Raw genomic sequence first — 56,640 nt, 5'->3', positions numbered from 1 at the left:
AGAACGAATGGGTGTTGCGGCCCGCCTTCTTGGCGCTGTACATCGCATTGTCGGCGCTGCGGATCAGGGCCTCGGCCGCTTCGCCGTCGCCCGGCCAGGTGGCAATACCCACGCTGGCGGTCGCGTACACCTGCTGGCCCTGCACGCGGTAGGGCCGGCCCAGCGCCTCGACGATGGCGGCAGCCACGGCGCGGCTCTCGCGGCGCTGGGCGGCGGCCGGCAGCACCACGGCGAACTCGTCGCCGCCCAGGCGACCGACCACGTCGCCCGCGCGCACGCAGTCCAGCAGGCGGCGCGCGGCCTGCACCAGCAGTTCGTCGCCGGCGGTGTGACCCAGCGTGTCGTTGACGTCCTTGAAGCGGTCCAGGTCGATCAGCAGCACCGCGCAGCTGTCGGCGCGGCTCTTGGCGCGCGCGATCGAGTCGTCCAGGAAGCGCGTCAGGCGCCGCCGGTTGGGCAGGCTGGTCAACTGGTCGTACTGGTCGAGGAAGGTCAGGCGACTCTTGGCCTCGTGGCGCTCGAGCGCGGTCGCCACCAGGGTCGCGATGCTCTTCAGGAAATCGGTTTCCACCGGCGTAAAGGTGCGCTCGCCAATGTCGTACACGCCGATTGCGCCGAACAGGCGCGTGCCGCGGAAGATCGCCACGTCCAGTCCGCAGCCGACCACGCTGGAGGCGCGCAGCGGCGCCGACCATGGCAACAGGCCGGGCTGTCCCTGCGTGCGGACGGCGGCCTGGCAGTCGTACACGGTGCCGTTCATCTGCGACGGCCAGCCCGCGACCGCGCGTGCGATCGCCACATTGCGTTCGGTGTCCGCTTCCAGCAGCACCGCAAAGCGCGTGTTCAGGCCCTGGGCGGCGGTGGCCGCGGCCTGCGCGAACAGTTCGTCCAGCATCGAGGCGTGCAGCGCCTTCTGCCCCAGCGCCGCGATCAGGGTCTGGCGCCGCGCGTTGTCCAGGATCGCTTGTTCAAAGTCCTTGCGCGCGGTGATGTCGATGTCGATGCAGATGTACTTCTCGACCGCCTTGTCGGCGCCCAGGATCGGCACCACGGTGCGGAACCACTGGGTTTCGCCCTGGGCGCCGGATACCGTCACCTCGCCGGTCCAGACCAGGGGCGAGGGCACCCATGGCAGGCCGCTGGCGTTGGCCGGGCGCCCGATGGCGGCCAGTTCCATGCCGGCCAGCGCCTCGCGCGCGATCCCGCAGCAGCGCACGAACTGCTCGTTGGCGTCCACGATGCGGCCCAGTTTGTCCACCTCGCACATGCTGGCCACCTGGTCCATCGCGCGCTTGTGCTCGAGCAGCGTGTGCATCAGGTGCGCGATGCGCTCGCCATACTGGTTGCGCAGGCTGGCGGTGGTGCGGTTGATGGCGTTGATCGCGTCCTGGATCTCGGCCGGTGCATCGTCCAGCAGCGGCGCCTCGGCCGTCACTTCGCCGGCCGATACTTCGTTCTCGAAGTGCTGCAGGCGCTGCAGGTTGGCGAGCCAGCGGCGCAGCATCGAGCGCATCAGGAAGTAGCAGGCCAGCGCAAACGCGGCCACCAGCGCCGCGGTCTGCACCGCCACCTCCCACAGCTGCGCGGCGATCGCTGCTTCGTCGATGGCCAGGTGCAGCACGCCGATGCTTTGCCCGCCTGCCTCGACCTTGCGCACCACGTCGGGCATCCTGCGGTCGATGGCGTGCACCAGCCACGCGGGCGCGCCCGGCCCTTTGGCCGGCGGTGCGGCGAGGACGGTCATGCCGCCAGGCCCGCCAAACGCGGCGCTCTTGAGCGGCGAGCCGGCCAGCGCCAGGTGCATCACCTGCTCGACGCGGGTGGCGTCGCCTTCCAGGCTTTCATGGGCGATGGCTTGCGCGGTGATGTCGGCGATGGTGTTGGCGGCCTGGTCGGTGTCGGCCAGGCGCTGGCTGAACTGGTATCGGTAGAACATCCCGAGGCCGAACAGCAGGAACACCAGCATGCACAGCCCGAACATGGCAAATACCCGGCCGCTGAGGGAGCGTGGCAGGAACTTGTGCGGGATTAGGGTCATGGGAAGTCGCCCCGGTGCCGCGATGATCGGCCCGGGCGGAGTATTACTACATGTGTTGCAACAATATAACACATTCTCACGTGCAACCGCCCGCTGTGGCCCCGGCCGCGGCCAGAATCCCCGAAATGCGACGGTCTGTGGCGTGCGCCTTTACAAAACTTAACAGTTCAGTTCAGAACTGCTCGTCCGGCGCCAGGTAGCGCCACTGGCCGGGCGGCAGCTCGCCCAGCTTGACGCGGCCGATGCGCACGCGCTTCAGGCCCACGACCTTCAGCCCGACCATCTCGCACATGCGGCGGATCTGGCGCTTCTTGCCTTCGCGCAGGGTAAAGCTGAGCTGGTCATCGTTCTGCCAGCGCACCTTGGCCGGCAGCAGTGGTTTGCCGTCCATCCACAGGCCATGGTTGAGCTTTTTCAGGTCGGCATCGGGCAGGCGGCCGGGCCGGGTGTACTGCACCCGCACCAGGTACTCCTTCTCGATCGAGGTGTCCTCGCCGATCAGCTTTCTCGCGATGCGGCCATCCTGGGTCAGCACCAACAGGCCCACCGAGTCGATATCCAGGCGCCCGGCCGGGACCAGGCTTTTCAGCTGCGACGGATGGAACTGCTCGGGCGAAGGGTCGGCGCTCCAGCGGTTTTCCGGCTTGACCAGCACCACGGCCGGCTTGTAGCCGTCCTCGGCCTGGCCGCTGACGTAGCCGACCGGCTTGTGCAGCAGCACGGTCACGCGCCGCGCCTGCTGGGCCTGGGCCTGGCGTTCCACCGTGATGCGCTGCGACGGCAGCACCTTGCTGCCCAGTTCGGAGACCACCTGGCCGTCCACCCGCACCCAGCCGCGGGCGATCCATTCGTCGGCCTCGCGGCGCGAGCACAGGCCAAGTTCGGACATGCGTTTGGAAAGGCGGAGCGGTTCAGTCATCGGTACTTGCAGGGGAAGGTTAAATCTTGAGTGCTTCGAGCAGGTCGGTCTCGAGCTGCACCTGGGTGCGCGGGTTGGACAGGGGGGCGCCGTCGATCAGGAACACGTCCTCGACGCGCTCGCCGAGGGTCATGATCTTGGCCGTGTGCAGGTTGATGCGGTAGCGCGTGAGCACCAGCGCCACCGAGTACAGCAGGCCGGTGCGGTCGTTGGCCGCGATCGACAGCACGTAATACTGGCCGCGTTCGTCCGGGCGCAGCTCCACGGTCGGCTGGATCGGGAAGGTGCGCGACAGGCGCGACAGGCGGCCGCGCACCGGCGGGCCCAGCGGGCTTTGGCGGGTCAAGAGCTCGGTCAGCTCGTGCTCGATCAGGTTGATGATGTCGCGGTAGCTGCCGGCGAAGGTCTGCTCGGTCACCAGGAAGGTGTCCAGCGCATACTTGGTGCGCGTGGTGTGGATCTTGGCGTCGAGGATCGAGAAGTTCTTGCGGTCGAAGTAGCTGCAGATGCGCGCGAACAGGTCGGGCTGGTCCTTGCAATACACGGTCACCTGCAGGCCTTCGCCAATGGGCGCCAGCCGGCACTTGACCACCGGGCGGGCGCTGTCCACCTTGTCGTGCAGCGCGCGCGTCTGCCATGCGATGTCGGAAGCATCGTGGCGCAGGAAGTAGGCCACGTCGAGCTGGTCCCACAGCTGTTCGTGCACGCTGGCCGACAGGCCGAACAGGCGCAGCGTGGCCAGCGCCTCCTGCTGGCGCGCGCGCAGCTCGCGGTCGGCGGAGGGCGGCTCGCCGCCCAGCACCCGCAGCGTGATCTTGTACAGGTCTTCCAGCAGCTTGGCCTTCCAGGCGTTCCACACCTTCGGGCTGGTGCCGCGGATGTCGGCCACCGTCAGCAGGTACAGCGCCGAGAGGTGGCGCTCGTCCTTGACCAGAGCGGTGAACGCGGCGATCACGTCGGGGTCGGACAGGTCCTGCTTCTGCGCCACCTGCGACATCGTCAGGTGATGCTCGACCAGGAACAGCACCAGCTCGGTGTCCTGCTCCGACAAGCCATGCTCGAGGCAGAACTGGGCGGCGTCCACGCGCCCGAGGGTAGAGTGGTCGCCGCCACGGCCCTTGGCGATGTCGTGGAACAGCGCGGCCACGTACAGCAGCCAGCGGTCGCGGAAGTTGGCGATCAGCTGGCTGCAGAACGGGTATTCGTGCGCGTGCTCGGGCATGGTGAAGCGGCGCAGGTTACGCACCACCATCATGATGTGCTGGTCCACGGTATAGGCGTGGAACAGGTCGTGCTGCATCTGGCCGATGATGTTGCGGAAGGTCGGCAGGTAGCGCCCCAGGATGCCCAGGTCGTTCATGCGCCGCAGCGCATGCACCAGCCCCTGCGGCGCCTGCAGGATGCGCAGGAACAGGCGGCGGTGCTCGGGGGCGGCGCGGAAGGCCTCGTCGATCTGCTTGCGCGCGTGCCACAGCGCGCGCGTTGTGCGCGCCGTCATGCCCTTGATGTCGGGGCGCTCGGTCATCACCACGAAGATCTCGAGCACGGCCGACGGGTTGGCCTGGAAGGTGTCGTCGCGGGCGATGTCGATGAAGCCGTTCACCTCGTTAAAGCGCGGGTTGACCGGCATCGGCACCGTCGGCTGCGGGAACAGGCGCGCCTCGATGTTCTGCAGCAAGATGGTGTTGAGCTGGGTGACGGTCTTGGCGGCCCAGTAGTAGCGCTGCATCAGGAATTCGCTGGCGCGGCGGGCGTCGGCCCCGTCGGAGTTGGCCAGGCCAAAGGTCTCGGCGATCGCGGTCTGCACGTCGAACAGCAGGCGGTCCTCGCGGCGCCCGGTGTGCAGGTGCAGGCGCACGCGGATGTCCTTGAACGCGCGCTCCTTTTCCATCAGCTGGCGCGCTTCCTCGCGCGTGATCAGGCCGCGCGTGGCCAGCTGGCCCCACGAGTTGGCCAGGCCCGCGGCCTTGGCCACCCACAGGATCACCTGCAGGTCGCGCAGCGCGCCCGGGCTCTCCTTGCAATTGGGTTCGAGCGCGAACGCGGTGTATTCGTACTTGGCGTGGCGCAGCCGCATTTCGGCGGTCTTGGCCTGGAAGAAGGCCTGCGGGTCCATCGCTTCGCGGTAGCGCCGCTGCAGCTGCGCGAACAAGGCCTGGCTGCCGGTGACCAGGCGCGCTTCCAGCAGGCTGGTTTGCACCGTGATGTCGGCCTCGGACTCGACCATGCATTCGTCCACGGTGCGGATGCTGTGGCCGATTTCCAGGCCCAGGTCCCAGAGCAGCTGCACCAGTCCCTCGACGCGGGCCTGGGTCAGGGCGTCCAGCGGCGCGCCCAGCAGGATCAGGACATCGACGTCGGAGTAGGGGAACAGTTCGCCGCGGCCGTAGCCGCCCACGCCCACCAGCGCCGTGTCGGCCGGCAGCCCGGCGGCCTGCCAGGCCTCGGCCAGCACCGCGTCCACCACGCGGCGCAGGCCGCGCAGCAGCTTCTCGGGCTTGCCGTCATGGCGGAACTCGGCGATGACCTGCTGGCGTTGGGCCTTCAGCTTTTGCTTGAGCCGGGGGCGCGCCTGGTCGAGCAGCGCGGCGACTGGCATGTCAGGCCGCCGCTTGTGCCTTGGGCTGGATGATGGCCGGCGGGGGCGGGGTGCCGGCCGACTTGGTCAGGATTTCGTAGCCGGTTTCGGTCACCAGCACCGTGTGCTCCCACTGGGCCGACAGGCTGCGGTCCTTGGTCTTGATGGTCCAGCCGTCCGGCATTTCGCGGATTTCGCGGCGGCCGGCATTGATCATCGGCTCGATCGTGAAGATCATGCCCGCTTCCAGCTTTTCGTGGGTGCCGGGGCGGCCGTAGTGCAGCACCTGCGGCTCTTCGTGGAACACGCGGCCGATGCCGTGGCCGCAGAACTCGCGCACCACGCTGTAGCCGTTCTTTTCGGCGTGCTGCTGGATCGCGTGGCCGATGTCGCCCAGGTGGATGCCCGGCTTGACCATCGAAATGCCGATCCACATGCACTCATAGGTCACGTCCGACAGGCGGCGCGCCAGGATCGACGGCTCGCCGACGAAGAACATGCGGCTGGTGTCGCCGTGGAAGCCGTCCTTGATGACGGTGATGTCGATGTTGAGCGCGTCGCCGTTCTTGAGCACCTTGTCGCCCGGGATGCCGTGGCAGATCACGTCGTTGACCGAGGTGCAGATCGCCTTCGGGTACGGGGTGTAGCCCGGCGGCGCGTAGTTCAGCGGGGCCGGCACCGTGCCCTGCACGTTGACCATGTACTCGTGGCACAGGCGGTCGAGTTCGCCCGTGGTCACGCCCGGCTTGATGAAGGGCGTGATGTAGTCGAGCACTTCGGAGGCCAGGCGGCCGGCCACGCGCATGCCTTCGATTTCTTCCGGGGTTTTGATGGAAATGGACATAGGGGTCACAATCAGGAAAAGGAAAGGCACGGCCGCGCGCCAAGGGGCCGCACCGTGCTAAAAATTCATGCCATTATACGGCATCTTGTCCGGGGCTGCCCCGGGACGCGGCTGGCGGCCGGGGCAGGGGCGCGCGCATGCTTGAAAAAGACCCCGAATCCGGCTAGAATCTCGGGTTGCTTGATTTCACTTCGAGCAACGCCCTCAAAAGCGTCTTTTTATCAAATCGCGAACAGCGTCCGACAAAGGGTGCCTGCAAAGGTGACTGGGCCTGTTCAAGACTTAACCCTGGAGAAATTCAATGTCCGTTACTATGCGCGAAATGCTGGAAGCCGGTGTGCACTTCGGCCACCAGACCCGTTTCTGGAACCCGAAGATGGCCCCGTTCATCTTTGGTCATCGCAACAAGATCCACATCATCAACCTGGAAAAAACCATGGCGATGTACCAGGATGCGATGAAAACCATCAAGCAGATCGCTGCCAACCGCGGCACCATCCTGCTGGTGGGCACCAAGCGCCAGGCCCGCGACATCATCGCCGCTGAAGCGCAACGCGCCGGCGTGCCGTATGTTGACCAGCGCTGGCTGGGCGGCATGCTGACCAACTTCAAGACCATCAAGACCTCGATCAAGCGCCTGAAAGACATGGAAGCTGCCATCGAGTCGGGCGAAGTCGACAAGATGTCGAAGAAAGAAGCCCTGATGTTCAACCGCGAGCTGGACAAGCTGCAAAAGTCGATCGGCGGCATCAAGGACCTGAACGGCGTGCCGGACGCGATCTTCGTCGTGGACGTCGGCTACCACAAGGGCGCCGTCACCGAAGCCGGCAAGCTGGGCATCCCGGTCATCGGCGTGGTTGACACCAACCACTCGCCGGAAGGCGTGACCCACGTGATCCCGGGCAACGACGACTCGTCGAAGGCGATCACCCTGTACGCACGCGGCGTGGCCGATGCGATCCTGGAAGGCCGTGCCAACGCGACCAACGAAGTGGTCGAGATGGTCAAGGGCGGCGACGAATTCGTCGAAGTTTCCGAGCAAGCATAATTGCAGGGCAGGCCGCGCGCCTGCCCACTGACCGAAGGGGGGCCTTGCCTCCCCTTTTTTTAAGCAGAACAAACGCGGCACGCGCCCTGCGCGGTCCGCACCCTGGATACCAATTTAGGAGAAAACAACATGGCAGCGATTACTGCAGCGATGGTTGGCGAACTGCGCGCCAAGACCGACGCCCCGATGATGGAATGCAAAAAAGCACTGACCGAAGCCGAAGGCGACATGGCTCGTGCCGAAGAGATCCTGCGCGTCAAGCTGGGCGGCAAGGCATCGAAGGCCGCAGCCCGCATCACCGCTGAAGGCGTGGTGGCCGCTTACATCGCCGGCAACGTCGGCGCGCTGGTCGAAATCAACAGCGAAACCGACTTCGTCGCCAAGAACGAAGAGTTCCTGGCCATGGCCAACCTGGCTGCCAAGCTGGTCGCCGAGAACAACCCGTCCGACGTCGCTGCCCTGTCGGCCCTGCCGGTGGACGGCAAGACCTTCGACGACGTGCGCACCGCGCTGATCGGTAAAATCGGCGAGAATATGACCGTGCGCCGCTTCAAGCGCTTCGACACCAGCGCCAAGCTGGCTTCGTACCTGCACGGCGCGCGCATCGGCGTGATCGTCGAGTTCGACGGCGCCGACGACCAGGTCGGCAAGGACGTGGCGATGCACATCGCCGCGATGAAGCCGGTCGCCCTGTCGTCGGAGCAAGTGCCGGCCGAGCTGATCGAGAAAGAGCGTTCGGTTGCCCAGCTCAAAGCCCAGGAAGACGCCGACAAGGCCGTCGCCGAAGGCAAGCAGCCGCAATCGGCCGAGATCGTCGCCAAGCGTATCGACGGCTCGGTGCAGAAGTTCCTGAAAGAAGTGTCGCTGCTGAACCAGGCATTCGTGAAGAACGACAAGCAGTCGGTCGAGCAAATGCTGAAAGCGGCCAACGCGAACGTCAAATCGTTCGTGATGTACGTGGTAGGCGAGGGCATCGAAAAGAAAGTCGACGACTTCGCAGCAGAAGTCGCAGCACAGATGGCTGCTTCCAAGCAGTAAAATGGAAAACGGGCCGCGAGGCCCGTTTTTTTAGCCTATGGCCCCTGAGCCGTCATCCCCGCGAAGGCGGGGATCCATGCTGGGCCAACTGGGTAGCGGCCCGTGCAGTACTGCAATAGGTCTATGGGTCCCCGCCTCCGCGGGGACGACGTGGAAGCGGCACGGGCCAAAGAAGTACCTCCATCGCCTCCGGGCAGATGAGGCCGCCACCCGCGGCCAGACCCGAATTTCGTAACAACACATTAAGGAGCCCGCACCATCATGACCAAACCCGCCTATCAACGAGTCCTCCTTAAACTGTCCGGCGAAGCGCTGATGGGCGATGACCCGTTCGGCATCAATCGCGCCACCATCGAGCGCATGGTCGCCGACGTGGCCGAAGTGGCAAACATGGGGGTACAGTTGGCGGTCGTGATTGGCGGTGGCAACATCTTCCGCGGCGTGGCGCCCGGGGCGCAGGGCATGGACCGTGCCACCGCCGACTACATGGGCATGCTGGCCACCGTGATGAACGCGCTGGCCCTGGCCGATGCCATGCGCCAGCAGGGCATCACCGCGCGCGTCATGAGCGCCATCGCGATCGAGCAGGTGGTCGAGCCCTACGTGCGCCCGAAAGCGCTGCAGTACCTGGAAGAAGGCAAGGTCGTCGTGTTCGCCGCCGGCACCGGCAACCCCTTCTTCACCACCGACACCGCGGCCGCGCTGCGCGGCTCGGAAATCTCCGCCGAAATTGTTTTGAAGGCAACCAAGGTCGATGGCGTATATACTGCCGATCCGAAGAAGGATCCGCACGCCACCCGCTATGAATCGATTTCGTTCGACGAGGCGATCTCGAAGAACCTGCAGGTGATGGATGCGACCGCATTCGCCCTGTGCCGCGACCAGAAGCTGCCGATCAAGGTGTTTTCCATCGTCAAGCCGGGTGCGCTCAAGCGCGTGATCATGGGCGAAGACGAAGGTACACTGGTACACGTTTAACAGAAAATTTAAGTTTAGAACTCAGGAGAGCAGCATGTCTGTAGCTGACGTGAAGAAGAACGCCCAGGATCGGATGAACAAGTCGATCGAGACCCTGAAGAGCGACCTGGCGAAGGTCCGTACCGGCCGCGCCCATACCGGCATCCTCGACCACGTGATGGTGGATTACTACGGTTCGCCGACCCCGCTGTCGGGCGTGGCCAACCTGACCCTGCTGGACGCGCGCACGATCGGCGTGCAGCCGTGGGAAAAGAAGATGCTGGCCGTCATCGAAAAAGCGATCCGCGAATCGGACCTGGGCCTGAACCCGTCCTCGTTCGGCGAGATGATCCGCGTGCCGACCCCGCCGCTGACCGAAGAGCGCCGCAAGGAAATGGTCAAGCTGTGCAAGTCGGAAGCGGAAGACGCCAAGATCGCCGTGCGTAACATTCGCCGCGACGCCAACGAACAGCTCAAGAAAATGGTCAAAGACAAGGCGATCTCGGAAGACGAGGAGCGCCGCTCCCAGGACGAGATCCAGAAGCTGACCGACAAATTCGTGGCCGATATCGACAAGCTCGTTGGGGAAAAAGAAAAAGAAGTCCTGACCGTGTAATCCTGGCGCCTCGCGCGTCCGCAGCGGACCGGCCTGGCCAGTATGGCCCGCCCGGTCCGTCCTTTCTTTTTGTATCGCCTCCGGGTCCCGATATATGATTTTCAAAAGTTCGACGACCGCAGTTCCCGAGACGCCGCTGGTGCCGCGCCACGTCGCCATCATCATGGATGGCAACGGGCGCTGGGCGACCAAGCGGCTGTTGCCGCGCGTGGCGGGCCACGTCAAGGGCGTGGAAGCGGTGCGCACCGTGGTCGAGGCATGCGTGGAGCGGGGCATCGAGTACCTGACCCTGTTCGCGTTCTCCTCCGAAAACTGGCGCCGGCCTGCGGAAGAGGTGTCGCTGTTGATGCGCCTGTTCGTCACCGCGCTCGAGCGCGAAGTGTCGAAGATGCACGCCAATAACATCCGCCTGAAGGTGGTGGGCGACCTGTCGCGCTTCGACCCCAAGCTGCAGGAGATGATCGCCGGCGCCATGCGCAAGACCGCCAACAACACGCGCTTGACGGTGACCGTGTGCGCCAACTACGGCGGCCGCTGGGACATCATGCAGGCCACCGGCAAGATGGTCGCGGCCCATCCCGGCGCCACCGAATTCACCGAAGAGATGCTGGCGCCGCACCTGGCCATGGCCTACGCGCCCGAGCCCGACCTGTTCATCCGCACCGGCGGCGAGGAGCGCATCTCCAACTTCCTGCTGTGGCAGCTGGCGTACTCCGAGCTGTACTTCACCGACACCTTCTGGCCGGATTTCGACAGCCAGTCGCTCGACGCGGCGATCGCGTCCTACCAGAGCCGCGAGCGCCGTTTCGGCCGCACCGGCGAACAAGTGGCAAAGAAAAGCTGATGCTGAAAACCCGGGTCATCACGGCGGTCGTGCTGCTGGCAGTGCTGCTGCCCATCCTGTACTTCAACAACTACACGGCGTTTGCCGTGGTGGCCACGGTGTTTTTCGGCGCGGCGATCTGGGAAGCCTTCCGGCTGTTTAACCCTGCCTCCAACAGCGCCCTGGTGGTGGCCGGTTTCTGGACCGCGGCGTTTGCCTATGGCTTTTTCGTGCAGGGACCCGGCAACCTGACCTTCTGGTTCGCCATCAGCGTGCTGATCTGGCTGCTGCGGCTGGCGCCTTCGCTCAAGATCGGCCTGCCGCCGCTGGATGCGGGCGGCAACACGCTGCTGTCCGTGACCTACGCGATCGCCATCGTCGGCTGCTTTGCCGCGATCGTCGCGCTGTTCCTGCATTCGCCGCTGTACCTGCTGTCGGTGATGGCGCTGGTCTGGATCGCCGACATCGGCGCCTACTTTGCCGGCAAGGCCTTCGGCAAGCGCAAGCTGGCCCCGTCCATCTCGCCCGGCAAGTCGTGGGAAGGCGCGGTTGGCGGCGGCATCGCGGTGCTGGTCATCGCCTCGCTCACCGTGCTGTTCGGCGGCCAGGCCCTGGCCGACACCTTTGCCGCGCGCACCGTGGCCCGGCTGGGCTGGGCCGCGCTGCTGGCCGTACTCATCCTCATCGTCGCCGCCAGTGTGGTGGGCGACCTGTTCGAATCACAGCTCAAGCGCCGCGCTGGCATGAAGGACAGCAGCAACCTGCTGCCTGGCCACGGCGGGGTGCTGGACCGGATCGACGCACTGATCCCGGTATTGCCATTGGCGGCGTTGATCGGCGCCTGGCTCTAAAAGGAGCTTCACAATGCAACGCATCACCATTCTCGGCGCCACCGGCTCGATCGGCGCCTCGACACTCGACGTGCTCGCGCGTCATCCCGAAAAATACCAGGTCCATGCGCTCACCGCGCATGGCCGCGTGGACGAACTGGCCGCGCAGTGCCGCGCGTTTCGCCCGGCGCGCGCGGTGGTCGGCACGGCCGAAGCCGCGCAGCGCCTGGCGCAGTTGATTGCCGACCTGCCGGTCAGCGTCGAATACGGCGCGCAGGCCCTGTGCGACGTGGCCGCGAGCCCCGACACCGACACCGTGATGGCGGCCATTGTCGGCGGCGCCGGCCTGGCGCCCACGCTGGCCGCTGCCCGCGCGGGCAAGAAGGTACTGCTCGCGAACAAGGAGGCGCTGGTCATGTCCGGCCAGCTGTTCATGGATGCGGTCAAGGAGCACAAGGCCACGCTGCTGCCGATCGACAGCGAACACAATGCGATCTTCCAGTCGCTGCCGCAGTCGTACGCGCGCCAGCCCGGCGCGTCCGGCGTGGCGCGCATCCTGCTCACCGCATCGGGCGGTCCGTTCCTGAACCGCGCCGTCGACACGCTCGAAGACGTGACGCCCGAGGAAGCGTGCAAGCACCCGAACTGGGTCATGGGCCGCAAGATCTCGGTGGACTCGGCGACCATGATGAACAAGGGCCTGGAGGTGATCGAGGCGCACTGGCTGTTCGGCGCGCCGGCCGAGATGATCGAGGTCGTGATCCACCCGCAATCGGTGATCCACTCGATGGTCTCGTACGTGGACGGTTCGGTGGTGGCGCAGCTGGGCAACCCGGACATGCGCACCCCGATCGCGCACGCGCTGGCCTTCCCCGAGCGGATCGAGTCGGGCGTCGGCCAGCTCGACCTGACCCAGATGGCTTCGCTGCAGTTCCACCGTCCCGACTACCAGCGCTTTCCGTGCCTGGCGCTCGCCTTCGAAGCCCTGCGCGATGGCGGCACGGCCCCGGCGCTGCTCAATGCCGCCAACGAAGTGGCGGTGCAGGCCTTCCTCGAGCGCCGCATCGGATTCCGTGACATCGACCGCGTGATCGGCCGCGTGATGGACGAGATCCCGCATGGCGCCGCCTCGTCGATCGAGGCCGTGATGGAACAGGATGCGCGCGCCCGTGCCGCGGCCGAGCGCGCGGTCGCGGGTCTTGCGAGGGCTTGATGCCATGAACCTCATTTATACCGTACTGGCTTTCCTGCTGGCCCTGGGCCCCCTGGTGGTGTTCCACGAGCTGGGGCACTACGCTGTCGCCCGCCTGTGCGGCGTGAAGGTGCTGCGTTTTTCGGTCGGCATGGGCAAGATCGTCTGGATGCGCCGCTTCGGCCGCGACCAGACCGAATGGGCGCTGTCGGCGCTGCCGATCGGCGGCTACGTCAAGATGCTCGACAAGCGCGACCCGTCCACCGCGCCGCGCGACGAGACGGAGCTGGCGCGCGAATTCACTTCGCAAAGCGCGGCCAAGCGCATGGCCATCATCGCCGCCGGACCGCTGGCCAACTTCCTGCTGGCGATCGTGCTGTTCGCCGCGCTGTTCATGCATGGCGTGCAGGAGCCGAGCGCACGCCTGTACGTGAACCCGAACGCCAGCGCCGCGTACCAGGCCGGCATGCGTGCCGGCGACACCGTCACCGCGGTCAACGGCGATCCGGTGCGCTCGCTGTCCGAGCTGCGCTGGGAGATCCTCAACGCCGCCGTGGACAAGCGCGAGGCGCAGCTCGAACTGCGCGGCGCCGGCGGCGGCAGCTACCGCGCCACCATCCCGGCCACCGCGATGGCCAAGCTGGACGTGGACAGCGACGTGCTGGGCGCCTTGGGCATGGACATGTGGCGCCCGCCCGCGATGCTGGGCGAGGTGGTGGCAGGCGGCGCGGCCGCGAGAAGCGGCCTGCGCAAGGGCGACCTGGTCACCGCCATCGACGGCAAGCCAGTCTCCGACTGGGTTGCGCTGACCCAGGTGGTGCGCCAGTCCGCGGGGCGCGTGCTGCGCCTGTCCGTCACCCGCGACGGCACGCCGATGGAAGTGGCGGTCACGCCCGATCGCGACGAGGCATCGGGGCGCGGCATGATCAAGGCCATGGTCGGCGTGCAGCCAGAGATCGTGACCGTCAGCTACGGGCCGCTTTCGGCGCTGCGCCACGCGGCCAGCGAAACCTGGGGCCAGGCCACCATGATGCTCAAGATGATCGGCAAGATGATCACCGGCGAAGTCTCGCTGAAGAACGTGGCCGGCCCGATCACCATTGCGGACGCCGCGGGCCAGAGCGCGCATGCGGGATTGTCGGTCTTCTTGCGCTTTATCGCCTTCATCAGCATCAGTCTGGGTGTAATGAATCTGTTACCAATTCCGGTTCTGGATGGTGGCCATTTGCTGTATTATTCGCTGGAAGTTTTGACAGGGCGCCCCGTGCCCGAACGGATCGGAGAGATGGTCCAACGCGCGGGGGTAGGCCTGCTGTTCATGCTGATGGCGCTCGCCGTTTTCAACGACCTTGCGCGGCTGCTGTAGGGCTGCACCAGCGCAGGCGTTAGAATACGCCGTTTGTCCGATGACTGACCCATTGAATAACCCCAATGAAATTACAATCGAATAGTTTTGCCCCGCCGTTCATCCGCCGCAGCCTCATTGGCGCCGCCGTGCTGGCCGTGTGCGCCAGCCAGGCGCAAGCCGCCGCCCCGTTCAAGGTCAAGGACATCCGGGTCGAAGGCATCCAGCGGACGGAAGCGGGCACCGTGTTCAGCTATCTGCCGGTGCGCGTGGGCGAAACCTTCGATGACGACAAGGCCACCGCTGCCATCAAGGCGCTGTATGCGACCGGCTTCTTCAAGGACGTGCGCCTGGAAGAAGAAAACGGCGTGCTGGTCGTGCTGGTCGAGGAACGGCCGGCCATCGCCTCGGTGGACTTCACCGGCACCAAGGAATTCGAAAAGGACATGCTGGTCAAGGCGCTCAAGGAAATCGGCGTGGGCGAGACCAAGATCTTCGACAAGGCCTCGGTGGACCGCGCGGAGCAGGAGCTCAAGCGCCAGTACCTGTCGCACGGCCTGTATGGCGTCAAGATCACCACCACCGTCACCCCGATCGAGCGCAACCGCGTGAACATCATGTTCAACGTGGACGAGGGCGACGTCGCCAAGATCAGGCAGATCAACATCGTTGGTAACAAGGCTTTCAGCGACAAGCAGCTGCGCGAGCTGCTGCAGTTGTCCACCTCGGGCTGGTTCACCTGGTACTCCAAGGCCGACCAGTACTCCAAGACCAAGCTGACCGGCGACATCGAAGCCATCAAATCCTGGTACCTGGATCACGGCTACCTCGAGGCCAACGTCGAATCGACCCAGGTCGCGATCACGCCGGACAAGAAGGACATCTACCTGACCATCAACATCACCGAAGGCGAGAAGTACACCGTCTCCAGCGTGAAGCTCGATGGCGAGATGTTCGGCCGCGAGGAAGAGCTGCGCCAGCTGATCCTGCTGCGCCCGGGCCAGACCTATTCCGGCGCCGCACAAGAGGCGTCGAACAAGCGCATCGCCGCGCGCCTTGGCACCTTTGGCTATGCCTTCGCCAACGTGACCGCCAACCCCGAGATCGACCGCGCCAAGCGCCAGGTGGCCTTCACCTTCTTCGTCGATCCGGGCAAGCGCGCGTATGTGCGCCACATGACCATTTCGGGTAACACCACCACCCGCGACGAAGTGATCCGCCGCGAGTTCCGCCAGTTCGAAAGCTCGTGGTACAACGCGGACAAGGTCAAGCTCTCGCGCGACCGCGTGGACCGCCTTGGCTACTTCAAGGACGTCAAGGTCGACACGCCCGAATCGCAGGGCACCTCGGACCAGGTGGACGTGAACTTCGAGGTCACCGAAAAGCCGACCGGTAACTTCATGATCGGCGGCGCATTCTCGCAGGCCGAAAAGTTCACCTTCACGGCCTCGGTGCAGCAGCAGAACTTCGCCGGCAGCGGCAACACGGTCGGCGTCGAACTGAATACGTCCAAGTACAACCGCACGATCGCGTTCTCGCAGACCAACCCGTACTTCACCGACGACGGCATCTCGCGCGCGTTCCAGCTGTACCTGCGCACCTCGCGCCCGCCGGCAGCCTACGTCGGCTCGTTCACCGTGCGCCAGCAGGGCGGCAACATCACCTTCGGCGTGCCGTTCTCGGAAACCGACACCGTGTTCTTCGGTATCGGCGCTGAGAAGACCCTGATCGAGACCGACGAGACCAGCCCGCCGCTGTACCAGCAGTTCGTGGCCCAGAACGGCGGCCCGGCAAACGGCGTGGGTACGGCCCGCACCTACGCGATCCCGCTGACCGTGGCCTGGGGCCGCGACTCGCGCGACAGCGCCATCACCCCGACCACCGGCCGCTACCAGCGCGCCAACCTCGAGGTGGACGCGATCGGCGACTCCAAATACTACCGCGCGATCTACGAACACCAGTGGTACCGCCCGCTCACGCGCTGGATGACGCTTGCCCTGCGCGGCGAGGCCGACTACGGCCACGGCATCGGCGGCCACCCGTACCCGATCTTCAAGAACTTCTATGCAGGCGGCATCGGCTCGGTGCGCGGCTATGAAAGCTCGACGCTGGGCGTGGTCGACCAGTTCAACAACCCGCTGGGCGGCACCAAGCGCGTGATCGGCAACGCCGAGCTGCAGTTCCCGTTCCCGGGCAGCGGCACCGACCGCAGCCTGCGCTGGTTCGTGTTCACCGACGGCGGCCAGGTCTGGCAGGAGAAAACCAAGCCGCGCTTTAACGAGCTGCGCTACTCGGCCGGTATCGGCCTGTCGTGGATTTCCCCGGTCGGCCCGCTCAAGTTGAGTTATGCTAAACCCTTGAACTCGCTGCCGGGCGACCGCCTGGAGCGCTTCCAGTTCCAGATGGGTACCGGCTTCTGACCCGACGGGGCCAATCTGATCCTACGTTTGCGGAGAACTATGTTGAAAAAATCGATTGCCTCGCTGCCCAGGAGCCTCGTGTTCGCGGCCTTGTGCGCGTGCTCGCTGGCCCAGGCGCAAACCGCGGTCGCGCCGAGCCGCATCGGTGTCGTGTTCACCGAGCGCCTGATGACCGAGTCCAAGATGGCGAAGGCGGCCGACGCCAAGATCCAGGCTGAATTCTCCAAGCGCCAGAAGGCCAACGAAGAGATGGTGGGCAAGCTGAAGGCCGCTTCCGAGAAGTTCGACGCCGATGCCCCGCGCATGAGCGACCTCGAGCGCACCAAGCGCTCGCGCGAGCTGTTCGACATGGAAAAGGACGTGCAGCGCATGCAGCGCGAGTTCCAGGAGGACCTCCTGCAGCGCAAGAACGAGGAGCGCGCCGCGATCGCCCAGAAGGCCTACAAGCTGATCGAGCAGATCGCCGAGCAGGAACACCTGGACGTGGTGCTGCAGGAAACCGCGTGGTCGAGCCCGCGCGTGGACATCACCGACAAGATCCTCAAGCAGCTCGACAAATAATACGATTTACACTGAATTGGAATAACCAGGATGGGCACTCGACTGGCTGAATTGGTCGAACGCTTCGGTGGGCATTTGGCGGGTGACCCGAATATCGAGGTGACCGGCATCGCCCCGCTCTCGGATGCGGGCGCTACGCACATCAGCTTTCTCTCGAACAGCAAACTGCGCGCACTGGCGGCGCAGAGCAACGCCGCGGCGCTGATCCTCTCGCCGCTGGACGACCCGACCGTGGCCGCCACCTATACCGGCGCGCGCATCGTCACCAGCAACCCGTACGCCTACTTCGCCCGCGCGGCGCAGTATTTCGTTGCGCTCGAGGCGATCAAGCCCGAGCCGGGCATCCACCCGAGCGCGGTGGTCGCCGCGAGCGCCAAGATCGATCCGTCGGCGCACGTCGGCCCGCATGCCACGGTCGAGGAGGGCGCGGTCATCAAGGCCGGCGCCGTCATCGATGCCGGCTGCTTCATCGGGCGCGAGGCCGAGGTGGGCGAAGGCACGCACCTGTTCGCCAACGTCACCTTCCACGCGCGCTGCAAGATCGGCGCGCGCGGCATCATCCACTCCGGCGCCGTGATCGGCGCGGACGGCTTCGGCTTTGCCAACGAGGCCGGCGTGTACATCAAGATCCCGCAGACCGGGCGCGTGCTGATCGGCGACGATGTCGAGATCGGCGCCAACACCTCGGTGGACCGCGGCGCGCTGGCCGACACGGTGCTGGAAGACGGCGTCAAGCTCGACAACCAGATCCAGATCGGCCACAACTGCCACATCGGCGCGCACACCGCCATGGCCGGCTGCGTGGGCGTGGCCGGCAGCGCCAAAATCGGCAAGCACTGCACCTTTGGCGGCGCGGCGATGGTGCTGGGGCACCTGGAGATCGTCGACAACGTCCATATTTCGTCGGGCACCATGGTGTCGCGCTCGGTGCTCGAACCCGGGCAGTACACCGGCTTTTACCCGCTGGCCAAGAACGCCGAATGGGAAAAGAGCGCGGCCATCGTGCGCAACCTCGCGTCGATGCGCGAGAAGATCCGCACGCTGGAAAAAACGATTAAAAAACTCACAGAAGACAAATGACCACTACCGAAAGCAAGACTCTCGACATCAACCAGATCAAGGAATACCTGCCGCACCGCTACCCGATGCTGCTGGTGGACCGCGTGGTCGACTTTGAACTGGGCAAGCGCATCACCGCGATCAAGAACGTGACCGCCAACGAGGAGTTCTTCAACGGCCACTTCCCGCACAAGCCGGTGATGCCGGGCGTCTTGATGATCGAGGCGATGGCGCAGACCGCGGCCATCCTGTCGTTCATGACCATGAACGTGAAGCCGGACGCCAATTCGGTGGTGTACTTCGCCGGCATCGACGGCGCGCGCTTCAAGCGTCCGGTGGAGCCGGGCGACCAGCTCAAGATGGACGTCGAGATCCTGCGCGTGGCGCGCGGCATCTGGAAGTACAAGGCCGTGGGCAGCGTGGACGGCAAGGTTGCGCTGGAAGCGGAACTGATGTGCACCATCCGCGGCGCCGCCGAAACCCAGATGGCGCGTCCTGAACAGCCGGCGGGACAGTAAATGACCAGGATTCACCCGAGCGCGATCGTCGATCCCAAGGCGGAGCTGGACAGCTCGGTCGAAGTCGGCCCGTATTCGATCATCGGCCCGCACGTGCGCATCGACGCCGGCACGGTGGTGGGCCCGCACGTGGTCATCGAAGGCCACACCACGATCGGCCGCGACAACAAGTTCTTCCAGTTCTCCTCCATCGGCGCCGCGCCGCAGGACAAGAAGTGGAACGGCGAACCGACGCGCCTGGAGATCGGCAACGGCAACACGATCCGCGAATTCGTCACCTTCAACCTCGGTACGGTGCAGGACAAGGGCGTCACGCGCCTGGGCGACGACAACTGGATCTCGGCCTACGTGCACCTGGCGCACGACTGCCAGGTCGGCAGCCACACGATCTTCTCGAACAATGCGCAGCTGGCCGGCCACGTCGAGGTGGGCGACTGGGCGATCCTGTCGGGCTACTGCGGCGTGCACCAGTTCTGCAAGATCGGCGCCCACGCCTTCATCGGCATGTACACCAGCCTGACGCAGGACGTGCCGCCGTTCGTCATGGTGGCCGGTAACCCGGCTGCGGCCAAGGGCATCAACGTCGAGGGCCTGAAGCGGCGCGGCTTTACGCGCGAGCAGATCGACGGCATTCGCGCCGCCTACAAGTCGATCTACCGCGCCGGCCTGACGCTGGAAGAAGCCAAGGCAGTGCTCGAAGAGCAGGAAGCGGCCTCGCTCGAGGCGGCGCCGCACGTGCGCGCGATGCGCGGGTTCCTCGACGCGGCGGCCCGTGGCATCGTCCGCTGACATCTCGCTCGCACTCGTCGCCGGCGAGGTCTCCGGCGACATGCTCGCCGGCCGCCTGATGGCAGGCCTGCGGCCACATCTTCCCAACGCGCGATTTTCCGGCATCGGCGGTCCGCGCATGATCGAGCAGGGGCTGGTCTCGAGCGTGCCGATGGACACGCTCACCGTGCGCGGCCTGTTCGAGGTCATTCCGCGCTACCGCGAGATCAAGGGCATCCAGAACCGGCTGCGCGACCAGCTCATCGCCGAGCCCCCGGCCGCCTTCATCGGCGCCGACTATCCGGGCTTTAACCTTGGGCTGGAAGAGCAGCTGCGCGCCGCAGGCATCCCCACCGTGCACTTCGTGAGCCCGCAGATCTGGGCCTGGCGCGGCGGGCGCATCAAGAAGATCAAGCGCGCCGTCTCGCACATGCTCGTGATCTTCCCGTTCGAGGAGCAGATTTACCGCGACGCGGGCGTGCCGGTTACGTACATCGGCCACCCGCTGGCCGAGATGATCCCGCTACAGCCGGACGTGGCGGGCGCGCGGCGCGCGCTCGGCCTGGCCGAGGACGCGCGCGTGGTCACCGTCATGCCCGGCAGCCGCATGGGCGAGATCAAGTACCTCACCGAGCCGTTCATGCGCGCAGTGCGCATCCTGGCCCAGCGCGACCCGCAGCTGAAGTTCGTGATGCCGATGGCGGGCGAACGGCAAAAGGCCCTGTTCACCGAACTGGCGGCCAAGGCGGGCCTGTCCGACGTGCCGGTGCAGGTGGTGGACGGCCAATCGCACACGGCCATTGCGGCGGCCGACGCGGTGCTGGTCGCCTCCGGCACGGCCACACTGGAAGTGGCGCTGTTCAAAAAGCCGATGGTGATCGCGTATAAAGTATTCGAAGCGTCCTGGCAGATCATGCGCCACATGGGCTACATGCCGTGGATCGGGCTGCCGAACATCTTGTCGCGCGAGTTCGTCGTGCCCGAGTTCCTGCAGCACGCTGCGAAGCCCGAAGCGCTGGCCGACGCCGTGTGGCGGCAGCTGGAGGACACGGCCGGCCGCGAGCGGCTGGCGCAGCGCTTCACCGACATGCACCACAGCCTGCTCAGGAACAGCGCGGCCGAGAGCGCCGAAGCCGTCCTGCGTGTGATTGGCCAAGCATCATGAGCAAGAAGATCAATTTCTACCCCGGCCTGCCGCCCCGGCTGCGCCCGTTCACGCTCGAGGACATCGTGTGCGGCGTGGACGAAGCGGGCAGGGGACCGCTGGCGGGCCCGGTCTTCGCGGCCGCCGTCATCCTCGACCCCAAGCGCCCCATCGAGGGCTTGAAGGACTCCAAGCAGCTGACCGAAGCGCGCCGCAACGAGCTGGCGCCGAGAATCAAGGAATGCGCGCTGGCGTGGGCGATTGCCGAGTGCTCGCACCAGGAGATCGACAGCCTGAACATCCTCCAGGCGACCATGCTGGCCATGCGCCGCGCGGTCGAGGCGCTGGCCACGGTGCCGACCATTGCCCTCATCGACGGCAACCGCTGCCCGCCGCTCTCGATCAAGGCCCATGCGATCGTCGAAGGCGACGACAAGGTGCATGCGATTTCGGCCGCCTCGATCCTGGCCAAGACCGCGCGCGATGCCGCGCTGGTGGCGCTGCACGAGGTGTACCCGCAGTACGGCTTTGACCAGCACAAGGGCTACTCGACCCCGCTGCACCTGGAGCGCCTGCGCGAACACGGCCCGTGCCCGGTACACCGCCGCTCGTTCGCGCCAGTGCGTGCGCTGATGGAGCCAGACCTGTTCGCGGACCTATGAAAACCATCACCTCGCGCGACAACGCGTTCTACAAGGAACTCAAGCAGCTCGCCACCAGCTCGCAGGCGCGGCGCAAGGCCGGCCAGAGCCTGCTGGACGGGGTGCACCTGTGCCAGGCCTGGCTCGACCTGCGTGGCGCGCCGGTCCACTGCGTGGTGTCCGAAGGCGTGCTGGCCAACCCCGAAGTCGACGCCGTGGTGCGCCGCTGCGAGAGCCTGCGCGCCCCCGTCACCGTGTTCCCCGATGCGCTGTTCGCGGCCATCAGCCAGGTCGAGCACGGCATCAACCTCGCCTTCGTCGTGGCCACGCCGCGTCCGGCGCAGCCCGGCGCGCTGGCGCAGTCGGCCGTGCTGCTGGACGGCGTGCAGGACCCCGGCAACGTCGGCTCGATCCTGCGCAGCGCCGCGGCGGCCGGGATCAAGCAGGTCTTCTGCAGCGCCGGCACCGCGTTCTGCTGGTCGCCCAAGGTGCTGCGCGCCGCGATGGGCGCCCACTTCGTGCTCGAAATCTTCGAGAACGTGGACCTGCCGCAGCTGGTGCGCGATGCGCGCGTGCCGGTGCTGGCAACCAGCGGCTACGCCGCCGAGCGCCTGTACAGCCTGGACCTGAAGCGCGACGTCGCCTGGGTGCTTGGGCACGAAGGGCAGGGCGTCACCGCCGAAGTGCTCGAACTGGCCACGCACCGGGTCGCGGTGCCGCATGCCGGCAAGGTCGAGTCGCTGAACGTGGCCGCCTGCGCCGCAGTGTGCTTTTTCGAGCAACTGCGCCAGAACCAAAGCTAGACGGCAGCTTGCTGCTCGGGTTACTCTTGCGCCTAGGCAATCTGGAGCATCGATGGATATCGCGCATTTGCATTTTCTGGTAGCGGAAGCAGACCCGGCGCAGCGCGCGGCGCTGAAGGACATGCTCGGCCATCTCGGCGCGAGCCGGGTGACCGATGCGCCCGATGGGCACACGGCGCTGCGCTTCTTCCAGGGCGGCTTTTCGCCGGCGGCGGACGTCGCGATCATCGACCTGGACCTGCCGGGCATGGACGGCCTGGAGCTGATCCGCAACCTCGCCGGCCTGGACTGCCACAGCAGCGTGATCATGACAGGCAAGCAGCCGCCCGCGCTGATGTTCTCGGTGGAGACGCTGGCCCAGGTGTACGGGCTGGAGCTGCTCGGCACCATCGCCAAGCCGGTCACCCTGGCCAAGCTCAAGACGCTGCTGGACAACTACGCGCCGCCCGCGCCACCGGCCGAGACGGCGGGCGGCCCGCGCTTTACGTTCACCGACATCGGCGTGGGCCTGCAGCGGCGTGAATTCGAACCCTTCTTCCAGCCCAAGATCGAGCTGGCGACCGGCCAGGTCAAGGGCCTGGAAGTGTTCGCGCGCTGGCGCCATCCGGAGCACGGCGTGCTCACGCCTTCGTCCTTCATCCACGCGCTGGAAGAGAACAACCGCATCGATTTCCTCGACTGGAGCATGATCGAGCTGTCGCTGGAACGCTGCCGCAAGCTGCATGACCAAGGCATCCCGATCTCCATCTCGATCAACCTGGCGCCGGAAACGGTGGCGCACCCGGCCTTCATCCGCCAGGTCAGCGCCGCGCTTGGCCGCCACCGGCTGCTGCCGGATTACCTGACCTTCGAGATGCCGGAGTCATCGGTGCTCACCAGCGACCCGGACTTCATCGAACGGCTGGTGCGGCTGCGCATGATGGGCTTTGGCCTGGCCATCGACGACTACGGCACCGGCCGCTCGAACCTGCAGCTGCTGGCGCGCATTCCGTTCTCGGAGCTGAAGATCGACCGCAGCTTCGTCGATGGCGCGTCCAAGAAACGCCCGCTGGGCACGGTCCTCAAGTCCTGCCTGGGCCTGGCCCACAACCTGGACCGCATGTCGGTGGCCGTGGGCGTGGAAACCCGGCAGGACTGGGACTTCCTGCAAGGGCTTGGCTGCACCTACGCGCAGGGCTACCACATCGCCAACCCGATGGAAGCGTCGGCCTTCCCGGGGTGGCTGGAAGACTGGCGGCACTTTTTCTGAGGCTGTCGGTAGGGTGGGCAGATCTTCTGCCCACGCGTTCAACTACTGCTGGCATGAACGCTCATTGTACGGATCGCTGAACGCGTGGGCAGGAAAACCTGCCCACCCTACAATGCGTCCGCGCGCCGCTCAGGAGTTGTTCCGATCCGGCTTAATCTCCTGCAGGATCGTCGTCGCGATCTCCTCGATCGACTTGGTGGTCGAGGACAGCCAGCGAATCCCTTCGCGCTGCATCATCTGCTCGGCCTCGTTGATCTCGTAGCGGCAATTTTGCAGCGATGCGTATTTACTGCCCGCGCGCCGCTCGTTCCGGATCTGCGACAGGCGTTCCGGCGAAATCGTCAGCCCGAACAGCTTGTGCCTGAACTCCGGCAGCGCCGACGGCAGCCTGCCGCGTTCGAAGTCGTCCGGAATCAAGGGGTAGTTGGCCGCCTTCAGCCCGTACTGCATGGCCAGGTACAGGCTGGTCGGCGTCTTGCCCGAGCGCGACACGCCCACCAGGATCACGTCGGCCTCGGCCAGGTTCTTGTGCGACTGCCCGTCATCGTGCGCCAGCGAAAAGTTGATCGCCTCGATGCGGTTCTTGTACTCCTCGGTGTCCACCGTGTTGTGGATGCGCCCGATCGTATGGGTCGATTTGACGCCAAGTTCTTGTTCCATCGGCGCCACGAAGGTCTGGAACAGGTCCATGTGCATGCCGTTGGCGGCCCGGATGATCGCGGACAGCTTGGGCGTGACCAGGGTCGAGAACACAATCGGTCTCTGCTGGTCTACCGAAAAGACCTCGTTGATGCGGCGCGCCGCATCGTGCGCCTTGTCGATGCTGTCGATGAACGGCAGGCGGATTTGCCGGAACCGCATCTCGAACTGGCTCAGCACTGCGTGGCCGAATGTTTCTGCTGTGATACCGGTTCCGTCCGATACAAAAAAGACAGTTCTGGTGGACGTGGGGAGCGCTTGGGGGGTATCGGCCGTCATTTTCAAAATTTTGTTTGTTCAATGCGCACCAAATCTCCAGACTTGTGCGCTGTAAATCCTAGCTGCCCGGAGTACAATGCTGGGCAACGGTTTTTGCATTGTGCTGCACGACGCGAAGAATAACAAGAAAACACCGTCGTCCGGCCAGGCACGAAAGATTTCCATCATCATAAGGTGTTTAACCATGACTAACTTGTCAAATGCAGCACTGCAAGTGCCGCAGGCGGCGGACGGCAACGTCTACGTCGCCTCGTTCGAGGACCTGCGCATGACCGACGTCGAGTCGGTCGGCGGCAAAAACGCGTCCCTGGGCGAGATGATCAGCCAGCTGGCCCACGCCGGCGTGCGCGTGCCGGGCGGCTTTGCCACCACGGCCGCGGCCTTTCGCGACTTCCTCGGCCATAGCGTCGATGGCGGCCCGTCGCTGGCCGACCGCATCGCCAAGCGCCTGGAAAACCTGAACGTGGACGACGTGCGCGCGCTGGCTGCGGCCGGCGCCGAAATCCGCCAGTGGATCGTCGACACCCCGTTCCAGCCGCGCCTGGAGCAGGAAATCCGCGGCTTCTACGATCGCCTGGTGGCCGATTCGACCACCGAAATGTCGTTCGCCGTCCGTTCGTCGGCCACCGCCGAAGACCTGCCGGACGCTTCGTTCGCGGGCCAGCAAGAGACCTTCCTGAACGTGGTGGGCATCGACAACGTGCTCGAGGCGATGAAGCACGTGTTCGCTTCGCTGTACAATGACCGCGCGATCTCGTACCGCGTGCACAAGGGCTTCACCCACGCCGAAGTGGCGCTGTCGGCCGGCGTGCAGCGCATGGTGCGCTCCGACCTGGGCGCATCGGGCGTGATGTTCACGATCGACACCGAGTCGGGCTTCAAGGACGTGGTCTTCATCACCTCCAGCTACGGCCTGGGCGAGACCGTGGTGCAGGGCGCCGTCAACCCTGACGAATTCTACGTGCACAAGCCGATGCTCGCGCAGGGCAAGTGCCCGGTCATCCGCCGCAACCTCGGCTCCAAGCTCATCAAGATGGAGTTCACGCCCGAAGCCAAGGCCGGCCGTTCGGTCAAGACGGTGGACGTGCCCATCGAGCAGCGCAACCGCTACTCGCTCAAGGACGACGAGATCATCGAGCTGGCCAAGTACGCGGTCATCATCGAGAACCACTACGGCCGTCCGATGGACATCGAGTGGGGCAAGGACGGCCGCGACGGCAAGCTGTACATCCTGCAGGCGCGTCCGGAAACCGTGAAGTCGCAGCAGAAGGCGGGCGACGCGCAGCAGCGCTTCACCCTCAAGGGCAAGGGCACCGTGCTGGCTTCGGGCCGCGCGATCGGCCAGAAGATCGGCGCCGGTCCCGTGCGCGTGATCCACGACCCGTCCGAAATGGAACGCGTGCAGCCGGGCGACGTGCTGGTGGCCGACATGACCGACCCGAACTGGGAGCCGGTGATGAAGCGCGCCTCGGCCATCGTCACCAACCGCGGCGGCCGTACCTGCCACGCAGCGATCATCGCGCGTGAGCTCGGCGTGCCGGCAGTCGTGGGCTGCGGCGACGCCACCGAAACGCTCAAGGACGGCACCTTCGTGACCGTCTCGTGCGCCGAAGGCGACGAGGGCAAGATCTACGACGGCCTGCTGGAAACCGAGGTGACCGAGGTCTCGCGCGGCGAACTGCCGCCGCTCAAATCGAAGATCATGCTCAACGTCGGCAACCCGCAGCTCGCGTTCGACTTCCAGTCGGTGCCGAACGCCGGTGTGGGCCTGGCGCGCCTCGAGTTCATCATCAACAACAACATCGGCGTGCACCCGAAGGCCATCCTCGAGTACCCGAACATCGACCCGGACCTGAAGAAGGCCGTGGAATCGGTGGCCCGCGGCCACGCATCGCCGCGCGCGTTCTACGTGGACAAGCTGGCCGAAGGCGTGGCGACCATCGCCGCCGCGTTCTGGCCGAAACCGGTCATCGTGCGCCTGTCCGACTTCAAGTCGAACGAGTACAAGAAGCTGATCGGCGGTTCGCGCTACGAGCCGGACGAAGAGAACCCGATGCTGGGCTTCCGCGGCGCCGCCCGCTACCTGGCCGAGGACTTTGCCGAGTCGTTCGAGATGGAATGCGCGGCGATGAAGCGCGTGCGTAACGACATGGGCCTGACCAACGTCGAACTGATGGTGCCGTTCGTGCGCACGCTGGGCCAGGCCGAGAAGGTGGTCGATCTGCTGGCCAAGAATGGCCTCAAGCGCGGCGAGAACGGCCTGCGCCTGATCATGATGTGCGAGGTTCCCTCGAACGCGATCCTGGCCGACCAGTTCCTGCAGCACTTCGACGGCTTCTCGATCGGCTCGAACGACCTGACCCAGCTGACCCTGGGCCTGGACCGCGACTCCGGCATGGAGCTCCTGGCCAAGGACTTCGACGAGCGCGACCCGGCGGTCAAGGCAATGCTGTCGATGGCGATCAAGGCTTGCCTGGCACAGGGCAAGTACATCGGCATCTGTGGCCAGGGCCCGTCCGACAACCCGGACTTCGCGGTCTGGCTGATGGAGCAGGGCATCGAGTCGATGTCGCTGAACCCGGACTCGGTGATCGACACCTGGCAGACGCTGGCCAAGCTGTAAGCTGCACAGCCGCGTAGGGTGGGCAGGTTTTCCTGCCCACGCGTTCAAGCGGCGTCGGCGTGATCGCTCGATCGAACAAGCGTACGTTGATTGAACGCGTGGGCAGACAAGCTGCCCACCCTACCAGACAGGCCTTCGCGATGGTTTCGTGCGCATGGTGAACAAACAACGAATCGGTTGACTCCCAGCCAAAAGGCGTTACACTGGCTGCGTCACAGTTGTTTGATATAAAAACATCATAAAAAGCATAGCCCATCGTAGCGAAAACCCTCGTAGCCCTTGCGGGCCGCGGGGGTTTTTGTCTTTGTGGGGTACCTGAACAGTGGGAGGTTGTAATGTCTGATTGGATGAACTGGTTGGTAGCGGCGGGCGTGGTCGTGATCCTGGAGCTGTTCTCGGGCACGTTCTACCTCTTGATGATTGCAATTGGCCTTGTGTTCGGGGCGCTGGCGGCGCTGGTGGGCGGCTCGATTCCCATGCAGGCGATTATCGCCGGCGTCATCGGCGTGCTGGCCACGGGCCTGTTGCAACGCAGCCGTTTCGGCAAGCCTGCCAAGGCCAATGCCTCGCGCGACCATAACGTCAATCTCGACATCGGCCAGCATGTGAGCGTGCCCGAATGGGAAGGCGGCAAGGCCCGCGTCATGTACCGCGGCGCGTTGTGGGATGTCGAACTGGGGCAGGGGGCATCGCCGCACCCCGGCGAGTTCAAGATCGTCGAGGTCCAGGGCAGCCGCCTGATCGTCTCCAATCCATAAGAAAACCGTATAAATAATAATCATCCATAAGGGAGTCCCATGGAAATCTCGTTCGGAACGGTCGCGCTGGTCATCTTCATCATTGCGCTTGTCTTCGTCTTCAAGACCATCCAGGTGGTGCCGCAGCAGCACGCGTGGGTGGTCGAGCGCCTCGGTAAATACCATGCGACCCTGGCGCCGGGCCTGAACATCGTGGTGCCGTTCATCGACCGCATCGCGTACAAGCACATTCTCAAGGAGATCCCGCTCGACGTGCCGCCGCAGGTTTGCATCACCAAGGACAACACGCAGCTGCAGGTGGACGGCATCCTGTACTTCCAGGTGACCGATCCGATGCGCGCCTCGTACGGCGCGTCCAACTACATCCAGGCCATCACCCAGCTGGCCCAGACCACGCTGCGCTCGGTGATCGGCCGCATGGAGCTGGACAAGACGTTCGAAGAGCGCGAGCACATCAACACCACCATCGTGAATGCGATCGACGAGTCGGCCGCGAACTGGGGCGTGAAGGTGCTGCGCTACGAGATTAAGGACCTGACGCCGCCGGCCGAGATCCTGCATGCGATGCAGGCCCAGATCACCGCCGAGCGCGAAAAACGCGCCCGCATTGCCGCCTCCGAAGGTCGCCGCCAGGAACAGATCAACATCGCGGACGGCGAGAAGAACGCGGCGATCGCGCGCTCGGAGGGCGAGAAACAGTCGGCCATCAACCGCGCGCAGGGCGAAGCGGCCGCCATCGTGGCGCTGGCCGATGCAAGCGCCACTGCGCTGCGCCAGGTGGGCGCTGCGATCCGCGAGCCGGGCGGAGCGGACGCGGTGAACCTGCGTGTGGCCGAGGAATACGTGAACGCGTTCGGCAACCTCGCCAAGACCAACAACTCGATCATCGTGCCGGCCAACATGGGCGACATGAGCACGCTCATCGCCAGCGCAATGCAGATCGTGAAGGCGCAGAAGTAATGCAGGTGGTGGTCATCACCGGCGGATCGGACGGCATCGGCGCCGAAATTGCGCGCCAGCTCGCTGCCCGTCATCGCGCCGATGTGGCGCTGGTGCTGGCCGCCCGCAACCCCGAGCAGCTTGCCGCCGTTGCCCGCGAGTGCGAAGAACTGGGCGCCCAGGCGCTGGCGGTGCCCACCGACGTGTCGGTGCGCGAACAGTGCCAGCAGCTCATCGCCGCTGCCGTCGGGCGCTTCGGCACGATCGACATATTGATCAACAACGCCGGGCGCTCGGCTCACGCTCTGTTCGAAGACGTGGCGGACCTGGGCTGGTACGAAGACCTGATGCGCGTGAACCTGTGGGGCAGCGTCTGGTGCACCCAGGCCGCGCTGCCGTACCTGAAGGCCGCGCGCGGGCGCATCGTGGCCGTGTCGTCGCTCGCGGGGCTGGTCGGCGTGCCCGGACGCACCGCATACAGCGCCACCAAGTTCGCCATGGCTGGGTTCTTCGAAGCCTTGCGCGCCGAGCTCAAGGGCGCGGGCGTGAGCGTGACGGTTGCCTATCCCGGCGTGGTCGCCACGCGCATCCGCCATCGCGGCTTCAACGCGGCTGGCCAGGCGCTGGGCGAAAGCCTGCTCAAGGAAGAGGGCGCGATGACGGCAGCGCAAGCCGCGCGCCTGATCATCGACGGCATGCAGCAGCGCCGGCGCGAGGTCGTGATGACGACCAAGGGTAAACTGGGGCGCTTCATCAAACTGGTGGCGCCTGGCTTGGTCGAGCGCATGGCGCTCGCGGCCCTCAAGAAGGACGCCCGGCCGCGCTGACAGCGCCGGGCATGCACGCATCAATTCGTATGACTCAACGACGCATCCTTGCCGCCATCCTGCTCGTGATGGTATTAGACGGTTTTCTCGACGCGACCTATACGTGGCGGGGCGGTTCGCAGCCGCTGGCATGGAGCGCGCCGCTCACGCTGGTCTTCAGCTTCCTCACCTTCCTGTGGTACCGCCGGGACAGCGACCAGTACGGCTACCGCCGCAGCCGCGGCCTGAACGTCGCCATCATCCTGCTCACGCCGTTCGCGGTGCCGTACTACCTGCTGCGCAGCCGGCCCGCCGGGCACAAGTTGCGCGCGCTGCTCAAGTGCGCCGGGTTCGCGCTGCTGATCGTGCTGTCGGCCGCGCTGGGGATGGTGCTGAGCGGGCACCCGCTCTGACTTGGCGTTTAAGCATCTTTAAAGAATGCTCGCGTATAAAGACACCCATACCAACTCAACAGGGAGTCCTGCGATGAAAAACTGGGTCCGCGATAACAAGAGCTTCTTGATGACGCTGTGCCTGATCGGCGTGTTCCGCTCGGCGGTCGCGGAGATCAACGCCATTCCGTCCGGCTCGATGCGGCCCAATCTTCTCGAAGGCGACGTGGTGCTGGTCAACCGCACCGCGTACAACCTGAAGGTGCCGCTCACCGACAAGGTGCTGGCCCGGCTGGGCGACCCGGCCTGTGGCGACGTGGTCACCTTCCACTCGCCCAAGGATGGCGAACGCCTGATCAAGCGCGTGATCGCGCTGCCGGGGGACGTGGTCGAGATGCGCAACGAGCGCCTGATCATCAACGGCAAGCCCGCAGGCTACGAAGTGCAGGGCGTGGCGCGCGAGTCGATCGGCGGTGGCCAGGTCGATGCGGTGCGGCTGGACGAGACCGTCGGCGGCAAGCACCACAGCATCCAGCTCCTGCCCGAGATCGACGCCGCGCGCAGCTTCGGCCCGGTGACGATCCCGCAGGACCAGTACCTCGTGTTGGGCGACAACCGCGACAACAGCGCCGATTCGCGCTACATCGGCCTGGTGCCGCGCGAGCTGTTGATCGGCCGCGCCGAGCGTGTGCTGGTCTCGGCCGATTACCTGGGCAACTGGCTGCCGCGCCCGGGCCGCTTCGGCATGTCGCTGCGCTGACAGGCGCCGCGTAGGCGTAGGGTGGGCACTTGTGCCCACGCGATGGTCACGCACAACCCGCGTGGGCACAAGTGCCCACCCTACGGCTGAAGGCCGGCGCGCTAGTCGTGGCCGTGCTCGCCGGGCGCCACGTCGATGCGGCCGTACAGTCCGTGCTGCTCGTCCTGCGGGCCGGACGCAAAGAACAGCGTGTTGGTCGGCTGCTGCTGAACGCCGTTGCCGAAGGCGATCCCCCACAGGCCGTCAATGCGGATCGGCCTTCTGTGCTCGTCGAGCAGCCGGCCTTCCCAGTGGCCGGTGTCCAGGTCGTAGGCATTGATGATGCCGTTGCCGAAGTTCCCCACCAGTAGCCGGTTGCCGAAGTGGCCGAAGCTGGCCGGCGCCAGCGCCATGCCCCACGGCGCATTCAGTTCGCCGCGCGAAATCAGGCGCCGCACGAAGTGGCCCTGCGGGTCGAACACGCTGACGAAGCCGAAGCCCGGCCCGGGCACATCGTCCTCGGCGTCGGCGTCCTGCTTGGCATAGCTAACATAGATATCGCCGGCGATGGCCTGGATGCCGAACGGCGCGTAGCCGGACGGGATGGCCGGATCGCGGAACGCGCCCGGCCCCAGCAGGATGGGATTGAATGCACCGTCGTACACGTCGACCTTGTTGTTGTGGAAGTCGGTCGCGTAGAGCAGGGGACCGCCGCCGTTGCCGCTCAATGCCAGTCCCTTGTAGATGGCGCCGGTGTTGTTGATGACGCGGATCGCGGTGGTGGGCGCCACGTTCGGCGCCCATGCCGAAATGCCGCCGTCCTCGCTGGCAAAGATGAAGCGCGCCGGGCCCGATACGCGGTCGTGCGTGACCACGAATTCCGGGCCGCCATAGAACACGATCCCGGTCGGGTTGCCGGTCTTGTTGCCCGGGGCCGGCGGAATCGTCACGACCAGCGGCTGCTTGTTGCCGTTGCCGTCGTACAGCGTCGAGACGCCGGTGCCGTTGTCGGCCACCCAGGCCACGCCAAACGGATTGAACGCCAGCCCCCAGGCGTTGACCAGTTGAGGGTCATGGTGCTCCGCGGGGATCGCCGCGGTGTCGGAAACGAGGTTGCGCTGATGGTAGCGGCCCTGCGTGGCGCAGCCGGCAGTCATAGCAACGACGGCGCACGTGCCAAGTGCCAGGGCGAGCCTGCGATGGATGATGTTCATGATTAAGTCCTCCTGAGCGTGTTCAGACGAGCACATCAGTACTGATCTTCGTACGCGCGGGCGGCATCGCGTTGAGCGAACCCAATGGCAGCCTCGGGTGTATTTGCGCGAAAGCCGCTACAATCGCGGATTGCTTTCGAGGAATTTCCGCAGAGGACAAGGCTGTATGCATAAAATCCTGACGGTGGTGCTGGCGTGCCTGGGCATGGTCGGCGCGCTCGCGATCGACACCTATTTGCCGTCGATGCCGGCGATCGGCCGCCTGTTCGGCGTCGGCCCGGTGGCCGTGCAGCAGACACTGAGCGTGTTCGTTTTCTGCTTTGCGTTCATGATGCTGTTCTACGGCACGCTGTCGGACTCGTTCGGGCGGCGCCCGGTGCTGCTGGTAGCGTTGTCGGTGTACGTGCTGGCCTCGATTGGCGCGGCCTGTGCGCCCACCTTCGGCTGGCTGCTGGCGTGCCGCGCGGTGCAGGGACTGGCCGCGGGTTCCGGTTCGGTGATCGGGCAGGCGATCGTGCAGGACCGCTTTGCCGGGCCGCAGGCGCAGAAGATGATGTCGCACATCATGATGGTGTTCGGCCTGGCGCCCGCGATCGCGCCGGTGCTGGGCGGCTGGCTGCACGTGACCTTTGGGTGGCGCGCGACCTTCGTGTTCCTGGCCGTGTTCGGCGCGCTGATGGTGGTGCTGTGCCTGCGCCTGGTGCCGGAGAGCCTGCCGGTCGAGAAGCGCCATGCCTTCCACCCGGTCGCCATCGCGCGCAACTACCTGATGGTGCTGCGCCACACGCGCTTCTTGCTGCTGTCGCTGTCGGTGGGCCTGGCCTTTGGCGGGCTGTCGCTGTACATCGGCTCGGCGGCGAACTTCGTGATGGACATCCTGCACTTGCCGGAGACCGCGTTCGCATGGCTGTTCATCCCGCTGATCGGCGGCTCGGTGATCGGCTCGGCCTGGGGCGGCAAGCGCGCCGGCAGGCACACGCCCGAGCGCATGAAGTGGATCGGCTATGGCGCCATGGCGCTGGCCTGCATGCTCAATGTCGGCTACACGGCGCTGTTCGCGGCCGCGATCCCGTGGGCGGTGCTGCCGCTGGCGCTGTTCACGTTCGGCCTGGCGGTTGCCGCACCGGCGCTGCAGGTGATGGCGCTGGGGCTGTTCCCGCACCACCGCGGGCTGGCCTCGTCGATGCTGTCGTTCATCCAGATGATGTCGTTCGCGCTCGTGTCCGGCCTGGTCGCGCCGCTGCTGTTCGACAGTGCGTTCAAGCTGGCGTGCGGGGTGACGGTGGGGCTGGTGCTCAGCTTTGTGAGCTGGCAGGTGAGCCTGAAGTTGAAGGAAGAGCAGCCGGCGCCGGTGCCCGCTGAGCTAACCTAAGCACGTCGTCCCGGCGAAAGCCGGGACCCATGCTGAGCTTGCACAGAGCCGCAAAGACAGCGAGCCGGCACACTCGGCATGGGTTCCGGCCTCCGCCGGAACGACGGTGTTGATTGTATGTGGCCGCTTTAGCGCTTGTGGACTTTAAGCGCCTTCTCCACTTCACGCTTGGCGTCGCGGTCCTTCTCGGTGGCGCGCTTGTCGTGCTGCTTTTTGCCCTTGGCCAGGCCGATCTCGCACTTCACCCGTCCGGCCTTGAAGTGCAGGTTCAGCGGCACCAGCGTGTAGCCGGAGCGCTCGACCTTGCCGACCAGTTTGTCGATCTCCGCCTTGTGCAGCAGCAGCTTGCGGCTGCGCAGCACTTCGGCATTGCTCCAGGCGGAGGTGGTACCCAGCGGGCTGATGTGCGCGCCGAACAGGAACAGCTCGCCGCCGCGTACGAGCACGTACGCTTCCTTGATCTGTACCCGGCCCTCGCGGATCGCCTTGACCTCCCACCCTTCCAGCACCAGGCCGGCCTCGTAGCGGTCCTCGATGAAGTAGTCGAAAAAGGCTTTTTTATTGTCAACAATGCTCATGAAATAGCTAAATGGCGCGGGTCGGTTAAACTAACGTTGTCGCGCGCGCACAGGCGCACATGGCAACATCCCAACATCATAACAAACGGTTGACCAATGGCAGTAGTACACAAGTCAGTTTTCCTCGGATACAGCGCCGAACAGATGTTTGACCTCGTGGCAAAGGTCGAAGATTATCCCAAGTTCCTGCCCTGGTGCGGCGGGGTCAAGCTGATCGAACGAAGCGAGGACAAGCTGGTCGCCTGCCTGCAGATCAATTTCCACGGCGTCAAGCAAAGCTTCACCACCTCCAACCACAACGAGCGCCCGACCCTGATGAAGATGCACCTGGTCGATGGCCCGTTCCGCATGCTGGAGGGCACCTGGAACTTCAAGGCACTGCGCGCGGACGCGTGCAAGATCGAGTTCGACCTGCACTACGAATTTTCGAGCGTGCTGCTGGAACAGCTGATCGGGCCGGTGTTCGGCATGATCGCCAACAGCATGGTCGATTCGTTCTGCAAGCGCGCGGAGACGGTTTATGGCTGAGCCGCTGCAAGTGTACCTGTGTTACGCCACGCCGGTGCGCGAATACGTCCGCACGATGAAGGTCGAGTCCGGCACGACGATCGGCCAGGCGATCGAGCAGAGCGGGGTGCTGCAAGAGTTCCCTGAAATTAACCTGTCCACCGCGGCAGTTGGCGTGTACGCGAAAAAGAAGACGCTCGATACGGTGCTGCGCGAGCGCGACCGCGTCGAGATCTACCGGCCGCTGGTGGCCGACCCGAAGGACTCGCGCCGTCGCCGCGCCGCCAAGAAGGACGCGGCGCCCAAGGCTTAATTGCAGTCCGCCAGGATGGCGTTGACCTCGGCCGCACGCCTGGCGCGCTCGTCGTCATTGAGGTAGCGGCGCTCGCCATCGGCGCCGGTATCGACCATGCGAATGCCCGAGTCGAGCATGGCCTTGTAGCGCCGTGCATTGTCGCAGCTTTGCGCCTTGGCCTTGGCCTTGGCGGCGTCCGCCGCCGCTTTTTCCTCCTGCTTGGCGCGCTCCTGGGCGCGCTTGCGGTAGTCCGCCTCGCGGTCGGCCAGCGTGGGCGCGGCGTCGGCTTTCGGCGCTGCTTGCGGCGGCTGTCCTTCGCCCGCCGGCGCATCGTCGGCCCGCTTGCCCGGCGCCTTCAGCACCTTGGCCGCAGGCACGGTGGCGGGCGGCGGACGGTCCGAGTAGTGGCGCACGCCTTTGTCGTCGATCCACGCATACTGGGCGTGGGCGAGGCTGGCGGCGAGCAGGGTGCCCGCTGCCATCAGGCCCGGCAGGGCGGCGCGGAGTGTCTTGGTCATTGGCGGTTTCCTTCGAGAACTACGGGGATTTCGCCATGAAACGAGGCCGCTGTCAATTGCGCACGAGCTCGCTACTGAAGGCAAAAATAACCGCCGAGCGGGCATTTCGCAGCAATTTCGCGACGCAATCCGTGACTTTCTGTATAATTCACTTTTGCGCCTATAGGAAAATGCTATGCGTCTAATCCAAAAAGCACTCACGTTCGATGACGTGCTGCTTGTCCCGGCCTACTCGAATGTTCTTCCGGCCAACACCTCCCTCCGCACCAAGCTGACCCGGAATATCTCGCTGAACATTCCGCTGTTGTCTGCTGCCATGGACACCGTCACCGAAGCACGCCTCGCGATCGCGATGGCACAAGAGGGCGGCATCGGCATCATCCACAAGAACCTGAGCCCGAAGGACCAGGCGCGCGAAGTGGCCCGCGTCAAGCGTTTCGAAGCCGGCGTGCTGCGCGACCCGATCACGATCCCGCCGGACATGAAGATCCGCGAAGTGCTGCACCTGGCGGCGCAACACGGCATCAGCGGCTTCCCGGTGGTCGAGGGCAAGAAGGTGGTGGGCATCATCACCAACCGCGACCTGCGCTTTGAAGAGGACCTGGACGCCGAGGCGCGCGCCAAGATGACCCCGCGCGAAAAGCTGGTGTACGTGAAGGAAGAGGCGGACACCGCCGAGGCCAAGCGCCTGATGAACAAGCACCGCCTCGAGCGCGTGCTGGTGGTCAACGACGAATTCGAACTGCGCGGCCTGATCACCGTGAAGGACATCCTCAAGTCGCACGAGCACCCGCTGGCATCGAAAGACGCACGCGGCCAACTGCTGGTCGGCGCCGCAGTGGGCGTGGGCCCGCGCGACGAGGAACGCATCGACCTGCTGGTGAAAGCCGGCGTGGACGTGCTGGTGGTGGATACCGCCCACGGCCACTCGCAGGGCATCCTGAACCGCGTGAAATGGATCAAGGATAACTACCCAGGCGTGGACGTCATCGGCGGCAACATCGCCACCGCGGCTGCCGCCCTGGCGCTGGTCGAGCATGGCGCGGACGCGGTCAAGGTCGGCATCGGCCCTGGCTCGATCTGCACCACCCGTATCGTGGCCGGCGTGGGCGTGCCGCAGATCACCGCGATCGCCAACGTGTCCGAGGCACTCAAGGGCACTGGCGTGCCGTGCATCGCCGACGGCGGCATCCGCTTCTCGGGCGACATCTCCAAGGCCCTGGCAGCCGGCGCGCACACTGTGATGATGGGTTCGATGTTTGCCGGCACCGAAGAGGCGCCGGGCGAAGTCATCCTGTACCAGGGCCGCAGCTACAAGGGCTACCGCGGCATGGGCAGCCTGGGCGCAATGGCCGAAGGCTCGGCCGACCGCTACTTCCAGGAATCGCAGTCCAAGGCCGAGAAGTTCGTGCCGGAAGGCATCGAAGGGCGTGTGGCGTACAAGGGCTCGGTGCTGGCGATCATTTACCAGCTGGTCGGCGGCGTGCGCCAGTCGATGGGCTACTGCGGCTGCGGCACGATCGAAGAGCTGCGCGAGAAGGCCGAATTCGTCGAGATCACCTCGGCGGGCATGCGCGAATCGCACGTGCACGACGTGACCATCACCAAGGAAGCGCCGAACTACCGTTCGGAATAAACACGACTGCGGCGCTGATGCGCCGCTTCTTGTATCGACTTTCGTAGGGTGGGCAGGTATCCTGCCCACGCGTTCAACCGGCTTTGGCATGGTGGCCGCCTGCGCACCCGGCGCTTGGACGCGTGGGCAGGCAAGCTGCCCACCCTGCAACCCCGGATTTACCACTATCTCTTGCACCCCATGCACTCCAAAATCCTCATCCTCGATTTCGGTTCCCAGGTCACCCAGCTGATCGCGCGCCGCGTGCGCGACGCCGGCGTGTTCTCCGAAGTGTTCCCGCATGACGTCAGCGACGACTTCATCCGCAACTACGGCGCCGCCGGCGTCATCCTGTCCGGCAGTCACAACTCCACGCTGGAAGGCGAATCGCCGCGCGCGCCGCAGGCCGTGTTCGAGCTGGGCGTGCCCGTGCTGGGCATCTGCTACGGCATGCAGACCATGGCCATGCAGCTGGGCGGCAAGGTCGAAAACGGCAAGGTGCGTGAATTCGGCTACGCCGAAGTGCGCGCGCGCGGCCATACCAAGCTCCTGAACGGCATCAACGACTTCGTCACCGACGAAGGCCACGGCATGCTCAAGGTCTGGATGAGCCACGGCGACAAGGTGCTGGAAATGCCGCCCGGCTTCAAGCTGATGGGCTCCACCGACAGCTGCCCGGTGGCCGCCATGGCCGACGAAGACCGCCATTTCTACGCACTGCAGTTCCACCCCGAGGTGACCCACACCACCCAGGGCGAGGCGATCATCGGCCGCTTCGTGCACGAGATCTGCGGCTGCAAGTCGGACTGGAACATGCCCGACTACATCGGCGAAGCGGTCGAGAAGATCCGCGCGCAAGTGGGCAGCGACGAGGTGATCCTCGGCCTGTCCGGCGGCGTCGATTCGAGCGTGGCCGCGGCGCTGATCCACCGCGCCATCGGCGACCAGCTGACCTGCGTGTTCGTGGACCACGGCCTGCTGCGCAAGGACGAAGGCAAGATGGTCATGGACATGTTCGCCAAGAACCTGGGCGTGAAGGTGCTGCACATCGATGCTTCGGAGCAGTTCATGGGCCACCTGGCCGGCGTGACCGACCCCGAGCAAAAGCGCAAGATCATCGGCCGCGAATTCGTCGAGGTGTTCCAGGAGCAGGCCCAGAAGCTCTCGAACGCGCGCTGGCTGGCGCAGGGCACGATCTACCCGGACGTGATCGAATCGGCAGGCAAGGGCAAGAAGGGCCAGACCATCAAGAGCCACCACAACGTGGGCGGCCTGCCGGAGACGTTGAACCTCAAGCTCCTGGAACCGCTGCGCGAACTGTTCAAGGACGAAGTGCGCAAGCTGGGCGTGGCGCTGGGCCTGCCGCACGCGATGGTGTACCGCCACCCGTTCCCGGGCCCGGGCCTGGGCGTGCGCATCCTGGGCGAAGTGAAGCGCGAGTATGCCGACCTGCTGCGCGAAGCGGACGCGATCTTCATCGAAGAACTGCGCAACACCCCGTTCGAAGCGCCGATGGTGCCGGGCATCGACGCCGGCAAGGCGCCGGTGAACTGGTACGAGGCGACCAGCCAGGCATTCGCCGTGTTCCTGCCGGTGAAATCGGTGGGCGTGATGGGCGACGGCCGCACCTACGACTACGTGGTCGCGCTGCGTGCCGTGCAAACGCTGGACTTCATGACCGCGCAGTGGGCGCACCTGCCGCATGATCTGCTGGGGCGGGTGTCGAACCGCATCATCAACGAGGTGCGGGGCCTCAATCGCGTGGTGTACGACATCTCGGGCAAGCCGCCTGCGACGATTGAGTGGGAATGATTTGATGTCTGGTAACTGCTGGCGCTAACAGGCAGTAAAACACATCTAAGCCCGTGATTTCACGGGCTTTTTTGTTATTTTGTCTGGCACTGTCTGGCACTGTCTGGCAACGATTGGCACGGTTAAGCAATGTTTTTTCATGGCATTCTTAACGGTATGATCTCGCAACGATGCCATGATCGGCGGTCGATACCATGCGAAGGCGCTGAACGCTGTCATGGTATCGAAATTGTGGCGCACGGGGTGACCCCGACGCGGATGCAGCGTGCCCCGCTTCTGCCGATGCGAGCGCAGCCGGGCTACACCCAGATCACAGGCTCCGATCTCACGGGGGCGGTCGGGATGCAACCAGTCTTCGCCTAAAATTTCCAAGTACTTTTCCGGTCGAAGATCACTCTAGATTAATAACTCAAGGAGAATGATCCGGCTTCCTCAAGTACAGCGTTGCCGCAGCGGTTCCGGACAAGTTGAGTTAGCTGGAACCGGAAGCTATCAATGAGCCCAAGTTCGGTAACGAAGTAGCCGCTTGCTTGCAGACAGCAATCGATATTGCCAAACTTAAGGCAGGCGTCACGCGCATTTATCCTAACGAGAAACTTCAAGTTTTCACGAGCTATCGAGCAATGAAACCCGCTTGTGCGTGGATATTCGTTAATAGCGCCCGCACTGATTTCGCATTGCTCTGCGCGGCCGTCGTTCACGAAATTAGAAACGACGGCAAGCCACTCTTCAAGTTGAGCAACCGAAATCTCACATTCGATAAAGGTGTGCAGGCTGGGCCTGTTCAGGCTCGCCTGAAGGAGCCCAAGGCCCGGCTCGGTTTCTTGATAAGAGAGTACGAAGCTTGCCGTCATATAGTCCAAAAAACTAGCATTTGGATCAGTTTTGCTTGATTCCCAGACAGCCGTATTCGAAAGAATTTTTAAATTTTACTTGTTGTATCACGCGTGTGTTGTCATTGTACATGTAATGGATCTGGATGCGGAAAACGTAGACAACATTCGTTTCACGATTCCAAGAGTGCTTGATATTTTCGGTCTGCCACTTGTGCCAGCCTGGCCCTGAGTATAGCGGGTCATTTAGCGTAATCGGGACGATCGTGCCAACTGGGCCATCATGTGTGACTTTTGATATCGTTTCATCCGCGAAGAGAACTTCGTTAAGACAGCCAGCGCTGAAGCGATTGTTGGACATGGCCTTTCCTCTGGTTTTTGAAAGGTCGCGAGGCGATTTGCCGGAAGCGACCTCGGTTGGCAATCTGATGGAAATGTCGGAGCGGGCAGGGACCTGCAAGCAGGTTTGCTCAGCTTAAGCGGGTCGAAGGTGCCCTGTACCACGTCACGACGAGGGGCGACCGCCGCCAGGCGATTTACCGCGATGATGCAGATCGAGCAGCGACGGGCTCAGGTCCGGCAAGGCGAGCAGCGACGGCGTTAGGTCCAGCAGCGACGGGGTCACAGCAGCGACGGGGGCACAGCACGGCAGCAGAGACGGGGTCAGGTCCGGCAAAGGAAGCGACGGGATCAGGTCCGGCAAAGCGACAAACTGGAACTCAGACGAAGTATCCAGCGCGCCAAGGGCGCCATGGGCCAGATCAGGCAAGGCAACAAACTTGAACTCAGGACAAATGTACGAAGACATGCGCTATATTGTCGAGCGCAGTGCATAGGCAGCTGTTCGCCAATTAAGGCGCGCTGAGCGCCGAGGTGAAGGCCGAGCTGCAACTCAAGCGCATCTGGACGGTCGGCGCGGACGACGACCTTTGAGCCGACGGCCGCATCAGTCGTCGCCGAGTCGCCGGAAGTCGAAGTGGCGACCACAGGCGAAGTTGCTGCGCCGCGTTCATAACCCAGCGGCGGTGGCGATACGGGATCAGGCCGCGTGTAGCGGAAATTTGTCCCTCGAAAGTTCACGGCCTGTGAGACGGACGTCGCCAGTTCGGTCGCGGCAGCATCTGCATGCTGGACTCGCTCGTTTCATGGCTGACTGCATGAAACGAACGCTCGCGGCCCGCCGCATCAACGCTGGCGATCGCGAACCGGCGTACCTCGATTCTTCCGAACCCTTAACCTTCGTCGAATTTTGCGACGGTCGCAACATCGGAGACAGCCGCCTGGCATTCCAGTTGCGATACCCGTATGCTCGCGTCAATCGAGTGGGAGTGAGCGCGGGGCGGTGAGCAGCCCGCTCCAAAGGTAATTCAGCAGGCCGTTGATCATTTCGCCAATGATCAACGGTCTTTTTATTTCATGCGCCGCCCCGGTGACCCGGCCGCCCGCTTGCTGGCCCCGGTGACAGTGGCCACTATAGATGACGCCGACGGCCCGGCAGCCTATGCCGCGCGGCCGAAACCACCGATAATAGCGGGCTGTATCCTTTTGCGCAGCGGTTTGGAATTCCCACATGGAAATTAAGGTTAACTTTCTCGACAAGCTACGTCTTGAAGCCAAGTTCGATGACTTCACGGTGATAGCCGACCAGCCCATCCGCTACAAGGGCGATGGCTCGGCGCCTGGTCCGTTCGACTACTTCCTGGCCTCGTCGGCCTTGTGTGCGGCTTACTTCGTCAAGTTGTACTGCGACACTCGCAATATCCCGACCGAACATATCCGCCTGTCGCAAAATAATATCGTCGACCCGGAGAATCGCTACCAGCAGATCTTCAAGATCCAGGTCGAGCTGCCGCCGGATATCTCCGACAAGGACCGCCAGGGCATCCTGCGCTCGATCGACCGCTGTACCGTGAAAAAAGTGGTGCAGACCGGGCCCGAGTTCGTGATCGAAGAGGTGGAAAACCTGGATGCGGATGCGCAGGCCCTGCTGACATTGCAGCCTGATGCTGACGCGCGTACCTATATCCCCGGCAAGGATCTGCCCCTGGAGCAGACCATCGCGAATATGTCCGGCTTGTTGGCGGACCTCGGCATCAAGATTGAAATCGCTTCGTGGCGCAACATCGTTCCCAATGTGTGGTCGCTGCATATCCGCGATGCGCACTCGCCGATGTGCTTTACCAACGGCAAGGGCGCGACCAAGGAAAGCGCATTGGCCTCGGCTCTTGGCGAGTACATCGAGCGCGTGAGCAACAATCACTTCTATGCCGGCGTCTTCTGGGGCGAGGAGATCGCCAACGCGCCGTTCGTGCATTACCCGGACGAGCGCTGGTTCAAGCCCGGGCCCGGCGATGCGCTGCCGGACGGGATCCTGGATGCGTACTGCCTGGAGATCTACGATCCGGAGGGCGAGTTGCGCGGCTCTCATCTTATCGACACCAATTCGGGCAACGTGGACCGGGGTATCGTGTGCCTTCCGTACGTGCGGCAGTCGGACGGCGAGGTCGTGTATTTCCCGTCCAACCTGATCGAAAACCTGTACGCCAGCAACGGCATGAGCGCTGGTAATACGCTGGCCGAAGCGCAGGTGCAATGCCTGTCCGAGATTTTCGAACGTGCGGTCAAGCGCGAGATTATCGAAGGCGAAATCGCGTTACCCGACGTGCCTCAGGACGTGCTGGCGAAATACCCCGGCATCGTGGCCGGGATACAGGCCCTTGAAGAGCAGGGCTTCCCGGTCTTGGTCAAGGATGCATCGTTGGGTGGAACCTATCCGGTCATGTGCGTCACGCTGATGAACCCGCGCACTGGCGGTGTTTTTGCCTCGTTTGGCGCACACCCGAGCTTCGAGGTGGCCCTGGAGCGCAGCCTGACGGAATTGTTGCAAGGGCGCAGTTTCGAAGGACTGAACGACTTGCCCCAGCCAACCTTCGCAAGCGAGGCCGTGACTGAGCCTAACAATTTCGTCGAGCACTTCATCGATTCCAGCGGGGTCATCTCGTGGCGCTTTTTCAGCGCCAAAGCGGATTTTGATTTCGTCGAATGGGATTTCACCGGCGAGGGCGAGAATTCCAACGCACAGGAAGCCGCAACCCTGCTCGGCATCCTCGACGAGATGGGCAAAAATGTCTACATGGCGGTGTACGATCAGCTGGGCGCGACGGCCTGCCGGATCCTGGTGCCCGGCTATTCGGAAGTTTATCCGGTCGAAGATCTCGTCTGGGATAACACCAACAAGGCGCTGTTGTTCCGCGCCGATATCCTGAACCTGCATCGCCTGGACGATGCCGCCCTGGCGGCGCTGCTGGATCGCCTCGAGAACAACGAGCTGGATGAGTACTCCGACATCGCCACGCTGATCGGCATTAAATTCGACGAGAATACGGAATGGGGGCAGTTGACCGTCCTCGAGTTGAAGCTGCTGATTCACCTCGCCTTGCAGCAATTGGAAGAGGCGCACGAATTGGTGGGGGCCTTCCTGCAGTACAACGACAATACCGTCGAGCGCCGATTGTTTTGTCAGGCGCTGAACGTGGTACTGGAGGTGGTGCTCGACGACGACCTCGACTTGGACGATTACGTGGTCAACTTCCGCCGCATGTATGGCAACCCGCGGATGGACGCGGCGCTGGGCTCGGTGGACGGCAGCGTGCGCTTCTTCGGGCTGACGCCGACGAACATGCAGCTGGAAGGGCTCGACAAGCATCACCGTCTGATGGATAGCTACAGGAAACTGCACAAGGCGCGCGCCGTCGGATAAGCCACGCATGTCCAACGCAGCGCTGACCGTTTCGCGGATTCTCCACGCCGGTTACCTATTCGAATGCGACGGCACGCGCATCGCATTCGATACCATCTTCGAAAACCCATTCAGCCGCAACTGCCACGCATTTCCCGACGTGCGTTTCGACGAAGATCAGATTCGGCGCCAGCGCTTCGACGCGGTATTCATTTCGCACTTTCACGACGATCACTGTTCGCTCGAGAGCCTGGATCTGCTGGACCGCGCCACGCCACTCCACATCTACTGCATCTTCGACGAGCTGTTCGACATGGTGCGCCAACTCGGTTTCACCAGCGTACATCCATTGCGCCTGAATGTGCCGGTGGCTGTGGGCCCGTTCGTGGTGGTGCCGCGCGAAGCCATGGATGCCGATGTCGACTCCATGTTCCAGGTGAAGGCTGCCGGGCTGAACGTATTGAACGTCGTCGATTCCTGGATCGACGACACCACGCTCGCCCAGCTGGTTCGGGAAGGGCCATGGGATATGGTACTGTGGCCGTTCCAGACGATGCGCGAGATCGAAGTGCTGGCGCCATCGCGCGCGGTACCGGCGCCCCCGTCGCTTCCGCAGGAGTGGATTGACCAGCTGCGCGCACTCGACCCGCGTTACGTCGTCCCGAGCTCGTGCCAGTTTTTGCAGGAACCATGGTCGTGGTACAACCGCGCCTTCTTCCCGATTTCCTATGCCCGGTTTGCGCGCGAAGTATCGGCGGCGCTGCCGACGGCCCAGGTGGTGCGCCTCGATCCTTCGGTTTCGGTGCTGATGGACGCCACCTCGCTGCGCCCGGCGCCGCCGTTATCGTGGGTGATCCCGGTCGGGGAGCAGGATGTCGATTACGCATACGAAGGCCTTGCAGGCGTGCCGGACACCGCCGATATCGCACGACGCTTCGCACCGCTGACCGAGCTGCAGCATGCGCGCATCATGGATTACTGCCGCGCGGGCCTGCTCGAAAAATATGGCGCGGTGGATGCCTCGTCCGACTATTTCGACCGGCCCCGCATCTGGCAACTGTCGATCTACGACCACGCAGGCCAGGTCACGCGCTTCCGCTACCGTTTGGAGCCCGGCGGTGCGGCGCATCCCGATGATGGAAGCGCACCGCTGGGCTGGACCACCGACATTCCGGCCGCGAAGCTCTATGCCGCGCTGGAGCTGGGCGAGTCGCTCACGTCGATGTACATGCGCATCAACGACACGGTTTTCGATGCCGCCATTGAGCGCGAGCTGACGCACGCGGAGGTGGTCGACGATCCGCTGATCCGCTGCTTGTTCAGCGACGCCTTCGGAGCCTACCAGGCGGCCCAGTTGCACCGGCTGCTGGCCCGCGCGCCCTGGCCAATGAACAGTCACCCGTAGATCAGAATAGACAATGTCCACATATCACGACGACGGGCAAGCGTCCGGCACGACGCGCCTGCCACCCCGTCCGCCGGCCCCGGACTCTACCTCGGCCGACGAAGCGCTCGCCCGCAAGCAGGCGCGCGAGCGCAGGGACGCCCAGATCCGGGGCGTCACCTCAATCGATGCGATGCGCGATGCGCTCAAACGCGCTGCACGAAGCTTGCCTTCCATCGACGCGGTCCAGCGCCTTGGCCGGCTCGACGCCGGCGCCTTCGAGCAGCGCGCCGCCCAAGGCCTGCCGTTCCTGATTCCCGGTCTGGCCCGTCGCTGGCCACTCTCCGCGCTCACGCCGCAAACGCTGCGCGAGCGCTTCGCGACGCTGCCGGTGCGGGCGCGTGTCGGCGACTACGTCAACACGGCGTTTGCCCCCGACCGGGCCATGCACGACATGTCGATGCTCGAATACCTGGACCTGGTGGCAGCGGGAACGCCCGGGTTGCCTCCCTATCTGGGCAACCTGGAACTGCGCGAACTGAACCGTTTTTGTTACTGGCCCGCATATCTTGCGAAGCCCGGGCCGCCGCGCTTCTGGCTGGGCCCGGCGGGTACGGTGACGCCGCTGCATGCGGACTACGACGACAACCTCTTCGTGCAGGTATGGGGATCGAAGCGGATCCTCCTGGCGCCGCCGCACCATGACGAGTTCCTCTATCCGCGCGAGGCGAATGCGCTGCTGTTCGGTTCGCCGTTCGACCCCGAAGCGCCGGACTTCGACAAATTCCCGTTGGCGCGCCGCGCGTCGATCATCGAATGCACTGTCGATCCCGGCGACCTGCTGTATGTGCCGGCCGGATGGTACCACCAGGTGCGCGCGCTGACGTTTTCACTGTCCACCAACCGCTGGTCGCGGGCGATGCCGTTGGCGCTCGACGGTGTTGGGCGCGAGAACGCCGGGAGATGAACTGAATCCGCCGTATGAAGCGTTACCCGGCCAATGCAGACCGGGCTCCCCCGATCAGTCGACGCCCGCCTCTTCGATTTCGCTTTGTGAGTAGCGTCTGGGTGGCATGCCGACGTGGCGGGTGAATGCGACACCGAACGCACTGACCGACCCATAGCCCACGCGTTCCGCGATGTCCGCGATCTTCAGTTCCCGGCGCCGCAGCAGCTGCCTGGCGAGCGCCATGCGCCAGGCCAGCAGGTATGCCATCGGCGCCACGCCGACGGCCTGGCTGAAACGCTCGAAAAAAGCCGAACGCGACATGGCAGCCGCGCGCGCCAGTTGCGCGATGTTCCACCGGGCGGCGGGGCGTTCGTGCATGGATCGCAGTGCTATCGCCAGCTTCGGGTCGGCCAATCCGCGCACGAGACCTGCGGACGCGGCAGTGCTCGCTGTCGATCTCAGCGCCTCGATCAGTAGCACTTCGAGCAAACGGGACAGCACAATGTCGCGCGCGGGCCGATCGGCGCGCGATTCATCGCCAACCATCTGCACCAGGGTTGACAGGCGCTGTTCACCGCGTATGTGCACGTAATGCGGTAATAGCGATACGAGCAACGCGGAATCCGGCGAGCCGAATACGCAGTTCCCTACGAGCATGCGCACATCCACCGGACCATCCGGATCGCCAACGCGCACGCCACCCGGTATCGGCGTGACCTGCGTGGTGATCACTTCATCCGCGCGCGGCGGCTGGCGGTCGAGGCTCGACGTTGCGAAGTTGCCGGCAGCGGGGACCAAGGCAAAGTCGCCTTCGTTCAGCGTGATCGTCTCGCTGCCCGACTCCCCGTCCACCGTCAGATGGCAACCGCCTTCGAGTACGACGAAATAGAACGGGCGCCCCGTTTCCGTGCGGCGCACGGCCCAGGGCGCGGACCCGACGACTAGCTTCGAGAACGGCGCGCCGGGTTCCAGCAAGGACACGACTTCCGCCAGTGGATCGATCATTGGACGATCTCGACAAAAATATGGATGGAAAAGTATAGCCTGTCCTGAAGCTTGTCTCTATCGTAGACGCATTGCCAACTCGATGGAGTCTTGATGTCTACCATGTCCACTGTTCTGATCACTGGTTGCTCGTCCGGTTTCGGCCTCGAAACCGCACGGCTCTTTCTCGACCGGGGCTGGCGTGTCGTCGCGACGATGCGCACGCCGAATGATTGCTTGCTACCGCAGTCGGAGCGGCTTCGCATCCTGCCGCTCGATGTCACGGACGCCGAAAGTATTCGCCAATGTATCCAGGCGGCTGGCCCAATCGATGCATTGGTGAACAACGCCGGCGTGGGCCTGCTGGCGCCGCTGGAGGACATTCCGCTGGCGAAGGCCCGCGAGGTTTTCGAGACCAACACGCTCGGCACAATTGCAATGACGCAGGCGGTGTTGCCGCAGTTTAGGCAACGGGGCGCCGGAGTGGTCGTCAACGTGACCTCGAGCGTGACGCTTAAATCGTTGCCGCTCCTGTCGGTTTATACGGGCAGCAAGGCGGCGGTAAATGCATTCACGGAATCACTGGCACTGGAGCTCGCTCCCTTCGACGTTCGCGTACGGCTCGTCCTGCCAGGACGTTCCCCAGAAACGAGTTTCGGCGACAACGCGCGCCGGTTGATGGGGGAGGGCGTGCACGAGGCCTATGCCGATTTCAGGCAGCGCGTGTTTGCCGCGGTTCGGAACAGCGACGCACCGGTGACGCACGCGCACGATGTCGCCGAGGCGGTGTGGCGTGCGGTAACTGATCCTGCTGCTCCGTTGCGGGTGCTGGCTGGGGCCGACGCGCTTGCGCTGGCGGCGGGACCGGAGATCAACAACAACGACCTCAAGGCGATCGTCGCACGATTCAACCGCGAAGTGATCCAGGACGGCAACCGGGAATCTTTCGAAGCACTCATGGCGCCGGATTTCGTGAACTGGTCGGCGCCGAGCGAGGCGCTACGTGGCGCTGAGACGATGTGGAAGACGTTTTCGACCGTATTGCGCCCTGCAATCGGAGATCTGCAGGTGCATATTCATGAGCAACTCTGCGATGGCGACAAGGTGATCACCCGAAAAACAATCTCGGGCAAGCATGTTGGTCCGTTGCTCGGCGTCGAAGCGACCGGCAAGGATATTGCAATCGATGTGACCGATATCGTTCGCGTACGCGACGGTCGCTACGTTGAGCATTGGGGTATCAATACGCTGGCGGCAGTCGTCGCACAACTTCGGCAAGGGTGATGGAATGTGCTCGCTTTTCAATTACTCATCTGTTTGAGTTTACCTAGGCCGTTGATCATTCGACTCTCGGGTGCAACGGCCTCTTTCCTGCAGAGGTGCGCCATTGGTGGTGCTGTCGGGCGCTAAAACATCACTCTACGCGTCGTGCCATCACAATTCCCGAGTTGTAGCTATCGAAAATGATGTCTGGCTGCCCATCTCCGTCGATGTCGGCAACGGCGACATTGGGTGGGTACATGGTGTCGAAAAGCTGGATGTAGATAACGTCAGAGAATTCAATCCCGCGGTTGGCGTTACCGCCGACCACTGAAAAGAAGTTTGATTGTTGAACGGGGTCGTCACCGACAAGCAGTAGGTCCGGTACGCTGTCCCGGTCCAGGTCTTCAATTGCAAACACAGTGGCCTGGCTTCCGATCGGCGCGCGAAAGTCCCTGCTCAGGCTGCCGTCTGCCATCACGCTGTAACCGAATACCTGGTTCTGCCAAGGACCTGTTCCGATTGTTCCGGCGGAGAACACTAGTTCCGACTTGCCGGTACCGTTCCAATCGATGATCTTCATATTCCTGCAATAGTCTGCTTCCGTACAAAAGCCAAGCGTTCGGTCGGTTTGCGTTGGGTCCGGCGAAAACACTCCCGCTGTCCGCTGAGAGTAAACCAATAGTTCGTTCGTGATCCCCGAGTTATTGGGCTTAGCGAAAATCCGGTTGACGATGAGTTCGCGCTTCCCGTCGTGGTCCAGATCGGCGACGCCGAATTCATAGCTGCCTGCTGGCAGCGTTACCGGACTGAGCATCGCGAAACCAGTCGCCTTGCGCAGAAGGATCTGGAAACCGCCGGTTGCCTGGTCGATTGCTTGCTGGTTGCTGCCCACCAGGTCCATTTTGCCGTCGCCATCCACATCCAGGGCCACCAAATTTTCGGTGTAATTTGTCTTGATAAACTGGGTTGCGGCGAATTTTCCGTCGGCACCGGCCTTGAAAACGCGAATGCCGGCGGTCGCGGGATCGTCGGGACGGAATTCCGGTACAAGCAGCTCTGGCCTGTTGTCGCCGTCGATGTCGATTGGTATCAGATTGTTGAAATACTTGCTGGCCGCGCTCTGGTCAGCGAGAAATTCGAGTTTTTGCGACTTCACGAATTGCCCGCTTGCGCTCTGTAGATAAATGTTGAGGGTGTAACCGTTGGGGGCGAACAGGTCGGGCCGGTACAGCGCTGCGAGCTCGATCAGGTCAGGTCGGCTGTCGCCATTCACATCCGCGACGACGATGCGCGGCAGGTCGCCATTGAACACGCTCGGGTCGGCAGGCGTTAACTTCTTCGATTCATATACTCCGAACACCGTCTTGAAGTTCGCGACGTAGTCGTTTTGCAGCACGCTGCCGTCCGCCGCAGTCGCTCCGGCCTTGATCGTGAGGCGGTAGTTCTTTCTAGTGTGAAGCTTTGTAATTGGCTGGACCCACAACGCTTGTCCGGACGGAGTGACCTTTATCGCAATCTGCGTGTTGCCATCACTCAGCAGAACCCGATCGGCGCCAAGGCCAGCATCGCTCAGGTTTGCGTTGAACGTAAGCATGAGTGCCGCGTCCAGTGCAACGCCGAGCGCTTGGTCAGGCACATTGCTCGCGACAACTTTCAGTGACGCGGTCGGCGGCGGGGAACCAGAGCCGTCGTTTCCGGTGCCGCTGTTGCCTGAAGTGCTCGCGCCGGCACCTCCGCCGCCGCATGAGGTCAGCAACGCAGCGACGAGGAGCATTGCAGAACCAAGTACTATCGTCGGGGACGTGTGCATGCGTATTCCTTGTTGAAATGGTTGAAGGTGGGTTCGTGGATGCTTGGTTCTGAGCCGCACATGAAAGCGCCCGATCATAACCAGCGCCCGCCGCGCCCGCCTCGACACTTCTCAACAACCCGGCAGTAAGCGCGACTTCACGCGCTCGAACAGAAGAGCAAGAAGCTGTTGAAACGCGCTAATATTGACAGTTCGAATACAGTTCGGCTCTGACGACAGGAAGCACGCGTGTAAAGTTTAAAGATCGATCGGCCAGATCTGACCCCAGAGCGTTCGCAAGAGTTAGGAGAACACTGATGAAGAAAAGCCTGTTCGGATGCCTTTTTGCGCTTCTGCTGCATGTGCCGGCCGGCGCCAGCAACTCACTCTGGATCACCAACGTCAAGCTGGTATCGCCGGAACGACTCGACATGGTCGAGCCGGGCAGTGTGCTCATCGAGGATGGGCGCATCGTCAAGGTCATGCGTGGTGCCCGGCAGCGGCCCCCGGCCGGCGCGCGGCGCTTCGATGGCAAGGGATACTTCCTGACGCCGGGATTGATCGACTCCCACGTGCACCTGCAATCGGTTCCCGGCATGAGCTTCGAGCAGATGGGGGAGAAGGCGAAACTGGCGCAGGAGTACTACAAACAGCTTCCCCGCTCGTTCCTGTACTACGGTTACACGTCCGTCATCGACTTGGCGGTATTCGATGTCGGCTTCATCGATCGGCTGCGGCGCGCGCCGCTGCGCCCGGACGTGTTCCATTGCGGGTCGCCGCTGGTGTTGGCCAACGGATACCCGATGTCGTACTTTCCGCCGTCCCAGCGGTTCAAGGTCTTCCCCAATTTCATCTACGATCCGGCTCAGGCCGCAGCCATTCCAGCAGAATATGCGCCGCGAGAACACACGTCGGCGGTGGACGCGGCGAGGGCCAAGGCATCAGGCGCGGTCTGCATCAAGACCTTTTTCGAGCACGGTTTCGGCAGCCAGCACAGCCTGCCGGTGATGAGCCGCGAGGTGTATGGCGAGGTCCGCAAGGCAGCATCGGCCAACGGCATGACGCTGGTGACGCATGCAAACACGCTGGAGGGGCAGGGTTTTGCGGTGAACGGTAACACCGACGTGCTCGCGCACGGCATGTGGCGCTGGGACCGCCTGAACAACGAACAGGTGCTCCCCGCCGAGATCCGCGCGGTGCTGGACCAGGTGATCGCCAAGGGTGTCGGCTACCAGCCCACCATCCAGGTGCTCTACGGACTGCGCGCTTACGTCGATCCGGACTGGCTGGGTGACCCGCGCATCCGCAAGGTCGTCCCCGCATCGCTGGCGGCGTGGTTCCATACACCGGAAGGCAAATGGTTCCGGCAGGAGGCGGCCGGCGGCGAGAGCGACGAGGACGCGCGGCGGGGGCTCGACGTGCCGTTGCGTCACGTGCGGCAGGTCGTCTCATATCTCGCTTCGAAAGACGCGAAGATCTTGTTCGGAACGGACACGCCGTCCGCCCCAACGTACGGCAATTTGCCGGGGCTGAACGGCTACCTTGAAATGCAGAATTTGCGCGAGGCGGGCATGACCCCGGCCCAGATCTTCAAGGCGGCGACCATCAGCAATGCGCGTGCATTCGGCCTCGCGGCCCAACTGGGCAGCATCGAGCCGGGCAAAACGGCCAACCTGTTACTGATGAGGCAATCGCCACTCGAGGATGTCCGCGCGTACGATACGATTGTCACCCTTTGGGTCGGCGGCAAGCAGGTCGAGCGCGAGCAGCTGGCGGCGGATCATGCCAGGTAAAAGGTGCCGTGCAGGCGAGTTCGATTTCCGTCCTCGCCTCCGGATTCAGGGACGGACCCCCAAGAGCCTGGGGATGTTCGGTACTTACCGCTGCGCGCCGTCGCTGCTGCGCGAGGCAGGCAGCTCATCCTGGACTGGCGCCGGCCGGGCCGCCGCCGGGGAAGCGGGCTGACGCTGCATCGAAACTGGTTGCGTCTCCCGCAGCGCGCCGCCGCGAAGCTGGTTGCCAGAGCCGGGCACGGAGCGCGACATCAACGGCCGCTTCACGCCGGCAGCAAAGTCGCTGGGGCGGTTCAATCCGGTAGCCACCACGGTCACTCGCATCGCGTCGCCCAGCGTTTCGTCAAAGACTGCGCCGAATTTGATGATGGCGTCGTCGTTGGTCTGTGCGCAGATCGTGTTCATCACCAGCTTGGTTTCGCGCAGCTTCAGCGTTTCCTCGGATGCGGCGATGTTGACCAGCAGGCCGCGCGCGACGCGAAGGCTCGAGCCATCGAGCAGAGGACACGAGATTGCCTCTTCTGCCGCCTTGACGGCGCGGTCCTCGCCGGAGTGTTGGGCGGAACCCATCATCGCCATGCCGGTCTGGCGCATCACCGTGCGAATGTCCTCGAAATCGACGTTGATCAGCCCGGGCACGGAGATGATTTCCGCGATGCCGGTCACCGCCTTGCTCAACACCTCGTCAGCGGCGGCGAACGCCTGCTTGTGCGTGATATCGTCACCCAGCACTTCCTCGAGCCGGCTATTGAGGATGATGACGAGCGAATCCACGCATCTGGCCAAGGTCGCAATGCCTTCTTCGGCCACGCGCCTGCGCCGCGGGCCTTCGAATTCGAAGGGCTTTGACACGACGCCCACGGTCAGGATGCCCAGTTCGCGCGCCACCTCGGCGACCACGGGTGCGGCGCCGGTGCCGGTGCCACCACCCATGCCGGCGGTGAGGAACACCATGTCGGCGCCCTTGAGCGCGTCGGCGATGATGGTGCGCTCGCGCATTGCGCTTTCGCGCCCGACGATCGGGTCGCTGCCGGCGCCAAGGCCGCTTTCGCCAAGCTGGATTTTCTTTTCGGTCTGGGTGTTCGACAGTGCCTGCGCGTCTGTATTCGCGCTGATTAATTCGAAGGCGGACAGTCCGGAGGACGCCATATGGTTGATGGCGTTGCCGCCGGCACCGCCTACGCCGACGATCTTGATCACCGGCTTGAGTGGGGAATTTTGTGCTTCGGACAAGGAAGACTCCGTTTGAAGTAAGTGCGCTCGGCCAGCCGTGAAACTGGCACCGAGCGCGCTGGCTACTACTGAGTCCACTAGACTACTTGCTGAGGCGCGCACGCGAAAGGTTATAAACGTTACATTCGAAAGCATTTGTAAGAGCACGTGCAATCGCGGCGAAAGCCTCGCGGCAAAGCAGCCTGGCCTGCGGGGCTCAAATCGATCGCTTGGTCCGATCTGGGCGATACTGCAACAAATCGTCGAGCAGGCCGGGGCCGGCCGGACGCCAGCTGAGGCGCTCCCGCGTCAGCCGGCTCGAAGCTGGCAGGTCAAAGCCGACGAACATCGTCATCCAGCCGAAATGAGCCTGGGCTTGTTCGGCGGTCATGGACACCGCCGGAATGTCCAGCACGCGGGCGATGGTTTCAGCGATGTCTTTCATCGGCACGCCTTCCTCGGCCACCGGGTGGTAGCGTTCGCCGGCCGTTCCCTTTTCCAGCGCCAGCCGGTACAAGCGCGCCGCGTCGCGCACGTGCACGGCGGAGTAGCGGTTGCGCCCGTCGCCGATATAAGCCGAGATTCCTGTTGTTCGGGCGACGTCGATGGCTGGCGAGACCAGGCCGAAGCGGCTCGTGTCGTGCACCTGCGGCAGCCTCACCACGCGCACGTCCACGCCGGTGGATGCCACAGCGGCGCCGGCCAGTTCCGATGCGATGCGCGGGTTGGGATGCTCGAGGTTCAGGACGGTCTCGACGCCAGCTTGTCCGGGCGCTGGAATGCCCATGCCCACGCCCGAGGTGATGATCAGTGGACGGGCGGAGCCTGCCAGCGCTTCGCCGAGCGCCGTGATCGCGCGCCTGTCCTTGTCGCAGTTGGCCTCGAAATGCGTAAAGTCGTGGTCGAAGGCCAGGTGGATCACCGCGTCACATTGGGCGGCGCCGGTGCGCAGCGTGTCCGGGTCTTCGAGCGTGCCACGATGCGCTTGCGCGCCCTTGGCGGCGAGGGCGGCGGCGCCGGCATCGGAACGGGTGAGGCCAAGCACCTGGTGGCCCGCGGCAAGCAACTCGTCGACAACGCATGCGCCGATGAAGCCGGTCGAGCCGGTAACGAATACGAACATGGAACTTCTCCTGGATGGGATGCGGGCTGATAAGATAAACAGACGCCCCTTCGCGGAAAAGCAGAGACCTTATACAGGTATCGGAACTAACAGGATGCGCATGCCCGCCACGAACGACAACCCGCTGGGAACCTACCTGAAGGACCGCCGCACCCGGCTCGATCCGGTGGCGCTGGGCTATCCGTCAGCGCGCCGGCGCACGCCCGGCTTGCGCCGCGAAGAGGTTGCGCAGCGCGCCAACGTCAGTCCGACCTGGTACACATTCCTTGAGCAGGGGCGCGGCGGTGCACCTTCGACCGAGGTGCTCGAACGCATCGCGCACGCGCTGATGTTGAGCAGCGTGGAACGCGAACACTTGTTCCTGCTCGCGCAAAACCGGCCGCCGCAAGTACGCTATCAGGAAAGCGAGGGCGTCACGCCGCGCCTGCAGCGGGTGCTCGACGCGCTGGTGTCGAGTCCCGCGCTGGTCCGCACGGCGACGTGGGACGTGATCGCCTGGAATCGGGCCGCCGCCAAAGTGCTGACCGACTACGGAGCGCTACCGCCGGCGCGCCGCAATGTGTTGCGGATGATGTTCCTCGATCCGCAAGTGCGGGCGGCACAGCCGGATTGGCACAGCGTCGCGCGTGCGATGGTGGCCGTGTTCCGCGCCGACGCGGCGCGCGCGGGGGCTTCCGGGCGCATGGCCATGCTCGCCGACGAGCTGGGTGCAGCGAGCCCGGAGTTCGCAGCCATGTGGCGCGACAACGATGTCAGCAGCCTGGGCGAAGGCATCAAGCACATCCGGCACCCGGTCTGCGGGCTGATGGCGTTCGAGTATTCGTCGTTCGCCGTCGATGGCAGCCCGGGCCTGGGCATGGTGGTGTTCAATCCGGCGACGCCGGCTGACGTGGAGAAGGTCGAGGCGCTGCTCGCGGCGTGATGTGCGCACAGCGGCAAGCCGGGGAAGTGGCGAAACAGGGGCATCCTCGAAGTCACTGACTGGTCACATTTGGTCACTAGAGTCGAGGGATTTATTGTTGTTCCATAAACCTCGACCAGCCCCCCACGATCATGTCCGACGACCGCTTTGCCCGTACCCAGCTTGCCCTCCTGATTTCGATTGCTTTCGCTTGCGCGCCGTCCCGCGCGGCCAGCGACGACACGCCGGCGGAGGTTGCCGCGCCGGTCGCCACCGTCGTCGTCTCGGCCAAGAGCGGCGACTACCTCGGCAACAACACGGCTTCCGCCGTTGCGCCGACCCAGGCCAGCCTGACCGCCACCGAACCGCAGTCGATCATCACGCGCGACTTCATCGAACTGTCGGTGACCCCGACCACCGAGTACAGCCGCATCGTCAACGTCGCCCCAAGCGTTTCGGGCGATTCCAGCAACGGGCCGGGCCTGTCCGAAACCAAGACCACCATGCGCGGCTTCTCGGACGACCAGTACAACATCACCTTCGACGGCATTCCCTGGGGTGATACCAACAACCCGGCCCACCATTCGACCTCGTTCTTCCCCGGCTCCACGATCGGTGGGGCCATCGTCGAACGCGGCCCGGGCAATGCGGACAACCTGGGCTATGCGACCTTTGGCGGCTCGATCAACCTGTACTCGAAAAAGCCGCAGAAGGACCAGCAGTTCAGTGTGTTCGGCTCGGCCGGCACCTGGAACACCGCGCTGGCGGGCTTCTCGTACGAAAGCGGGCGCCTGCCGGGCTTTAACAACGGCACGGTGCAAGCGAACTTCCAGCACCTGAAGTCGGATGGCTACCTGAGCCTGAACAGCATCAAGAGCGACAACTACCTGCTCAAGGTGCGCCGCGCGGTGGGCGACGCTACCGTGATCACTTTGTTCGCATCGGCGAACCGCATCAAGTATGTCCAGCCGGATAACAGCAAGGGGCCGACCCTGGCGCAGGTGGCGCTGCACGGTAAAAACTACAGCCTGAACAACGACCCCGCCAGCTTCAACTACGCCGGCTACAACCACACCGCCAAGGACACCGATTTCAGCTACCTGCGAGCGGAAACCAACTGGGGCAGCGGCTGGAACACCGACAACCAGCTCTACTCCTACGCCTACGACAACGAGACCATCTCGTCGACCGACCCGACGGGGGCGACTGCGCCGGGTACCAAGGTTGGCCCGGCCGGCAACAAGGACATTCCCGGCATCGACAAGCGCAACAAGTACCGCGTGTACGGCGACATCTTCCGCTTGAATAAGCAGTTCGATGCCGGTGTGCTGCGTACCGGCGTCTGGTACGAATACTCCGACACCGACCGCCACCAGTACGACCTCGACCTGACGCTGGGTGGCGTGCGCGACCCGCGCGAGACCAAGCCGGCGCCGGTCCAGAATCCGAGCGTCCTGTTCGACCAGCAATCGACCATCCACAACCTGCAGCCGTTCGCCCAGTTCGAATGGGCGGTGACGCCGGACCTGACCGTGACGCCCGGCGTCAAGTACCTGCGGATCACGCGTGCGGTGGACGCCGATGTGAACCAGACCACGCGCCTGCCGCAGCATACCTCGGTGGACTACCACACCACCTTGCCGTTCCTGACCGCCAACCAGCAGCTGTCAAACAGCCTCGCGGTCTATGCCCAATACGCGAAGGGATACCAGATCCCGGACCTGAAGTCGTTTTACATCGCCGACCCGACGAAGAACAGCTCGGATCCGCAAAAATCGGTCAACTACCAGCTCGGCGTGGTCGGCCAGTCCGACGCCCTGACCTGGGACGTGGATGTGTACAAGATCGATTTCACCAACAAGTACGTGTCCAACGGCCTGGGCGGCGCCGACGCGGCCTACATCAATGTCGGCGGCGCCACCTACAAGGGGCTGGAGGCACAGGCCACCTGGATGGTCGGGAACGGTTTTGCGCTCTACGCCAACGGATCGAAAAACAAGGCGACCGCCAACGACACCGGCAAGACCATCTCCGGCTCGCCCGACATGACGGCCGCGCTGGGCTTGCTGTACAACGCCGGCCCTTGGTCCGCTTCGCTGATCGGCAAGCGCACCGGCGAAGTGCGCCAGGCCG

At 64.1% G+C, this 56,640-nt stretch carries 50 protein-coding genes and 1 pseudogene (2 of these 51 running past the window's edge); 36 read left to right on the top strand and 15 right to left on the bottom strand.

The annotated features are described in order from the left end of the window. The 4 genes from NX774_RS01250 to map all read right to left on the bottom strand — a co-directional run. On the bottom strand, positions 1-2,038 hold the 5' portion of the coding sequence (locus NX774_RS01250; RefSeq protein WP_258820339.1) for an EAL domain-containing protein. It extends 896 nt beyond the left edge of the window; the window shows 2,038 of its 2,934 coding nt (coding positions 1-2,038); its start codon is at positions 2,036-2,038; its stop codon lies beyond the left edge, outside the window. A gap of 172 nt (positions 2,039-2,210) precedes the next feature. Further along, positions 2,211-2,957, bottom strand: a complete 747-nt coding sequence (locus tag NX774_RS01245) for a pseudouridine synthase (protein WP_258820338.1) — start codon at positions 2,955-2,957, stop codon at positions 2,211-2,213. A 19-nt stretch (positions 2,958-2,976) separates the two neighbouring features. Continuing rightward, positions 2,977-5,556: a [protein-PII] uridylyltransferase gene (locus tag NX774_RS01240; protein ID WP_258820337.1), complete on the bottom strand. Its 2,580-nt coding sequence runs from the start codon at positions 5,554-5,556 to the stop codon at positions 2,977-2,979. A gap of 1 nt (position 5,557) precedes the next feature. Next, positions 5,558-6,379 (bottom strand): type I methionyl aminopeptidase, encoded by an 822-nt coding sequence (gene map / locus NX774_RS01235; protein WP_258820336.1) that lies wholly within the window; start codon positions 6,377-6,379, stop codon positions 5,558-5,560. Between the two features lie 301 nt (positions 6,380-6,680). Between map and rpsB the strand changes: the two genes are divergently transcribed. From rpsB to NX774_RS01150, 17 genes are all read left to right on the top strand, one after another. Then, complete coding sequence (gene rpsB, locus NX774_RS01230; protein WP_258820335.1) at positions 6,681-7,427, top strand: 30S ribosomal protein S2; 747 nt, start codon at positions 6,681-6,683, stop codon at positions 7,425-7,427. Between the two features lie 129 nt (positions 7,428-7,556). Next, complete coding sequence (tsf, locus tag NX774_RS01225) at positions 7,557-8,465, top strand: translation elongation factor Ts (protein ID WP_258820334.1); 909 nt, start codon at positions 7,557-7,559, stop codon at positions 8,463-8,465. 261 nt (positions 8,466-8,726) lie between these two features. Further along, the gene (gene pyrH, locus NX774_RS01220; protein WP_258820333.1) at positions 8,727-9,443 is read left to right on the top strand and encodes a UMP kinase; all 717 of its coding nucleotides are present in this window, start codon (positions 8,727-8,729) and stop codon (positions 9,441-9,443) included. Positions 9,444-9,477: 34 nt separating this feature from the next. Then, positions 9,478-10,038: a ribosome recycling factor gene (frr, locus tag NX774_RS01215; protein WP_258820332.1), complete on the top strand. Its 561-nt coding sequence runs from the start codon at positions 9,478-9,480 to the stop codon at positions 10,036-10,038. Positions 10,039-10,132: 94 nt separating this feature from the next. Continuing rightward, positions 10,133-10,882, top strand: coding sequence for a polyprenyl diphosphate synthase (gene uppS / locus NX774_RS01210; protein WP_258820331.1), 750 nt, complete (start codon positions 10,133-10,135; stop codon positions 10,880-10,882). After that, positions 10,882-11,712 carry a phosphatidate cytidylyltransferase gene (locus tag NX774_RS01205; protein ID WP_258820330.1) on the top strand — a complete coding sequence of 277 codons (831 nt, stop codon included), beginning with the start codon at positions 10,882-10,884 and terminating at the stop codon, positions 11,710-11,712. The genes uppS and NX774_RS01205 overlap by 1 nt, the downstream gene beginning before the upstream one ends. Positions 11,713-11,725: 13 nt before the next feature. Next, positions 11,726-12,904, top strand: coding sequence for a 1-deoxy-D-xylulose-5-phosphate reductoisomerase (ispC, locus tag NX774_RS01200; protein ID WP_258820329.1), 1,179 nt, complete (start codon positions 11,726-11,728; stop codon positions 12,902-12,904). A gap of 4 nt (positions 12,905-12,908) precedes the next feature. After that, positions 12,909-14,249 (top strand): RIP metalloprotease RseP, encoded by a 1,341-nt coding sequence (rseP, locus tag NX774_RS01195; protein WP_258820328.1) that lies wholly within the window; start codon positions 12,909-12,911, stop codon positions 14,247-14,249. A gap of 65 nt (positions 14,250-14,314) precedes the next feature. Next, the gene (gene bamA, locus NX774_RS01190; RefSeq protein ID WP_258820327.1) at positions 14,315-16,648 is read left to right on the top strand and encodes an outer membrane protein assembly factor BamA; all 2,334 of its coding nucleotides are present in this window, start codon (positions 14,315-14,317) and stop codon (positions 16,646-16,648) included. A 39-nt stretch (positions 16,649-16,687) separates the two neighbouring features. After that, entirely contained in the window at positions 16,688-17,209 is a 522-nt protein-coding gene (locus NX774_RS01185; RefSeq protein ID WP_258820326.1) for an OmpH/Skp family outer membrane protein, read from the top strand. Between the two features lie 30 nt (positions 17,210-17,239). Next, the gene (gene lpxD / locus NX774_RS01180) at positions 17,240-18,289 is read left to right on the top strand and encodes a UDP-3-O-(3-hydroxymyristoyl)glucosamine N-acyltransferase (RefSeq protein ID WP_258820325.1); all 1,050 of its coding nucleotides are present in this window, start codon (positions 17,240-17,242) and stop codon (positions 18,287-18,289) included. After that, on the top strand, positions 18,286-18,786 hold the full coding sequence (gene fabZ, locus NX774_RS01175) for a 3-hydroxyacyl-ACP dehydratase FabZ (protein WP_258820324.1): 501 nt from the start codon (positions 18,286-18,288) through the stop codon (positions 18,784-18,786). The genes lpxD and fabZ overlap by 4 nt, the downstream gene beginning before the upstream one ends. Next, complete coding sequence (lpxA, locus tag NX774_RS01170; protein WP_258820323.1) at positions 18,787-19,575, top strand: acyl-ACP--UDP-N-acetylglucosamine O-acyltransferase; 789 nt, start codon at positions 18,787-18,789, stop codon at positions 19,573-19,575. It abuts the gene before it with no gap. Next, positions 19,559-20,719, top strand: a complete 1,161-nt coding sequence (lpxB, locus tag NX774_RS01165) for a lipid-A-disaccharide synthase (protein WP_258820322.1) — start codon at positions 19,559-19,561, stop codon at positions 20,717-20,719. The genes lpxA and lpxB overlap by 17 nt, the downstream gene beginning before the upstream one ends. Beyond that, positions 20,716-21,360 carry a ribonuclease HII gene (gene rnhB / locus NX774_RS01160; protein WP_258820321.1) on the top strand — a complete coding sequence of 215 codons (645 nt, stop codon included), beginning with the start codon at positions 20,716-20,718 and terminating at the stop codon, positions 21,358-21,360. Before lpxB ends, rnhB begins: the two co-directional genes overlap by 4 nt. Next, on the top strand, positions 21,357-22,142 hold the full coding sequence (locus NX774_RS01155) for a TrmH family RNA methyltransferase (protein ID WP_258820320.1): 786 nt from the start codon (positions 21,357-21,359) through the stop codon (positions 22,140-22,142). Before rnhB ends, NX774_RS01155 begins: the two co-directional genes overlap by 4 nt. A 52-nt stretch (positions 22,143-22,194) precedes the next feature. Continuing rightward, positions 22,195-23,391, top strand: a complete 1,197-nt coding sequence (locus NX774_RS01150; protein ID WP_258820319.1) for an EAL domain-containing response regulator — start codon at positions 22,195-22,197, stop codon at positions 23,389-23,391. A gap of 129 nt (positions 23,392-23,520) precedes the next feature. Here NX774_RS01150 and ppsR read toward each other — a convergent pair whose 3' ends face one another. After that, a complete protein-coding gene (gene ppsR / locus NX774_RS01145; RefSeq protein WP_258820318.1) occupies positions 23,521-24,369 on the bottom strand; it encodes a posphoenolpyruvate synthetase regulatory kinase/phosphorylase PpsR in 849 nt (282 codons plus the stop codon). Positions 24,370-24,553: 184 nt separating this feature from the next. Here ppsR and ppsA point away from each other — a divergent pair, with 184 nt between their 5' ends. The 6 genes from ppsA (at position 24,554) to lepB (ending at position 30,647) form a co-directional block, all read left to right on the top strand. Further along, the gene (gene ppsA / locus NX774_RS01140; RefSeq protein WP_258820317.1) at positions 24,554-26,992 is read left to right on the top strand and encodes a phosphoenolpyruvate synthase; all 2,439 of its coding nucleotides are present in this window, start codon (positions 24,554-24,556) and stop codon (positions 26,990-26,992) included. Between the two features lie 335 nt (positions 26,993-27,327). Further along, the gene (locus NX774_RS01135; protein ID WP_258820316.1) at positions 27,328-27,750 is read left to right on the top strand and encodes an NfeD family protein; all 423 of its coding nucleotides are present in this window, start codon (positions 27,328-27,330) and stop codon (positions 27,748-27,750) included. 39 nt (positions 27,751-27,789) lie between these two features. Beyond that, complete coding sequence (locus tag NX774_RS01130; protein ID WP_258820315.1) at positions 27,790-28,710, top strand: SPFH domain-containing protein; 921 nt, start codon at positions 27,790-27,792, stop codon at positions 28,708-28,710. Beyond that, positions 28,710-29,516: an SDR family oxidoreductase gene (locus tag NX774_RS01125; protein ID WP_258820314.1), complete on the top strand. Its 807-nt coding sequence runs from the start codon at positions 28,710-28,712 to the stop codon at positions 29,514-29,516. The genes NX774_RS01130 and NX774_RS01125 overlap by 1 nt, the downstream gene beginning before the upstream one ends. Before the next feature lie 29 nt (positions 29,517-29,545). Then, positions 29,546-29,908, top strand: coding sequence for a hypothetical protein (locus NX774_RS01120; RefSeq protein WP_258820313.1), 363 nt, complete (start codon positions 29,546-29,548; stop codon positions 29,906-29,908). A 73-nt stretch (positions 29,909-29,981) separates the two neighbouring features. Next, on the top strand, positions 29,982-30,647 hold the full coding sequence (lepB, locus tag NX774_RS01115) for a signal peptidase I (protein ID WP_258820312.1): 666 nt from the start codon (positions 29,982-29,984) through the stop codon (positions 30,645-30,647). Between the two features lie 101 nt (positions 30,648-30,748). On the opposite strand, the gene NX774_RS01110 is transcribed toward lepB, so the two are convergent. Further along, entirely contained in the window at positions 30,749-31,840 is a 1,092-nt protein-coding gene (locus tag NX774_RS01110) for a TIGR03118 family protein (protein WP_258820311.1), read from the bottom strand. Positions 31,841-32,006: 166 nt separating this feature from the next. Between NX774_RS01110 and NX774_RS01105 the strand changes: the two genes are divergently transcribed. After that, complete coding sequence (locus tag NX774_RS01105; protein ID WP_258820310.1) at positions 32,007-33,212, top strand: multidrug effflux MFS transporter; 1,206 nt, start codon at positions 32,007-32,009, stop codon at positions 33,210-33,212. A 128-nt stretch (positions 33,213-33,340) separates the two neighbouring features. Here NX774_RS01105 and smpB read toward each other — a convergent pair whose 3' ends face one another. Continuing rightward, a complete protein-coding gene (smpB, locus tag NX774_RS01100) occupies positions 33,341-33,790 on the bottom strand; it encodes an SsrA-binding protein SmpB (protein WP_258820309.1) in 450 nt (149 codons plus the stop codon). 96 nt (positions 33,791-33,886) lie between these two features. Between smpB and NX774_RS01095 the strand changes: the two genes are divergently transcribed. Continuing rightward, on the top strand, positions 33,887-34,318 hold the full coding sequence (locus NX774_RS01095; RefSeq protein WP_258820308.1) for a type II toxin-antitoxin system RatA family toxin: 432 nt from the start codon (positions 33,887-33,889) through the stop codon (positions 34,316-34,318). Next, positions 34,311-34,610, top strand: coding sequence for an RnfH family protein (locus NX774_RS01090; protein ID WP_258820307.1), 300 nt, complete (start codon positions 34,311-34,313; stop codon positions 34,608-34,610). Before NX774_RS01095 ends, NX774_RS01090 begins: the two co-directional genes overlap by 8 nt. Here NX774_RS01090 and NX774_RS01085 read toward each other — a convergent pair. After that, positions 34,607-35,110 carry a DUF4124 domain-containing protein gene (locus NX774_RS01085; protein WP_258820306.1) on the bottom strand — a complete coding sequence of 168 codons (504 nt, stop codon included), beginning with the start codon at positions 35,108-35,110 and terminating at the stop codon, positions 34,607-34,609. The two genes, NX774_RS01090 and NX774_RS01085, sit on opposite strands and share 4 nt — an antisense overlap. A gap of 175 nt (positions 35,111-35,285) precedes the next feature. On the opposite strand from NX774_RS01085, the gene guaB reads away from it, so the two are divergent. Further along, positions 35,286-36,746: an IMP dehydrogenase gene (gene guaB / locus NX774_RS01080; protein WP_258820305.1), complete on the top strand. Its 1,461-nt coding sequence runs from the start codon at positions 35,286-35,288 to the stop codon at positions 36,744-36,746. Between the two features lie 180 nt (positions 36,747-36,926). Next, entirely contained in the window at positions 36,927-38,537 is a 1,611-nt protein-coding gene (gene guaA / locus NX774_RS01075; RefSeq protein ID WP_258820304.1) for a glutamine-hydrolyzing GMP synthase, read from the top strand. A 401-nt stretch (positions 38,538-38,938) separates the two neighbouring features. Here the strand turns inward: guaA and NX774_RS01070 are convergent, their stop codons facing one another. The 3 genes from NX774_RS01070 to NX774_RS01060 form a co-directional block, all read right to left on the bottom strand. After that, complete coding sequence (locus tag NX774_RS01070; protein WP_258820303.1) at positions 38,939-39,391, bottom strand: hypothetical protein; 453 nt, start codon at positions 39,389-39,391, stop codon at positions 38,939-38,941. A 25-nt stretch (positions 39,392-39,416) separates the two neighbouring features. After that, the gene (locus NX774_RS01065; protein WP_258820302.1) at positions 39,417-39,731 is read right to left on the bottom strand and encodes a hypothetical protein; all 315 of its coding nucleotides are present in this window, start codon (positions 39,729-39,731) and stop codon (positions 39,417-39,419) included. A 144-nt stretch (positions 39,732-39,875) separates the two neighbouring features. After that, positions 39,876-40,178 (bottom strand): hypothetical protein, encoded by a 303-nt coding sequence (locus NX774_RS01060; RefSeq protein ID WP_258820301.1) that lies wholly within the window; start codon positions 40,176-40,178, stop codon positions 39,876-39,878. Positions 40,179-40,940: 762 nt separating this feature from the next. Here NX774_RS01060 and NX774_RS01055 point away from each other — a divergent pair. From NX774_RS01055 to NX774_RS01045, 3 genes are read left to right on the top strand one after another with little or no spacing between them, the layout of a single operon-like run. Further along, positions 40,941-43,130: an OsmC domain/YcaO domain-containing protein gene (locus NX774_RS01055; protein ID WP_258820300.1), complete on the top strand. Its 2,190-nt coding sequence runs from the start codon at positions 40,941-40,943 to the stop codon at positions 43,128-43,130. A 7-nt stretch (positions 43,131-43,137) separates the two neighbouring features. Continuing rightward, positions 43,138-44,514, top strand: coding sequence for an MBL fold metallo-hydrolase (locus NX774_RS01050; protein ID WP_258820299.1), 1,377 nt, complete (start codon positions 43,138-43,140; stop codon positions 44,512-44,514). Between the two features lie 13 nt (positions 44,515-44,527). Then, on the top strand, positions 44,528-45,460 hold the full coding sequence (locus NX774_RS01045) for a cupin-like domain-containing protein (protein ID WP_258820298.1): 933 nt from the start codon (positions 44,528-44,530) through the stop codon (positions 45,458-45,460). A 54-nt stretch (positions 45,461-45,514) separates the two neighbouring features. Here NX774_RS01045 and NX774_RS01040 read toward each other — a convergent pair whose 3' ends face one another. Continuing rightward, positions 45,515-46,447 carry an AraC family transcriptional regulator gene (locus NX774_RS01040; RefSeq protein ID WP_258820297.1) on the bottom strand — a complete coding sequence of 311 codons (933 nt, stop codon included), beginning with the start codon at positions 46,445-46,447 and terminating at the stop codon, positions 45,515-45,517. 102 nt (positions 46,448-46,549) lie between these two features. Here NX774_RS01040 and NX774_RS01035 point away from each other — a divergent pair. Then, positions 46,550-47,287 (top strand): annotated as a pseudogene (locus tag NX774_RS01035) (SDR family oxidoreductase); the annotation flags it as partial. Further along, complete coding sequence (locus NX774_RS01030; RefSeq protein WP_258821419.1) at positions 47,279-47,710, top strand: ester cyclase; 432 nt, start codon at positions 47,279-47,281, stop codon at positions 47,708-47,710. The pseudogene NX774_RS01035 and the gene NX774_RS01030, both read left to right, overlap by 9 nt. A 130-nt stretch (positions 47,711-47,840) precedes the next feature. Here the strand turns inward: NX774_RS01030 and NX774_RS01025 are convergent, their stop codons facing one another. Beyond that, positions 47,841-49,463, bottom strand: coding sequence for an FG-GAP-like repeat-containing protein (locus tag NX774_RS01025; RefSeq protein WP_258820296.1), 1,623 nt, complete (start codon positions 49,461-49,463; stop codon positions 47,841-47,843). A gap of 332 nt (positions 49,464-49,795) precedes the next feature. On the opposite strand from NX774_RS01025, the gene NX774_RS01020 reads away from it, so the two are divergent. Beyond that, on the top strand, positions 49,796-51,271 hold the full coding sequence (locus tag NX774_RS01020) for an amidohydrolase family protein (RefSeq protein WP_258820295.1): 1,476 nt from the start codon (positions 49,796-49,798) through the stop codon (positions 51,269-51,271). A gap of 84 nt (positions 51,272-51,355) precedes the next feature. Here the strand turns inward: NX774_RS01020 and ftsZ are convergent, their stop codons facing one another. Together ftsZ and NX774_RS01010 are read right to left on the bottom strand one after the other, a co-directional pair. Beyond that, entirely contained in the window at positions 51,356-52,504 is a 1,149-nt protein-coding gene (gene ftsZ, locus NX774_RS01015; RefSeq protein WP_258820294.1) for a cell division protein FtsZ, read from the bottom strand. Positions 52,505-52,700: 196 nt separating this feature from the next. Further along, positions 52,701-53,606 (bottom strand): SDR family oxidoreductase, encoded by a 906-nt coding sequence (locus tag NX774_RS01010; RefSeq protein ID WP_258820293.1) that lies wholly within the window; start codon positions 53,604-53,606, stop codon positions 52,701-52,703. A 100-nt stretch (positions 53,607-53,706) separates the two neighbouring features. Between NX774_RS01010 and NX774_RS01005 the strand changes: the two genes are divergently transcribed. Then, positions 53,707-54,528, top strand: coding sequence for a helix-turn-helix transcriptional regulator (locus NX774_RS01005; RefSeq protein WP_258820292.1), 822 nt, complete (start codon positions 53,707-53,709; stop codon positions 54,526-54,528). A 131-nt stretch (positions 54,529-54,659) separates the two neighbouring features. Next, a protein-coding gene (locus NX774_RS01000) for a TonB-dependent receptor (protein WP_258820291.1) crosses the window boundary here: on the top strand, positions 54,660-56,640 show its 5' portion. The gene runs 254 nt beyond the window's last position; only the first 1,981 of its 2,235 coding nucleotides appear in the window; its start codon is at positions 54,660-54,662; its stop codon lies off the right edge, out of view.

Source organism: Massilia agilis (assembly GCF_024756255.1).
Lineage (GTDB): Bacteria > Pseudomonadota > Gammaproteobacteria > Burkholderiales > Burkholderiaceae_D > Telluria > Telluria agilis.
Note: the sequence above shows the minus strand (reverse complement) of the source record. Positions and strands in the feature narration are given on the sequence as shown.

What these genes read in the sequence shown, in the direction of transcription:
- ppsA (WP_258820317.1), top strand. Translation starts at nt 24,554, where the DNA reads ATGACTAACTTGTCAAATGCAGCACTGCAAGTGCCGCAGGCGGCGGAC.
- NX774_RS01040 (WP_258820297.1), bottom strand. Translation starts at nt 46,447, where the DNA reads ATGATCGATCCACTGGCGGAAGTCGTGTCCTTGCTGGAACCCGGCGCG.
- lepB (WP_258820312.1), top strand. Translation starts at nt 29,982, where the DNA reads ATGAAAAACTGGGTCCGCGATAACAAGAGCTTCTTGATGACGCTGTGC.
- lpxA (WP_258820323.1), top strand. Translation starts at nt 18,787, where the DNA reads ATGACCAGGATTCACCCGAGCGCGATCGTCGATCCCAAGGCGGAGCTG.
- pyrH (WP_258820333.1), top strand. Translation starts at nt 8,727, where the DNA reads ATGACCAAACCCGCCTATCAACGAGTCCTCCTTAAACTGTCCGGCGAA.
- ispC (WP_258820329.1), top strand. Translation starts at nt 11,726, where the DNA reads ATGCAACGCATCACCATTCTCGGCGCCACCGGCTCGATCGGCGCCTCG.
- NX774_RS01150 (WP_258820319.1), top strand. Translation starts at nt 22,195, where the DNA reads ATGGATATCGCGCATTTGCATTTTCTGGTAGCGGAAGCAGACCCGGCG.
- uppS (WP_258820331.1), top strand. Translation starts at nt 10,133, where the DNA reads ATGATTTTCAAAAGTTCGACGACCGCAGTTCCCGAGACGCCGCTGGTG.
- rseP (WP_258820328.1), top strand. Translation starts at nt 12,909, where the DNA reads ATGAACCTCATTTATACCGTACTGGCTTTCCTGCTGGCCCTGGGCCCC.
- NX774_RS01045 (WP_258820298.1), top strand. Translation starts at nt 44,528, where the DNA reads ATGTCCACATATCACGACGACGGGCAAGCGTCCGGCACGACGCGCCTG.
- map (WP_258820336.1), bottom strand. Translation starts at nt 6,379, where the DNA reads ATGTCCATTTCCATCAAAACCCCGGAAGAAATCGAAGGCATGCGCGTG.
- fabZ (WP_258820324.1), top strand. Translation starts at nt 18,286, where the DNA reads ATGACCACTACCGAAAGCAAGACTCTCGACATCAACCAGATCAAGGAA.
- NX774_RS01060 (WP_258820301.1), bottom strand. Translation starts at nt 40,178, where the DNA reads ATGTCTTCGTACATTTGTCCTGAGTTCAAGTTTGTTGCCTTGCCTGAT.
- NX774_RS01185 (WP_258820326.1), top strand. Translation starts at nt 16,688, where the DNA reads ATGTTGAAAAAATCGATTGCCTCGCTGCCCAGGAGCCTCGTGTTCGCG.
- lpxD (WP_258820325.1), top strand. Translation starts at nt 17,240, where the DNA reads ATGGGCACTCGACTGGCTGAATTGGTCGAACGCTTCGGTGGGCATTTG.
- NX774_RS01135 (WP_258820316.1), top strand. Translation starts at nt 27,328, where the DNA reads ATGTCTGATTGGATGAACTGGTTGGTAGCGGCGGGCGTGGTCGTGATC.
- NX774_RS01155 (WP_258820320.1), top strand. Translation starts at nt 21,357, where the DNA reads ATGAAAACCATCACCTCGCGCGACAACGCGTTCTACAAGGAACTCAAG.
- NX774_RS01095 (WP_258820308.1), top strand. Translation starts at nt 33,887, where the DNA reads ATGGCAGTAGTACACAAGTCAGTTTTCCTCGGATACAGCGCCGAACAG.
- NX774_RS01105 (WP_258820310.1), top strand. Translation starts at nt 32,007, where the DNA reads ATGCATAAAATCCTGACGGTGGTGCTGGCGTGCCTGGGCATGGTCGGC.
- rpsB (WP_258820335.1), top strand. Translation starts at nt 6,681, where the DNA reads ATGTCCGTTACTATGCGCGAAATGCTGGAAGCCGGTGTGCACTTCGGC.
- guaA (WP_258820304.1), top strand. Translation starts at nt 36,927, where the DNA reads ATGCACTCCAAAATCCTCATCCTCGATTTCGGTTCCCAGGTCACCCAG.
- guaB (WP_258820305.1), top strand. Translation starts at nt 35,286, where the DNA reads ATGCGTCTAATCCAAAAAGCACTCACGTTCGATGACGTGCTGCTTGTC.
- NX774_RS01070 (WP_258820303.1), bottom strand. Translation starts at nt 39,391, where the DNA reads ATGACGGCAAGCTTCGTACTCTCTTATCAAGAAACCGAGCCGGGCCTT.
- frr (WP_258820332.1), top strand. Translation starts at nt 9,478, where the DNA reads ATGTCTGTAGCTGACGTGAAGAAGAACGCCCAGGATCGGATGAACAAG.
- NX774_RS01090 (WP_258820307.1), top strand. Translation starts at nt 34,311, where the DNA reads ATGGCTGAGCCGCTGCAAGTGTACCTGTGTTACGCCACGCCGGTGCGC.
- NX774_RS01205 (WP_258820330.1), top strand. Translation starts at nt 10,882, where the DNA reads ATGCTGAAAACCCGGGTCATCACGGCGGTCGTGCTGCTGGCAGTGCTG.
- NX774_RS01065 (WP_258820302.1), bottom strand. Translation starts at nt 39,731, where the DNA reads ATGTCCAACAATCGCTTCAGCGCTGGCTGTCTTAACGAAGTTCTCTTC.
- bamA (WP_258820327.1), top strand. Translation starts at nt 14,315, where the DNA reads ATGAAATTACAATCGAATAGTTTTGCCCCGCCGTTCATCCGCCGCAGC.
- NX774_RS01245 (WP_258820338.1), bottom strand. Translation starts at nt 2,957, where the DNA reads ATGACTGAACCGCTCCGCCTTTCCAAACGCATGTCCGAACTTGGCCTG.
- NX774_RS01025 (WP_258820296.1), bottom strand. Translation starts at nt 49,463, where the DNA reads ATGCTCCTCGTCGCTGCGTTGCTGACCTCATGCGGCGGCGGAGGTGCC.
- NX774_RS01125 (WP_258820314.1), top strand. Translation starts at nt 28,710, where the DNA reads ATGCAGGTGGTGGTCATCACCGGCGGATCGGACGGCATCGGCGCCGAA.
- NX774_RS01130 (WP_258820315.1), top strand. Translation starts at nt 27,790, where the DNA reads ATGGAAATCTCGTTCGGAACGGTCGCGCTGGTCATCTTCATCATTGCG.
- tsf (WP_258820334.1), top strand. Translation starts at nt 7,557, where the DNA reads ATGGCAGCGATTACTGCAGCGATGGTTGGCGAACTGCGCGCCAAGACC.
- NX774_RS01240 (WP_258820337.1), bottom strand. Translation starts at nt 5,556, where the DNA reads ATGCCAGTCGCCGCGCTGCTCGACCAGGCGCGCCCCCGGCTCAAGCAA.
- NX774_RS01055 (WP_258820300.1), top strand. Translation starts at nt 40,941, where the DNA reads ATGGAAATTAAGGTTAACTTTCTCGACAAGCTACGTCTTGAAGCCAAG.
- NX774_RS01120 (WP_258820313.1), top strand. Translation starts at nt 29,546, where the DNA reads ATGACTCAACGACGCATCCTTGCCGCCATCCTGCTCGTGATGGTATTA.
- NX774_RS01085 (WP_258820306.1), bottom strand. Translation starts at nt 35,110, where the DNA reads ATGACCAAGACACTCCGCGCCGCCCTGCCGGGCCTGATGGCAGCGGGC.
- ppsR (WP_258820318.1), bottom strand. Translation starts at nt 24,369, where the DNA reads ATGACGGCCGATACCCCCCAAGCGCTCCCCACGTCCACCAGAACTGTC.
- NX774_RS01110 (WP_258820311.1), bottom strand. Translation starts at nt 31,840, where the DNA reads ATGAACATCATCCATCGCAGGCTCGCCCTGGCACTTGGCACGTGCGCC.
- NX774_RS01010 (WP_258820293.1), bottom strand. Translation starts at nt 53,606, where the DNA reads ATGTTCGTATTCGTTACCGGCTCGACCGGCTTCATCGGCGCATGCGTT.
- smpB (WP_258820309.1), bottom strand. Translation starts at nt 33,790, where the DNA reads ATGAGCATTGTTGACAATAAAAAAGCCTTTTTCGACTACTTCATCGAG.
- rnhB (WP_258820321.1), top strand. Translation starts at nt 20,716, where the DNA reads ATGAGCAAGAAGATCAATTTCTACCCCGGCCTGCCGCCCCGGCTGCGC.
- NX774_RS01020 (WP_258820295.1), top strand. Translation starts at nt 49,796, where the DNA reads ATGAAGAAAAGCCTGTTCGGATGCCTTTTTGCGCTTCTGCTGCATGTG.
- NX774_RS01050 (WP_258820299.1), top strand. Translation starts at nt 43,138, where the DNA reads ATGTCCAACGCAGCGCTGACCGTTTCGCGGATTCTCCACGCCGGTTAC.
- NX774_RS01005 (WP_258820292.1), top strand. Translation starts at nt 53,707, where the DNA reads ATGCCCGCCACGAACGACAACCCGCTGGGAACCTACCTGAAGGACCGC.